58 protein-coding genes, 1 pseudogene and 1 riboswitch (2 of these 60 cut by a window edge) are annotated in these 54,947 nt (G+C 62.4%); of the genes and pseudogenes, 27 read left to right on the top strand and 32 right to left on the bottom strand.

Annotated elements, in window-relative coordinates:
* The 5 genes in view from BM70_RS0108955 to fmdA are tightly spaced (at most 37 nt apart) and all read right to left on the bottom strand, a layout consistent with a single transcriptional unit that may run on beyond the window.
* Positions 1–182, bottom strand: partial view of an MATE family efflux transporter gene (locus BM70_RS0108955; RefSeq protein ID WP_025855691.1) — the 5' end (the start) only. Its footprint begins 1,174 nt before the window's first position; the window shows 182 of its 1,356 coding nt (coding positions 1–182); its start codon is at positions 180–182; its stop codon lies beyond the left edge, outside the window.
* Positions 183–219: 37 nt separating this feature from the next.
* On the bottom strand, positions 220–1,203 hold the full coding sequence (locus tag BM70_RS0108960; protein WP_025855692.1) for an AAA family ATPase: 984 nt from the start codon (positions 1,201–1,203) through the stop codon (positions 220–222).
* 3 nt (positions 1,204–1,206) lie between these two features.
* Positions 1,207–2,250 carry an aliphatic amidase gene (locus BM70_RS0108965; RefSeq protein ID WP_025855693.1) on the bottom strand — a complete coding sequence of 348 codons (1,044 nt, stop codon included), beginning with the start codon at positions 2,248–2,250 and terminating at the stop codon, positions 1,207–1,209.
* Between the two features lie 15 nt (positions 2,251–2,265).
* Positions 2,266–2,613, bottom strand: coding sequence for an FmdB family zinc ribbon protein (locus tag BM70_RS0108970; RefSeq protein ID WP_025855694.1), 348 nt, complete (start codon positions 2,611–2,613; stop codon positions 2,266–2,268).
* Positions 2,614–2,615: 2 nt separating this feature from the next.
* Positions 2,616–3,845, bottom strand: a complete 1,230-nt coding sequence (fmdA, locus tag BM70_RS0108975) for a formamidase (protein WP_025855695.1) — start codon at positions 3,843–3,845, stop codon at positions 2,616–2,618.
* A 258-nt stretch (positions 3,846–4,103) separates the two neighbouring features.
* On the opposite strand from fmdA, the pseudogene BM70_RS33920 reads away from it, so the two are divergent.
* Positions 4,104–4,595 (top strand): annotated as a pseudogene (locus BM70_RS33920) (MCP four helix bundle domain-containing protein); the annotation flags it as partial.
* A gap of 417 nt (positions 4,596–5,012) precedes the next feature.
* A complete protein-coding gene (locus BM70_RS33925; RefSeq protein ID WP_371262130.1) occupies positions 5,013–5,720 on the top strand; it encodes a methyl-accepting chemotaxis protein in 708 nt (235 codons plus the stop codon).
* Here the strand turns inward: BM70_RS33925 and BM70_RS0108985 are convergent.
* The gene (locus tag BM70_RS0108985; RefSeq protein WP_025855697.1) at positions 5,717–6,448 is read right to left on the bottom strand and encodes a GntR family transcriptional regulator; all 732 of its coding nucleotides are present in this window, start codon (positions 6,446–6,448) and stop codon (positions 5,717–5,719) included. The genes BM70_RS33925 and BM70_RS0108985 overlap by 4 nt on opposite strands.
* Positions 6,449–6,561: 113 nt before the next feature.
* Between BM70_RS0108985 and BM70_RS0108990 the strand changes: the two genes are divergently transcribed.
* From BM70_RS0108990 to BM70_RS0109000, 3 genes are all read left to right on the top strand, one after another.
* Entirely contained in the window at positions 6,562–7,917 is a 1,356-nt protein-coding gene (locus tag BM70_RS0108990; protein ID WP_025855698.1) for an adenylosuccinate lyase family protein, read from the top strand.
* 127 nt (positions 7,918–8,044) lie between these two features.
* Positions 8,045–9,349, top strand: coding sequence for a cation:dicarboxylate symporter family transporter (locus BM70_RS0108995; RefSeq protein WP_025855699.1), 1,305 nt, complete (start codon positions 8,045–8,047; stop codon positions 9,347–9,349).
* Positions 9,350–9,361: 12 nt separating this feature from the next.
* Positions 9,362–10,762, top strand: coding sequence for a lyase family protein (locus BM70_RS0109000; protein WP_025855700.1), 1,401 nt, complete (start codon positions 9,362–9,364; stop codon positions 10,760–10,762).
* A gap of 51 nt (positions 10,763–10,813) precedes the next feature.
* Here BM70_RS0109000 and BM70_RS0109005 read toward each other — a convergent pair whose 3' ends face one another.
* The 6 genes from BM70_RS0109005 to urtA form a co-directional block, all read right to left on the bottom strand.
* Positions 10,814–11,632, bottom strand: coding sequence for a hypothetical protein (locus BM70_RS0109005; protein WP_025855701.1), 819 nt, complete (start codon positions 11,630–11,632; stop codon positions 10,814–10,816).
* Between the two features lie 254 nt (positions 11,633–11,886).
* The gene (gene urtE / locus BM70_RS0109010) at positions 11,887–12,576 is read right to left on the bottom strand and encodes an urea ABC transporter ATP-binding subunit UrtE (RefSeq protein ID WP_010564286.1); all 690 of its coding nucleotides are present in this window, start codon (positions 12,574–12,576) and stop codon (positions 11,887–11,889) included.
* A 10-nt stretch (positions 12,577–12,586) separates the two neighbouring features.
* Entirely contained in the window at positions 12,587–13,345 is a 759-nt protein-coding gene (gene urtD / locus BM70_RS0109015) for an urea ABC transporter ATP-binding protein UrtD (RefSeq protein ID WP_025855702.1), read from the bottom strand.
* On the bottom strand, positions 13,342–14,505 hold the full coding sequence (gene urtC / locus BM70_RS0109020; protein ID WP_025855703.1) for an urea ABC transporter permease subunit UrtC: 1,164 nt from the start codon (positions 14,503–14,505) through the stop codon (positions 13,342–13,344). The genes urtD and urtC overlap by 4 nt, the downstream gene beginning before the upstream one ends.
* A gap of 10 nt (positions 14,506–14,515) precedes the next feature.
* On the bottom strand, positions 14,516–15,433 hold the full coding sequence (gene urtB / locus BM70_RS0109025; RefSeq protein WP_025855704.1) for an urea ABC transporter permease subunit UrtB: 918 nt from the start codon (positions 15,431–15,433) through the stop codon (positions 14,516–14,518).
* 133 nt (positions 15,434–15,566) lie between these two features.
* Positions 15,567–16,775, bottom strand: coding sequence for an urea ABC transporter substrate-binding protein (gene urtA / locus BM70_RS0109030; RefSeq protein ID WP_043274194.1), 1,209 nt, complete (start codon positions 16,773–16,775; stop codon positions 15,567–15,569).
* Positions 16,776–17,085: 310 nt separating this feature from the next.
* Between urtA and BM70_RS0109035 the strand changes: the two genes are divergently transcribed.
* Together BM70_RS0109035 and BM70_RS0109040 are read left to right on the top strand one after the other, a co-directional pair.
* Positions 17,086–20,469 carry an ATP-binding protein gene (locus tag BM70_RS0109035; protein ID WP_025855706.1) on the top strand — a complete coding sequence of 1,128 codons (3,384 nt, stop codon included), beginning with the start codon at positions 17,086–17,088 and terminating at the stop codon, positions 20,467–20,469.
* Complete coding sequence (locus tag BM70_RS0109040) at positions 20,444–21,109, top strand: response regulator (RefSeq protein WP_025855707.1); 666 nt, start codon at positions 20,444–20,446, stop codon at positions 21,107–21,109. The genes BM70_RS0109035 and BM70_RS0109040 overlap by 26 nt, the downstream gene beginning before the upstream one ends.
* Before the next feature lie 103 nt (positions 21,110–21,212).
* On the opposite strand, the gene BM70_RS0109045 is transcribed toward BM70_RS0109040, so the two are convergent.
* Positions 21,213–22,043 carry an IclR family transcriptional regulator gene (locus tag BM70_RS0109045; protein ID WP_025855708.1) on the bottom strand — a complete coding sequence of 277 codons (831 nt, stop codon included), beginning with the start codon at positions 22,041–22,043 and terminating at the stop codon, positions 21,213–21,215.
* Between the two features lie 242 nt (positions 22,044–22,285).
* On the opposite strand from BM70_RS0109045, the gene BM70_RS0109050 reads away from it, so the two are divergent.
* The 7 genes from BM70_RS0109050 to BM70_RS0109080 are packed head-to-tail and all read left to right on the top strand — an operon-like array spanning position 22,286 to position 28,725.
* Positions 22,286–23,314 carry an ABC transporter ATP-binding protein gene (locus tag BM70_RS0109050; protein ID WP_025855709.1) on the top strand — a complete coding sequence of 343 codons (1,029 nt, stop codon included), beginning with the start codon at positions 22,286–22,288 and terminating at the stop codon, positions 23,312–23,314.
* Positions 23,311–24,156 (top strand): ABC transporter permease, encoded by an 846-nt coding sequence (locus tag BM70_RS0109055; protein WP_025855710.1) that lies wholly within the window; start codon positions 23,311–23,313, stop codon positions 24,154–24,156. Before BM70_RS0109050 ends, BM70_RS0109055 begins: the two co-directional genes overlap by 4 nt.
* Before the next feature lie 4 nt (positions 24,157–24,160).
* The gene (locus BM70_RS0109060; RefSeq protein ID WP_025855711.1) at positions 24,161–24,955 is read left to right on the top strand and encodes an ABC transporter permease; all 795 of its coding nucleotides are present in this window, start codon (positions 24,161–24,163) and stop codon (positions 24,953–24,955) included.
* Positions 24,955–25,245 carry a (2Fe-2S)-binding protein gene (locus tag BM70_RS0109065; RefSeq protein ID WP_025855712.1) on the top strand — a complete coding sequence of 97 codons (291 nt, stop codon included), beginning with the start codon at positions 24,955–24,957 and terminating at the stop codon, positions 25,243–25,245. The genes BM70_RS0109060 and BM70_RS0109065 overlap by 1 nt, the downstream gene beginning before the upstream one ends.
* Positions 25,242–26,585: an NAD(P)/FAD-dependent oxidoreductase gene (locus tag BM70_RS0109070; protein WP_025855713.1), complete on the top strand. Its 1,344-nt coding sequence runs from the start codon at positions 25,242–25,244 to the stop codon at positions 26,583–26,585. Before BM70_RS0109065 ends, BM70_RS0109070 begins: the two co-directional genes overlap by 4 nt.
* Entirely contained in the window at positions 26,582–27,679 is a 1,098-nt protein-coding gene (locus tag BM70_RS0109075; protein ID WP_025855714.1) for an FAD-binding oxidoreductase, read from the top strand. Before BM70_RS0109070 ends, BM70_RS0109075 begins: the two co-directional genes overlap by 4 nt.
* A gap of 14 nt (positions 27,680–27,693) precedes the next feature.
* Positions 27,694–28,725, top strand: coding sequence for an ABC transporter substrate-binding protein (locus BM70_RS0109080; RefSeq protein ID WP_025855715.1), 1,032 nt, complete (start codon positions 27,694–27,696; stop codon positions 28,723–28,725).
* A gap of 106 nt (positions 28,726–28,831) precedes the next feature.
* On the opposite strand, the gene nadE is transcribed toward BM70_RS0109080, so the two are convergent.
* From nadE to BM70_RS0109095, 3 genes are read right to left on the bottom strand one after another with little or no spacing between them, the layout of a single operon-like run.
* Complete coding sequence (gene nadE, locus BM70_RS0109085) at positions 28,832–29,641, bottom strand: ammonia-dependent NAD(+) synthetase (protein ID WP_025855716.1); 810 nt, start codon at positions 29,639–29,641, stop codon at positions 28,832–28,834.
* A 1-nt stretch (position 29,642) separates the two neighbouring features.
* Positions 29,643–30,860, bottom strand: coding sequence for a nicotinate phosphoribosyltransferase (gene pncB, locus BM70_RS0109090; RefSeq protein ID WP_025855717.1), 1,218 nt, complete (start codon positions 30,858–30,860; stop codon positions 29,643–29,645).
* Positions 30,861–30,871: 11 nt separating this feature from the next.
* Positions 30,872–31,519 carry a nicotinamidase gene (locus BM70_RS0109095; RefSeq protein WP_025855718.1) on the bottom strand — a complete coding sequence of 216 codons (648 nt, stop codon included), beginning with the start codon at positions 31,517–31,519 and terminating at the stop codon, positions 30,872–30,874.
* Between the two features lie 147 nt (positions 31,520–31,666).
* Here BM70_RS0109095 and BM70_RS0109100 point away from each other — a divergent pair, with 147 nt between their 5' ends.
* On the top strand, positions 31,667–32,359 hold the full coding sequence (locus BM70_RS0109100; RefSeq protein WP_025855719.1) for an NUDIX hydrolase: 693 nt from the start codon (positions 31,667–31,669) through the stop codon (positions 32,357–32,359).
* A gap of 101 nt (positions 32,360–32,460) precedes the next feature.
* Here the strand turns inward: BM70_RS0109100 and BM70_RS0109105 are convergent, their stop codons facing one another.
* Together BM70_RS0109105 and BM70_RS0109110 are read right to left on the bottom strand one after the other, a co-directional pair.
* Positions 32,461–33,234 (bottom strand): L-iditol 2-dehydrogenase, encoded by a 774-nt coding sequence (locus BM70_RS0109105; protein WP_025855720.1) that lies wholly within the window; start codon positions 33,232–33,234, stop codon positions 32,461–32,463.
* Positions 33,235–33,252: 18 nt separating this feature from the next.
* Positions 33,253–34,512, bottom strand: coding sequence for a sugar ABC transporter substrate-binding protein (locus tag BM70_RS0109110; RefSeq protein ID WP_371262131.1), 1,260 nt, complete (start codon positions 34,510–34,512; stop codon positions 33,253–33,255).
* A 261-nt stretch (positions 34,513–34,773) separates the two neighbouring features.
* Here BM70_RS0109110 and BM70_RS0109115 point away from each other — a divergent pair, with 261 nt between their 5' ends.
* The 3 genes from BM70_RS0109115 to BM70_RS0109125 all read left to right on the top strand — a co-directional run bounded on the left by BM70_RS0109115 (position 34,774) and on the right by BM70_RS0109125 (position 37,857).
* A complete protein-coding gene (locus tag BM70_RS0109115; protein WP_025855722.1) occupies positions 34,774–35,712 on the top strand; it encodes an AraC family transcriptional regulator in 939 nt (312 codons plus the stop codon).
* 154 nt (positions 35,713–35,866) lie between these two features.
* Complete coding sequence (locus BM70_RS0109120) at positions 35,867–36,814, top strand: nucleoside-specific channel-forming protein Tsx (protein WP_025855723.1); 948 nt, start codon at positions 35,867–35,869, stop codon at positions 36,812–36,814.
* A 14-nt stretch (positions 36,815–36,828) separates the two neighbouring features.
* Positions 36,829–37,857, top strand: a complete 1,029-nt coding sequence (locus BM70_RS0109125; protein ID WP_025855724.1) for a purine nucleoside permease — start codon at positions 36,829–36,831, stop codon at positions 37,855–37,857.
* Positions 37,858–37,876: 19 nt separating this feature from the next.
* Here BM70_RS0109125 and BM70_RS0109130 read toward each other — a convergent pair whose 3' ends face one another.
* From BM70_RS0109130 to BM70_RS0109140, 3 genes are all read right to left on the bottom strand, one after another.
* Entirely contained in the window at positions 37,877–38,836 is a 960-nt protein-coding gene (locus BM70_RS0109130; protein WP_025855725.1) for a zinc-binding alcohol dehydrogenase family protein, read from the bottom strand.
* Positions 38,837–38,864: 28 nt separating this feature from the next.
* Positions 38,865–39,038, bottom strand: a complete 174-nt coding sequence (locus BM70_RS32250; protein WP_081782050.1) for a DUF1427 family protein — start codon at positions 39,036–39,038, stop codon at positions 38,865–38,867.
* A gap of 91 nt (positions 39,039–39,129) precedes the next feature.
* Entirely contained in the window at positions 39,130–39,894 is a 765-nt protein-coding gene (locus BM70_RS0109140) for a helix-turn-helix transcriptional regulator (RefSeq protein WP_025855726.1), read from the bottom strand.
* 115 nt (positions 39,895–40,009) lie between these two features.
* Here BM70_RS0109140 and BM70_RS0109145 point away from each other — a divergent pair, with 115 nt between their 5' ends.
* Positions 40,010–40,252, top strand: coding sequence for a DUF6555 family protein (locus BM70_RS0109145; RefSeq protein WP_025855727.1), 243 nt, complete (start codon positions 40,010–40,012; stop codon positions 40,250–40,252).
* A 14-nt stretch (positions 40,253–40,266) separates the two neighbouring features.
* Positions 40,267–40,539: a hypothetical protein gene (locus tag BM70_RS0109150; RefSeq protein ID WP_025855728.1), complete on the top strand. Its 273-nt coding sequence runs from the start codon at positions 40,267–40,269 to the stop codon at positions 40,537–40,539.
* A gap of 164 nt (positions 40,540–40,703) precedes the next feature.
* Here BM70_RS0109150 and BM70_RS0109155 read toward each other — a convergent pair whose 3' ends face one another.
* From BM70_RS0109155 to BM70_RS0109165, 3 genes are all read right to left on the bottom strand, one after another.
* Positions 40,704–40,874 (bottom strand): metallothionein, encoded by a 171-nt coding sequence (locus tag BM70_RS0109155; RefSeq protein WP_025855730.1) that lies wholly within the window; start codon positions 40,872–40,874, stop codon positions 40,704–40,706.
* Between the two features lie 89 nt (positions 40,875–40,963).
* A complete protein-coding gene (locus BM70_RS0109160; protein WP_025855732.1) occupies positions 40,964–41,416 on the bottom strand; it encodes a DMT family transporter in 453 nt (150 codons plus the stop codon).
* Positions 41,417–41,420: 4 nt separating this feature from the next.
* Positions 41,421–41,909 carry a DMT family transporter gene (locus BM70_RS0109165; protein WP_025855733.1) on the bottom strand — a complete coding sequence of 163 codons (489 nt, stop codon included), beginning with the start codon at positions 41,907–41,909 and terminating at the stop codon, positions 41,421–41,423.
* A 118-nt stretch (positions 41,910–42,027) separates the two neighbouring features.
* Here BM70_RS0109165 and BM70_RS0109170 point away from each other — a divergent pair, with 118 nt between their 5' ends.
* Positions 42,028–42,960 (top strand): LysR family transcriptional regulator, encoded by a 933-nt coding sequence (locus BM70_RS0109170; RefSeq protein ID WP_025855734.1) that lies wholly within the window; start codon positions 42,028–42,030, stop codon positions 42,958–42,960.
* Positions 42,961–43,182: 222 nt separating this feature from the next.
* Here the strand turns inward: BM70_RS0109170 and BM70_RS0109175 are convergent, their stop codons facing one another.
* On the bottom strand, positions 43,183–44,505 hold the full coding sequence (locus BM70_RS0109175) for an Nramp family divalent metal transporter (protein WP_025855735.1): 1,323 nt from the start codon (positions 44,503–44,505) through the stop codon (positions 43,183–43,185).
* 41 nt (positions 44,506–44,546) lie between these two features.
* Positions 44,547–46,100, bottom strand: coding sequence for a DUF726 domain-containing protein (locus BM70_RS0109180; RefSeq protein WP_025855736.1), 1,554 nt, complete (start codon positions 46,098–46,100; stop codon positions 44,547–44,549).
* Between the two features lie 198 nt (positions 46,101–46,298).
* On the opposite strand from BM70_RS0109180, the gene BM70_RS0109185 reads away from it, so the two are divergent.
* Entirely contained in the window at positions 46,299–46,700 is a 402-nt protein-coding gene (locus BM70_RS0109185; RefSeq protein ID WP_025855737.1) for a RidA family protein, read from the top strand.
* On the opposite strand, the gene BM70_RS0109190 is transcribed toward BM70_RS0109185, so the two are convergent.
* A complete protein-coding gene (locus BM70_RS0109190; RefSeq protein ID WP_025855738.1) occupies positions 46,690–47,586 on the bottom strand; it encodes a LysR family transcriptional regulator in 897 nt (298 codons plus the stop codon). The two genes, BM70_RS0109185 and BM70_RS0109190, sit on opposite strands and share 11 nt — an antisense overlap.
* The gene (locus BM70_RS0109195) at positions 47,583–47,786 is read right to left on the bottom strand and encodes a hypothetical protein (RefSeq protein WP_025855739.1); all 204 of its coding nucleotides are present in this window, start codon (positions 47,784–47,786) and stop codon (positions 47,583–47,585) included. Before BM70_RS0109195 ends, BM70_RS0109190 begins: the two co-directional genes overlap by 4 nt.
* A 172-nt stretch (positions 47,787–47,958) precedes the next feature.
* Between BM70_RS0109195 and BM70_RS0109200 the strand changes: the two genes are divergently transcribed.
* Together BM70_RS0109200 and BM70_RS0109205 are read left to right on the top strand one after the other, a co-directional pair.
* Complete coding sequence (locus BM70_RS0109200) at positions 47,959–49,767, top strand: monovalent cation:proton antiporter-2 (CPA2) family protein (RefSeq protein ID WP_025855740.1); 1,809 nt, start codon at positions 47,959–47,961, stop codon at positions 49,765–49,767.
* A gap of 72 nt (positions 49,768–49,839) precedes the next feature.
* Positions 49,840–50,394: a hypothetical protein gene (locus tag BM70_RS0109205; protein WP_025855741.1), complete on the top strand. Its 555-nt coding sequence runs from the start codon at positions 49,840–49,842 to the stop codon at positions 50,392–50,394.
* A gap of 101 nt (positions 50,395–50,495) precedes the next feature.
* Here BM70_RS0109205 and BM70_RS0109210 read toward each other — a convergent pair whose 3' ends face one another.
* The 3 genes from BM70_RS0109210 to BM70_RS0109220 are packed head-to-tail and all read right to left on the bottom strand — an operon-like array spanning position 50,496 to position 52,582.
* A complete protein-coding gene (locus BM70_RS0109210) occupies positions 50,496–51,215 on the bottom strand; it encodes an alpha/beta hydrolase (protein ID WP_025855742.1) in 720 nt (239 codons plus the stop codon).
* A gap of 11 nt (positions 51,216–51,226) precedes the next feature.
* Positions 51,227–51,982, bottom strand: a complete 756-nt coding sequence (cobF, locus tag BM70_RS0109215; protein ID WP_025855743.1) for a precorrin-6A synthase (deacetylating) — start codon at positions 51,980–51,982, stop codon at positions 51,227–51,229.
* Between the two features lie 45 nt (positions 51,983–52,027).
* A complete protein-coding gene (locus BM70_RS0109220) occupies positions 52,028–52,582 on the bottom strand; it encodes a histidine phosphatase family protein (RefSeq protein WP_025855744.1) in 555 nt (184 codons plus the stop codon).
* Positions 52,583–52,618: 36 nt separating this feature from the next.
* A riboswitch (cobalamin riboswitch) is annotated at positions 52,619–52,749 on the top strand.
* Positions 52,750–52,780: 31 nt separating this feature from the next.
* Between BM70_RS0109220 and BM70_RS0109225 the strand changes: the two genes are divergently transcribed.
* Both BM70_RS0109225 and BM70_RS0109230 read left to right on the top strand, forming a co-directional pair.
* Positions 52,781–52,993: a CbtB-domain containing protein gene (locus BM70_RS0109225; protein ID WP_025855745.1), complete on the top strand. Its 213-nt coding sequence runs from the start codon at positions 52,781–52,783 to the stop codon at positions 52,991–52,993.
* Positions 52,994–53,012: 19 nt separating this feature from the next.
* On the top strand, positions 53,013–53,741 hold the full coding sequence (locus BM70_RS0109230; protein WP_043274195.1) for a CbtA family protein: 729 nt from the start codon (positions 53,013–53,015) through the stop codon (positions 53,739–53,741).
* Between the two features lies 1 nt (position 53,742).
* Here BM70_RS0109230 and BM70_RS0109235 read toward each other — a convergent pair whose 3' ends face one another.
* A complete protein-coding gene (locus tag BM70_RS0109235) occupies positions 53,743–54,282 on the bottom strand; it encodes a DUF4865 family protein (protein WP_025855747.1) in 540 nt (179 codons plus the stop codon).
* 93 nt (positions 54,283–54,375) lie between these two features.
* On the opposite strand from BM70_RS0109235, the gene BM70_RS0109240 reads away from it, so the two are divergent.
* A protein-coding gene (locus BM70_RS0109240) for a LysR family transcriptional regulator (RefSeq protein ID WP_025855748.1) crosses the window boundary here: on the top strand, positions 54,376–54,947 show its 5' portion. 301 nt of this gene lie beyond the right edge of the window; 572 of the gene's 873 nt are visible here — the first part of the coding sequence; it begins with the start codon at positions 54,376–54,378; its stop codon lies off the right edge, out of view.

Raw genomic sequence — 54,947 nt, forward strand, 5'->3', positions numbered from 1 at the left:
ATAAAGAAGAAGACGATGGGAAACATCCCCGACACCGCCGCCAGCGCCTGGGTGCCGAGCATCTGCCCGACATAGATGCCGTTGAGGGTACCGGAGAAGCTCTGCAGGAAGTTGGACAGCACCATCGGCGCCAGAAAGATCAGGTAGATCTGCCACAGCGGGCGTTGCAAAGGGCTTTGCATGAAAAAAGGGGCCTCGGAAAACTAAAGCGTCCGAGGTTTATACCGGAAGTGGATCCCATCTTCCTGTGCTTTCGGGTTCAACCACCAGACAAGCGTTGCGCACCGTCGCACCCAGGTGCCGGGCATTGCCTTGCAGCAGGCATTCGGCAATCGCCGGTTCCAGTTCGACCCGCAAGCGTCTGGCCAGCGCCCTCGCGCCGAATCGAACGTCGTGCTGACGGCACAGCCAGGCGCGCGCCTGCTCATCCAGCACCAATGAACGTTGATGCGCCGCCAGGCGCTGGTTGAGCTTGGCAAGTTCCACCTCCAGCAGTGCCTCAAGCCACTGCGCGTCGATGGGCTCGAACATCAGGATGCGATCGATGCGGTTGAGAAACTCCGGTTCGAAGTGCCCATGCAGCGCCTCTTCCAGCACCTGTGCCTCGCCTCGCACAAACACGCGCAGCAGGCGCCGCCAGCCCTGGGTAAATCGCAAACGATGCCGGCGCGCCTGTTGCGCACCGATATTGCTGGTCATGAAGATCAGGCTGTTGCGAAAGTCCAACGTGCGTGTGCCGCCGGCCAGGGTCAGCTGACCGTTTTCCAGTATGCCCAGCAGGCTGCGCACCACCTCCTGGCTGGCTTTCTCCAACTCATCGAACAGCACGATGCCCGGCCGGCTATAGGTGCCCTGGATCAACTCGCTGTTGAACAGGCTGATGCCCTCCTTGCTGCCCACATACCCGGGTGGCGCGCCGGTCAGGGCGGCGGCGTAATGCTCCTGGGCCAGGGTGTGCATGTCGATGCGGCAGAAGCCATCGGCCCGGCCATGCAGTGCCTGGGCCAGCAGGCGCACGATTTCGGTCTTGCCGACCCCGGTCGGGCCCATGAACAGGTTGACGCTCAGCGGCCGGTCACGTTCACCGATATCGGCCTTGACCACCTTGAGCATGCCTTCCACCTGGGCCAGCGCAGCCTCCTGGCCGACGATCCGGCTGCGCAGCAAGGCCATGACCTGGGCCGGTTCAAAGGTAAAGCGCATGCCCTACCCCGCCGTCTTTTCTTGACCACCATGGGGCAATTGCCCCACCGGGCACTGCGCGACGCCGACCGTGCTACGGGTGAACTTCTCCACATTTTCCTGGGCCTTTTGCGCGTCCAGCACCCAGGTGCGGTAGAACTCGAACGGACAATCGGCCACGCCCTTGTCGCCGTCACCCGAGGCATGCATGCCGGTATAGCCACGGTGCAGCAGCTTGAACAGATGGTTCTGCGACTGGTCATTGGCCCGTGCATCGCGGATCTGCGACACCGACAACTGCGCGTACTGGATGCCCATCTCCTCCTCGCCGCACTCGCCCAGGGTGCGCCCGTCAAAGCCGATGATCGCCGAATGGCCGAAGTACGAATACACGCCGTCGAACCCGGCCGCGTTGGCCACCGCCACGTAGCAGTTATTGGCCCAGGCCATGCTCTTGGACATCTGCACCTGCTGTTCCTTGGCCGGGTACATATAGCCCTGGCAACGCACAATCAGCTCGGCGCCCTTCATTGCGCAGTCGCGCCAGATTTCCGGGTAGTTGCCGTCATCGCAGATGATCAGGCTGATCTTCATGCCCTTGGGCCCGTCGCACACGTAGGTGCGGTCCCCCGGATACCAACCCTCGATGGGGCACCAGGGAATGCACTTGCGATAGCGCTGCACGATTTCGCCCAGGTTATTGATCAGCACCAGGGTGTTATAGGGTGCCTTGTGCGGGTGCTCTTCGTGACGCTCGCCGGTCAGGGAGAACACGCCCCAGGTATTCGCCTGGCGGCAGGCCGCGGAGAAAATCGCCGTCTCTTCGCCGGGAATGCTCGCGGCGGTCGCCATCATCTCGTCGTGGTCATACAGGATGCCCATGGTGCTGTATTCCGGGAACACCACCAGGTCCATGCCGGGCAAGCCCTGCTTCATGCCGACAATGATCTCGGCGATCTTCTTCGCGTTGTCGATGACCTCGGCCTTGCTGTGCAGGCGCGGCATCTTGTAGTTCACCACCGCTACACCGACGGTGTCCGGGCTGCTGGAAATGTCGCCATGGCGCATTGCAACGCTCCTGTTCTAGTGACTGATCATCCACGGCCGTGGGCCGGTCCGGGTCTTGAGCCCCAAGGGGTTGGCCTTGCTGGGCTCGACCTGCTTGCGGGTGCCGCAGCAACTGCAACCCGCCGGGTGTTTGCGGCTGTCCTGGTATTCGCCAACGGTTTGCGGCGCATGGGCGCTGCGCTCGTTGCCGGCGATGGCCTTGCGCTGGTGGGACGACAAGGTTTGCAGCGCCGGGGCCGACACCCGCAACTGCCCGCCCGGCCCTTCGCAATAAGGGCACTGGCTGGGTTCGTTGCGCTGGGCGATCGGGCGCAGCATTGTGAAGGTGCCGCAGGTGTCGCAGGCGTATTCGTAGGTCGGCATGGCTACAGGTCCGGCGCGATGGGCAGGTCGATGCTGCCGTCGAGGAACTGGGTGGGGCCGTTGGCGTTGGGGTTGATATCGAACTCGAAGATTTCCGTGGGCAGCCACAAGGTCGCGCAGGCATTCGGGATGTCTACCACGCCACTGATATGTCCCTGCACCGGAGCCGAGCCGAGCAGCGCATAGCCCTGGGCCGGCGAATAGCCGAACTTGGTCAGGTAATTGATCGCATTCAGGCACGCCTGGCGGTAGGCGACATTGACGTCCAGGTAGTGCTGCTGGCCCTGCTCGTCCACCGAGATGCCTTCGAAGATCAGGTAGTTCTTGTAGTTCGGCGTGATCGGGCTCGGCTTGAACACCGGGTTCTTGATCCCGTACTTGGCCATGCCGCCCTTGATCAGCTCGACCTTCATGTGCACCCAGCCGGCCATTTCGATGGCGCCGCAGAAGGTAATTTCGCCGTCGCCCTGGCTGAAGTGCAGGTCGCCCACCGACAGCCCGGCACCCTTGACGTAGACCGGGAAGAAGATCTTCGAACCCCGCGACAAATCCTTGATATCGCAGTTACCGCCGTGTTCGCGCGGCGGCACCGTGCGTGCGCCGGTCGCTGCCGCATCGTCACGGGCCTGGCCGGTGAGCTTGCCCATGTGGGCAGTGGCAGCCAGTGGCGCGTTGGCCAGGGGCGGAACGCGGGTGGGGTTGGTGTCGATCAGTTCCTGTTCGCGACGGTTCCAGTCGGCGAGCATCACCGGGTCGGGCAGGCAGCCAATCAGGCCGGGATGGATCAGCCCGGCAAAGTTCACCCCGGGAATGTGCCGCGAGCTGGTGAACATGCCTTTGAAATCCCAGATGGCTTTTTGTGCGCTGGGGAAGTGATCGGTGAGAAAGCCACCGCCATTCTGTCGCGAGAAGAACCCGTTGAAGCCCCACTGGGAGTCGGCCTTGGCGCCGATATCCAGCAAGTCCACCACCAGCAGGTCCCCCGGTTCGGCGCCGTGTACACCCACCGGGCCCGACAGGTAATGCACGGTGGACAGGTCCACATCGCGTACATCGCTGGCGTCGTCGTTGTTCTTGATCGCACCGGCGGTCCAATCGTAGGTCTCGAGGATGAAGTCATCGCCCGGCTTGACCCAGCAGGCCATCGGGATATCCGGGTGCCAGCGGTTATGGATTTGCTCGTTCTCGGTGACAGGCTGGTTGAGGTCGACTTTGATCAGCGTTTCAGTCATGGACTGGCTCCTGGACGGATGACGGGGTGCGTGCGATCCAGTCTCGGGCGGCCAGGAAAAACGGGAAATACGTTGGATGACGTATGAACGACGGTGTCGCGGTTTTATTCCATCAATTCGCTCGATGACAGTTTCAGTATTTACTGATTGGACGCCTGGCAGGCGAGTGGTTAGATTCCACGGCGAAGATAGCTTTTAGCCATCACTCCTGACCCCTTGAATATCGAGCCTTCCATGAAAAAACCTGTGTCGTTGGCGATGCGTATCGGACTGGGCTTCGCGTCCACCCTGTCGTTGCTGGTGCTGATCACTGCCGTCGGTATTCAACGCGTGGGTTTTATCGACAGCACGCTCAAGGATGTCGGTGAAAAAGCCGCCTTGGTCCAGCGCTACGCGATCAATTTCCGAGGCAGCGTGCACAACCGCGCCATCGCCATTCGCGACGCGGTACTGGTCAAGGATGAACCGGCGCTCAACCGCCACCTGGCTGAGATCGACCAGCTCAAGCGCGATTACCAGGACTCTGCCGTGATGATGGATCGCCTGTTCGCCAACACCACTGCCAGCGCCGAGGAAACCCGCCTGCTGGGCGAAATCAAGGCCATCGAGACCCAGGCCCTGGCCTCCACCGAACGGGTGATCAACCTGCGACGCAGCAATGACATCGCTGGCGCCCAGGACTTGCTGCTGGCCCAGGCTTCGCCCAACTACACCGAGTGGCTCAAACGCGTGAACGCGCTGATCGACTTCGAAGAGGCGCAAATCAAGCAACGCCTGGATACCGTGCAATCGGCCGCCAGCAACTTTGCCGTACTGATGGTGCTGGCCAGCGCCGTCGCGATCATCTTGAGCGTACTGGTGTCACTGCTGATTATCCGCAAGGTCAAGGCCACCCTGGGCGCCGAGCCGGAGGAAGTCGCCGAGGCGATCCGCCGCCTGGCCAATGGCGAGCTGAACCAGCGCATCGAAACCCGCTACCCCGACAGCGTGATGGGCATCCTGAAAAACGCCCTGGCGCGCCTGAGCGACACCATCAGTGAAGTGCGCTCGGCAGCCCAGGCCCTGCGCCATTCTTCGGTCACCCTGTTGTCGGTGGCCAGCGATAACCGCCAGCAGATCAACCTGCAGACCAGTGAAGCCCAGCATGTGGCAGCCGCGATCACGCAAATGGCCGCCTCGGTCAGCGAGGTCTCGGGCTATGCCTCTGCCGCATCCAAGGCGACTATCCTGGCTGACGCCGAAGTGGACAGCGGCCACCGCCTGGTGGGCGAAGTGACCGTGGCCATCGAGGAACTGGCGACGATCCTCGACCAGGCCACCAGCCGGGTCAACCAGGTGTCCAGCGACAGTGAAAACATCGAAACCGTGATCGAAGTGATCAACGCCATCGCCGCCCAGACCAACCTGCTGGCGCTGAACGCCGCGATTGAGGCCGCGCGTGCCGGTGAACATGGCCGCGGATTTGCGGTGGTAGCCGATGAAGTCCGCTCCCTGGCGACGCGCACCCAGGAGTCCACCCAGGAAATCCGCGACATGATCGGCAAGCTGCAAAGCGGCACCCAGGACGCCGCCGACATCATGCAGCGCAGCCGCAGCCTGGCCCAGGTCACCGTGACGCAGACCCGCGACTCCCAGTTGGCGCTGGGCAAGATCAGCCAGGAAGTCGGCGCGATCAATGCCATGAATGCGCAGATCGCCAGTGCTTCGGTGCAGCAAAGCGCGGCCGCCGAAGAGGTGGCGCAGAACGTCACGCGCATCCACAGCTCCACCGTGCAATCGGCGGCCGGCTCCGAGCAGGTGGAAAACTCCAATCACGAACTGGCGGAGCTGGCGGATCGCTTGAGCACCAAGGTAGCGTTCTTCAACGTGGCCTAGCGTTTGTCGCGCTTCATCTGCATGGTCAGGGTGAAACGGTCTGCGGGGTAGACCGTTTCCGACACCGCAATCACCGCGCCGCTCTCGTCGCGGTACTGACGGATGATATTCAACCCCAGCGTACCGCCCTGCGCCTTGAGGCTGGCGGCCAATTCGGCCGATAGCTGCACCGGCCGCACCTGCTGGTCCACCACATCGATATGCCGCGAGAACGCCTTGCCGATCAGCGCGGCGATCAGTTCGTCCGGGTGCTTGCGCGCTTCGGGAATCACCTCGGCAAAAGTCTGCTCGGCATACACGTCGGTCCAGCACAACGGCGCGTTGCCGGCGCTGGCATCGACCTTGATGCTCGACACACAGAAGTAATGCCCGCCCGGCTCCAGCCCCAGGCGCCGGGCCAGGGCGATGTCGGCGACGAACTCGCGCACCGCCTGGATATCGCGGATATGGGTTTCGGCCACCTGTACCAGGTCGGCCACCGACGCCATCGCCTGGGAATACCCGCCTTGCGGTGAAGCGGCTTCGACCCGCGTGCCCACACGCTTGCGCCGCGAGACCATGCCCTGCCCCTGCAATTGGTCGATGGCCGCGCGCACGGTGTGCCGGCTCACCGCATACAGCGAGCAGAGTTCAAATTCAGTTGGCAACAACGACCCTACTGGGTAATGGCCGCTGCCAATCTGATCGATCAAGTCCTTGGCAACCGCCGCATAACGCCTCTGGCTCACGCTTTCCATTTTTACCCTCGTTGTCGAGTTGACAGTGTATCAGCACAGGCGTAATCATAATGTACGTACATATTAAATATGTATGGTTTAAAAATAACAATTAGGACTTTCCCATGTCGAGTACCGTTTTTGATTCCGCCCTGTTCCGCGACATGTTCGGCACCGCCGAAATGCGCGGCGTGTTCTCCGATAAAGCCCTGATCGAACGCTACATTGAAGTGGAAGTGGCCCTGGCCCGCGCCGAAGCGCGTTGCGGTGTGATCCCGGCCGACGCCGCCGAGCAGATCGCCGCGCTGTCACAGTACGAGGCGCTCGACCTGGCGCTGATGCAGCACGAGACCGAAATCGTCGGCTACCCGATCCTGCCGCTGGTGGAGCAACTGTCGAACATCTGCGGCGAAGCCGGCCGTTATGTGCATTGGGGCGCGACCACCCAGGACATCATGGACACCGCCGTGGTCCTGCAGGTGCGCGCCGCACTGGCCATCGTCGAGCGGGATATCCAGACCGTGCGCGGCCTGCTCGCCGGGCTGGCCGAGCGCTATCGCGACACGCCCATGGCCGGTCGCACGCACTTGCAGCACGCGCTGCCGATCACCTTCGGCTACAAGTGCGCGGTATGGCTGAGCATGTTCGACCGCCACGCCGAGCGCCTGGTGGAACTGCGCCCACGCGTCGAAATCGGCCAGTTCGCCGGGGCCGCCGGCACCCTCGCCTCCCTCGGTGACAAAGGCCTGCAAGTGCAGGAAGCGTTGATGGCCGAACTCGGCCTGGGCGTACCGCAAGCCACCTGGCATGTGGCCCGCGATGGGCTGGCCGAGACCCTGAACTTCCTCGGGTTGGTCACCGGGTCCCTGGGCAAGATCGCCCTCGACATCATGATGATGATGACCAGCGAGCTGGGCGAAGTGTACGAGCCCTTCGTCAAGGGCCGTGGCGCCAGCAGCACTATGCCGCAAAAGCGCAACCCGATTTCCTGCGAACTGATGTACGCCGCCGCCAAGGGCGTGCGCCAACACGCCGGGCTGATGCTCGACGCGATGATCCAGGACTTCGAACGCTCCACCGGGCCATGGCAGGCGGAGTGGATCGCCATCCCCGAAGCCTTTGCCCTCAGCGCTGCGTCCCTGGGCCAGGCGACCTTCATGCTCGCCGGCCTGGAAGTGCGCCCCGAACGCATGCGCAAGAACCTCGACATGACCCAGGGCCTGATCGTCGCCGAAGCCGTGATGATGGGCCTCGCCCCGGCCCTCGGCCGCCAGGTGGCCCATGACGTGGTGTACGCCGCCTGCCGCATGGCCAATGACCAGGGCACCAGCCTGCTCGACGCCCTGCTTGCCCAAGGTGAAGCCATTGCGCAACTGGACCTGGCCGAACTGCAACGCCTGACCGACCCGGCCAACTACCTGGGGCTGGCGCCGCAGATGGTGGATATCGCGCTGGCGCGCCAGGGCGCGGTCCCCCGCTGACCTTTCTGGCACCGCTGGTTTTTGTAGTGAGCGGGCTTGCCCCGCGCGAGGCAAGCTCGCTCACCACAAAGCCACGTTCCAGACAGATCATCCAAACACAGCCAATAACAACAATGAGATCACAGACATGTCATCCACCCCCGCAAAAAAACCGCTCTACAAGGACCTGACCTTCCAGGTTGTCGCCGCCATGTTCCTCGGGATTGCCTTCGGCTTTCTCGCCCCTGAGCTGGCCGCCAGTTTCAAGGTCCTCGGCGATATCTTCCTCAAGCTGATCAAGACCGCCGTCGCGCCGCTGGTGTTTTTCACCGTGGTCCACGGCATCGCCTCGGCCGGTGATATCAAGCGCGTCGGCAAGGTCGGCCTGCGTGCATTGATCTACTTCGAGGTGGTCTCCACCATCGCCCTGGCCATCGGCCTGTTGTGGGGCAACCTGCTGCAGATCGGTTCCGGCATGCACGACGCCCACCCGAGCAGCGCCGCCGCGGCAGCCGCGAGTGCCGCCGTGGCCAAGGGGCATGCACCCGCGTCGACCCTGGACTTTATCTACGGCATCTTCCCGGACAACTTCGTCGGTGCCTTCGCCGGCGGCCAGTTGCTGCAAGTGCTGGTGATCTCGGTGCTGTTCGGCTTCGCCCTGCTGGCGTTGAAGCCCGAGCGCCGCGAAGTGATCGAAGACGGCCTGAACCGCATCTCCGAGTGCTTCTTCGAGTTCATCAACCTGATCATGAAGTTCGCCCCCCTGGGTGCCTTCGGTTCGGTGGCTTACGCCGTGGGCAGCAATGGCACGGCGGTATTGATGTCCCTGGCCAACCTGGTGTTGATGTTCTACGTCGGCATCGCATTCTTCATCTTTGTGGTGCTGGGCGCCGTGTGCCGGTTGAGCGGCTTCAGCCTGTGGCGCTTCCTCACCTACATCAAGGATGAAATCTTCATCGTGCTCGGCACTGCTTCTTCGGAAAGCGCCCTGCCGCGCCTGCTGCAAAAACTCGAGAAGTTCGGCTGTTCCAAGCAGAGCGTCGGCCTGGTACTGCCCACCGGCTATGCGTTCAACCTCGACGGCACTTCGATCTACATGTCGCTGTGCGTGTTGTTTATCGCCAATGCCTACGGGGTACCGCTGAGCTGGGAACAGCAACTGGGCATCATCGCGATCATGCTGGTGACCTCCAAAGGCGCGGCAGCGGTGTCGGGTGGCAGTTTCGTGGTGTTCGCCGCGACGGTCACCGCCATCGGCGTACTGCCAGCAGAAGGCCTGGCGCTGCTGTTTGGCGTGTACCGCTTCATGTCGATGGCCATTGCCACCTGCAACACCATCGGCAACAGCGTGGCAACGGTGGTGGTGTCGAAATGGTCCGGCGAGTTCTCCCAGCAGACCGCCCAGGATGAATATCAACGCGTGCTCGGCCGTGCCGCCGGCGCTGCGCTTTAACGGGGCCTCTTGATGATCACTCTGCGAATCGAACACGACGCGTTCGGCCCGGTGTCCATACCGGCCGACCGTTACTGGGGCGCGCAAACCCAACGGGCGCTGGAGGTGTTCGGCAGCAAACAGCCGTTCCCCGCCAGCCTGATCCGCGCCTTTGGCCAGCAAAAACGTGCGTGTGCCCGCGCCAATGCACGCCTTGGCGCACTGGCGCCGGCCTTGGCGCAGGCGATCGAACAGGCCGCCGAAGAGTTGGCCAGGGGCGACCTTGACCACCACTTTCCGCTGTCGATCTGGCAAACCGGTTCCGGCACCCAGACCAACATGAACGCCAACGAGGTGATCGCCAACCGCGCCAACCTCACGCTCGGTGGCGAACTGGGCAGCAAGTCGCCGGTGCATCCCAACGACCATGTGAACCGCTCGCAGTCGTCCAACGACAGCTTCCCCACGGTGATGCACCTGACCACCGTGCTGGAGCTGCGTGGCCGCCTGCTGCCCGCCCTCACCCAACTGGGCCAAGCGCTGACCACCAAGGCCGACGCCTGGCAGGATGTGCTGAAAATCGGCCGTACCCACCTGATGGATGCGGTGCCCATGAGCCAGGGCCAGGCCTTTGGCGCGTTTGCCGAACAGATCCGGCATGGCATCGCACGTATCGAAGCGTGTATGCCGCGTCTGCGCCTGCTGCCCCAGGGCGGCACGGCGGTGGGCACCGGGCTGAATACACCGGCAGGTTTTGACTTGGTGTTCTGCGAGGAAATCAGCCAACTCACGGGCATTGCGTTCGAAACCAACCCGTGCAAGTTCGAAGGCATGGGCACCCACGACGCACTGGTGGAAGCCTCCGGTGCGCTGAATGTGCTGGCGGTGTCACTGACCAAGATCGCCAATGATATCCGCCTGCTCGGCTCGGGCCCGCGCTGCGGCCTGGGCGAACTGCTCGTGCCCGACGACGGCCTGACCTCCTCGATCATGCCCGGCAAACGCAACCCGACCATCGCCGAAGTCCTGGTGCAAGCGGCGATGCAGGTGATGGGCAACCACACCACCATCACCCTGGCGGGGGCATCCAGCACCTTCGAATTGAACGTCGCCAAGCCGGTGCTGATCCACAACCTGCTGCACTCGATCGACGTGCTCAGCGACTGCATCAGCCTGTTCACCCACAAGCTGCTGGACGGCCTGGAGGTGAACCGCCCGCAACTGGCGCGCAACGTTGAGCATTCGTTGTTGATGGCGACGGTGCTGAACCCGGTGCTGGGTTATGACCGCGTGGCACAGATCACCCGCAAGGCCGCGGACGAGGGGTTGTCGCCCAAGGACGCGGCGGTGCGACTGGGGTTGATCAGCGCCGAAGAGTACGAGCAACGGGTAAGGCCGGAAATGATGATCGGACCGGCCGCCCGGGCATCGTAGTCACTGGCAAGCGGCTCGCCAGTGTCCTGAACCGATGGGCCAGCGCCGGGTTCAGGAACTGGCGGACACCGACGCCGTCACTCGGTTGGACACGCGATCAGTGGTGCCGCGCCCGATAATGCCGTCGGGCTTGTCACTGTCGTGGTCGGAGTCCAGTTCGCGATTGAGCTTCGGTCGGCTGAGGATTTCCCTGGCCAGCACCGTCATGCGGTCGTCCACCGGGTTGCCCGTCAGCGGTCGCCCTGCGACTTCACGAAGCGATGCCTGGGTGATGGTTGGACCGCCATCCGTGTTGGGTTTGAAGTAATCAAAATTATTGCCCAGTTCCATCGCCAGATCTGCGTCGGTGGTGTGTTTGAAGTGTTGAGTGAGCTCGGCACCCTGTGGGTGCATGCCGCCCCCGTACGATGACGCGTACATACCATCGATGACCGGTTGCTCGGGTACATGCCTGTCGAATACCTGGGGACGATGGGCTGCCCAGCTCTCGCCGTAGCCATTGTCTATACGATGACGCTGCATGGCACCGTCATACCTGCGCGGCCCATCCTGCATGATCGACGCTTCCTGCAACTCAAAGTGTTCGGCCACGTTATGTGCATCCCCCAGGCTGATCAGCCCATCTTCACAGCCGCCGTGGTTGATTGCATCGAGCAAGTGATTCATTTCCGGACGGCCGAGCACTTCCCTGGCCAGCAGGGTCATCCGGTCGTGAAGCGGGTCACCGATCAGCGGCCGGTTGCCCGCGTGCTGAAGCACGGCCTGCGTGACGAAGCCGGACGGTCCCTGGAAGTAACTGAAGCCCTCGACAAAGTCCCGCGCGACCACCGAATTGGGCGCCGGGCGATAGTCGCCAAATGAGGGTTTCATCGCGGGCTGACAACCAAACCCCGGGTTACTGCCCAACGGGTAAAAAGACGTAGATTGACCGTAGTGATTACTTATCATCGCAATACCTCAGATGGTTGATGCATAGAAAGTGACCAACGCCCGAGCCGGCATTTGATCAGCGCTCATCTGTGGCAATAGGTAAGACGACGGTTCCATCAAGCGCAGTCCGCAATAGCACTGACGGGCAGGAAAACTTACCCGCATACACCTCCAGGAGATAAGACCCGAATCGCTCAGACCGACAGGTACCGACTGATCGTCGCCTCATCCACCCGATCCCGGGTTTCTTCGATCACGAAGCGGCCCTTCTCGATCACCAGGAAGCGATCGGCGATTTCCAGGGTGAATGACAGCACCTGCTCCGACACCACAATGGTCAGGTCGCGCAGGTTGCGAATCTCCTTCAGCGTGCGCGCAATGTCCTTGATGATCGACGGCTGGATGCCCTCCGTCGGTTCATCCAGCAACAGCACCTTGGGGTTGGTCGCCAGCGCCCGGGCAATCGCCAGTTGCTGTTGCTGGCCGCCAGACAGGTTGCCGCCCTTGCGCGATTGCATGTCGTAGAGCACCGGGAACAGCGCGTACAAATCTTCCGGCACCTTGCCACGCGCCGACGCCGGCAGGCCGGTCTGGATGTTTTCGAGTACCGTCATGCTCGGGAAAATCATGCGACCCTGGGGCACATAGGCGATACCACGCGCCACCCGCTCATGGGTTTCCAGCGCGGACACATCGTGGCCATCCACACTCACCTGGCCTTTCCACTGCGGGAGGATGCCCATCAGGCTCTTGAACAAGGTGGTCTTGCCCATGCCATTGCGGCCCATTACCGCGACAATCTCGCGCTTGGCCACGTTCAGGTCCAGGTCGTGGAGGATCTGGCTCTGCCCGTAGCCGCAGGACAACTGGTCGATCTTGAACATGCGCGGCTCCTCAGTGGCCCAAATACACTTCGATGACTTTCGGGTTGCTTTGCACCGACTCCATGCTGCCCTCGGCCAGCACCTTGCCCTGGTGCAGCACCGTGACCTTGTGGGCGATGCTTTTGACGAACTCCATGTCGTGCTCGATCACCAGCACCGAACGGCCCTGGCTGATGCGGTTGAGCAGCTCGGCGGTCTGCGCGCGCTCGTTGACGCTCATGCCGGCCACCGGTTCATCCAGCATCAATAACTCGGGGTCCTGCATCAGCAGCATGCCAATCTCCAGCCACTGCTTTTGCCCGTGGGACAGCAGGTCGGCCTGTTGTTGCAGCAGGTCGCCGAGGAAGATCTCCCGCGCCACTTCCTCCACCCGTGCGATCACTTGGGCGTTGCGCTTGAAGAACAGCGCGCCCCACACCTTGCGCCCGGCCGGATAGGACATCTCCAGGTTCTCGAACACCGTGAGGTTTTCGTAGATCGACGGGTTCTGGAACTTGCGGCCCACGCCGGCACGCACGATGTTGTACTCGCGCATCTTGGTCAGTTCCTGGCCGTCGAACTGGATGCTGCCGCTGGTGGCGCGGGTCTTGCCGCAGATCAGGTCGAGCACTGTGGTCTTGCCGGCGCCGTTGGGGCCGATCACCACGCGCACTTCATTGCGGTCGATATACAGGTTGAGGTTGTCGACCGCCTTGAAGCCGTCGAACGACACGGTGAGGCCTTCGATGGCCAGCACCGGTTTTTTCATTTCAAAGCCGACGGCGGTCATGGCTGGGTCTCCAGAATCTTGCTGTTGGCCTTGGGTTTGACCGGCGGGTTCACCGGGGTCGCCGCCACGGGTGTGCGTCGCAGCACCCTGGCCAGCGCCTGGCGCCCATGGCTGTCCCACAAACCAGCCAGGCCGTTGGGGAAGTACATCACCACCGCAATGAACAGCCCGCCCATCAGGTACAACCACAACTCGGGGAAGGACTCGGAAAAGTAGGTCTTGCCGTAGTTCACCAGCAGCGCGCCATACACCGCGCCGAGCAGCGACATGCGCCCGCCCACGGCGGCAAAGATCACCATCTCGATCGACGGCACGATGCCCACGAACGACGGCGACATAAAGCCCACCTGCAAGGCAAACATCGCCCCGCCAATCGCCGAGAATGCGGCGGCCACGCAGAACACGAAGATCTTGAAGCTGGCCACGTCATACCCGGAAAAGCGCACGCGTTCTTCCTTGTCGCGCATGGCCATCAGCAGCCGGCCGAGCTTGGACGCGAGGATGAAACGGCCAATGAAAATGCAGCCGAACAGCAAGCCGGCGTTGATGAAGTACAGGATCAGCTTCGCGCTGTCGGTGCGCAGGTCCCAGCCAAGCAGGGTCTTGAGGTCGGTGATGCCGTTGACGCCACCGGTCAAGCCTTGCTGGCCAACGATCAGTACCGTGAGGATCAGCGCAATCGCCTGGGTGACGATGGAGAAATACACATCGCCCACGCGCCGCTTGAACAGCGCCATGCCGATGATGAACGCCAGCAGCACCGGCACCGCGATCACCGCCACCAACGTGAAGCTGAAGCTGTGGAACGGCTGCCACAACCACGGCAGTTCGGTGATCTGGTTCCAGTCCATGAAGTCCGGAATGCCCGGTGTGGACTGGATCTTGGTGCTCTCCGGGTCCGAGGCCTCAAGCTTGAGGAACATCGCCATGCAGTAGCCGCCAACCCCGAAGAACACGCCCTGCCCCAGGCTGAGAATGCCGCCATAGCCCCAGCACAACACCAGGCCGACCGCGACAAACGCGTAGGTCAGGTATTTGCCGACCATGTTCAGGCGGAACGCATCCAGGGTCAGGGGGAATACCACCAGGATCAACAGCGCCAGCAACACGATGCCGATCAGGTTTTGCTGGCCGCCCAGCAGCTTGTCTAAAGCCTTCATCCGGTCGCCTCTACTTGCGCACTTTGATGGAAAACAACCCTTGCGGGCGCAGCATCAGGATCAGAATCACCGAGGACAAGGTGAGTACCTTGGCCATCGAGCCACTGAGGAAAAACTCCGACAGCGATTGGGTCTGGGCAATCACGAAGGCCGAGGCGATGGTGCCGAACAGGCTTTGCGCGCCGCCGAAGACCACCACCAGGAAGGTGTCGACGATGTACTGCGAGCCCGCCGTCGGCCCGGTGGAACCGATGGTGGTGAACGCCGCACCGGCCACACCGGCCACACCGCAGCCCAGGGCGAAGGTCATGCGGTCGACCTTGCGCGTATTGATGCCCACCGCACGGCTCATCAGACGGTTCTGCACCGTGGCGCGTACCTGCAGGCCCCAGCGCGAGCGGTAGAGCATCAGGAAGATCGCGGCAGTGAGCAGCAGGGTCAGGGCCATCATGAACAGGCCGTTGCGCGGAATCTCGATGGCATCGGTGAAGTTCACCGAACCCATCAGCCAGGCCGGCGGTTCGGCGCTGACTTCGCGGGCGCCGAACACCGAGCGGAAGGTCTGCTGCATCACCAGCGACAAGCCCCAGGTGGCGAGCAAGGTGTCCAGCGGCCGCTTGTACAACCGGCTGATCATCGCCCATTCCACCAGCCAGCCGATGGCGCCAGCGACGAGAAATGACAGGGCGATGGCGAAGAAGAAGTAATAGGGTTGGAAGCTCGGCACAAAGTGCGCCGTGAGGCTGGAACACACGTAGGTGGTGTAGGCGCCGATGGTCAGGAACTCACCGTGGGCCATGTTGATCACGCCCATCTGGCCAAAGATGATCGCCAGCCCCAATGCCATCAGCAACAGCACGCAGAACACGGACAAGCCGTTGAACCCCTGCATCGCCGCGATGGCTCCAAATTCCGATAGCCATTCCATGATGATGGTCTCCTGAGAGCCAGGTTGAAAACAGACCTGTAGGAGCCGGCTTGCCGGCGATCCAGGCACCTCGGTATTTCAGTTGCACCAAGGGGATGCCATCGCCGGCAAGCCGGCTCCTACGGGGGGCAGGTTATTGGTAGCCTTTCGGGAACGGGTTCGGCTCGATCAGATCCGACTCGTAGATCACCTTGAACTGGCCGTTGGGCTGCACTTCACCGATGCGCGACTTGCTCCACAGGTGATGGTTCTCGTGGATCTTCACATAGCCTTCCGGCGCGGTTTTCAGCTCGATGCCTGGCGACGCGGCCACGACTTTATCCACATCGAAGCTACCGGCTTTCTCCACCGCGGCTTTCCACAACCATGGCCCGAGGTAGGCCGCCTGGGTCACGTCGCCGATCACTGCATCCTTGCCATACTTGGCCTTGAAGGCCTCGACGAAGGCTTTGTTGTTGGGGTTGTCCAGGCTCTGGAAGTACTTCATCGAGGCATAGAAACCGGCCATGTTTTCGCCGCCGATACCGAGCAGTTCGTCCTCGGTCACCGACAGGGTCAGCAAGGTCTGCTTGGACGCATTCACGCCCGCCGCGTTGAGTTGTTTGTAGAACGCCACGTTGGAACCGCCCACCACCGCCGCAAACACCACGTCAGGCTTTTTCAGCTTGACCTTGTTGATCAGCGAGCCGAACTGGGTGTTGCCCAGCGGGTAGTAGTCTTCACCGACCACCGTGCCGTGCAGGACGTTTTCGATGTGCTTGCGCGCGATCTTCATCGAGGTGCGCGGCCAGATATAGTCGGAGCCGACCAGGTAGAAGGTCTTGGCGCCCTTGGTCTTGGCGATCCAGTCGAGGCTGGCGAGGATCTGCTGGGTGGCTTCCTGGCCGGTGTAGATCACGTTTTTCGACTGTTCCAGGCCTTCATAGAAGGTCGGGTAGTAGAGCAGGCCGTTTTCTTTCTCGAAGATCGGCAGCACCGCTTTGCGCGAGGCCGAGGTCCAGCAGCCGAACACGGCGGCGACCTTGTCGTTGACCAGCAACTTCTTGGCTTTTTCGGCAAAGGTCGGCCAGTCGGACGCGCCGTCTTCCTGGATCACCTTGATCTGCCGTCCCAGGATCCCGCCCGAGGCGTTGATCTGTTCGATGGCCAGGCGTTCGGCCTGGATCGAGCCCGTTTCGGAAATCGCCATGGTGCCGGTGGCCGAGTGCAACTGGCCGACGGTGACTTCGGTCGGGGTCACGGCCAGGCCTTCGTTATCGGCCAGCACGCCCTGGCTGAACAGAGCGGCCGCCAGCAATGACAGGGCCAACAGCGGTTTGGAGCGGATCAATCGTGGTGCCATGGGGCGACTCCTCTGCAATGAGGGGTCCAGCATGGCGGCAGTGGGCCAGTGCGGGTATACGCAGCCTGACGTAACGGCGTACGTCATTTGACGTATGCCACTGCGCACCCTTTCAGGGCAGATTGTGGCGAGCGGGCTTGCCCCGCGCCGGGCTGCGAAGCGGCCCCAAAAATAGGAGTACTGATTTCAGGGCGGCTTCGCCACCCTGGCGCGGGGCAAGCCCGCTCACCACAAAAGCCAGCTGCCACATTTTGAATCGGGGCACGGAACTTGCTCATCCACCTTGCCCACTCCCCGGAGCCATCCTACCGTGCACCCTCCTCCCGGCACCCAGCGCATCGTCAAGATCCGCCGCGACTACAACACCTGGGTCGCCGACGAGACCATGGAAGACTACGCCCTGCGCTACACCCCCAAGTCCTTTCGAAAGTGGTCGGAGCTGCGTATTGCCAACACCGCCCTGGGCGCGGTGTCGTTCCTGGCGCTGGAGGCCATCGGCGGCGTGTTGGCCTTGAGCTACGGGTTCACCAACACGTTCTGGGCGATCCTCGCCATCAGTATGGTGATCTTCCTTACCGGCTTGCCCATCAGCTACTACGCGGCGCGCTACGGCGTGGACATGGACCTGCTCACCCGTGGCGCCGGCTTCGGCTATATCGGCTCGACCATCACCTCGCTGATCTACGCCAGCTTCACCTTCCTGTTCTTCGCCCTGGAAGCGGCGATCATGGCCCTGGCGCTGGAGCTGTATTTTCATATCCCGCTGGCCCTGGCCTATGTGATCTGCTCGCTGCTGGTGATCCCGCTGGTGGCCTACGGCGTGACCCTGATCAGCCGCCTGCAACTGTGGACGCAACCGATCTGGCTGCTGTTGCTGGTGCTGCCCTACGGTTTCGTAGGGTGGAAAAACCCCGATGCCTTCAGCGACTGGACCAGCTTTGTCGGGCGTAGCAGCGAGGGTGGCGACTTCAACCTGTTGGCGTTCTGTGCCGCCTGCACCGTGGCACTGTCGCTGGTGACGCAGATCGGCGAACAGGTGGACTACCTGCGTTTCCTCCCGGAAAAAACCGCCGCCAACCGCAAGCGCTGGTGGGCCGCCCTGCTCTGCGCCGGCCCCGGCTGGATCATCCCCGGCGCCTTGAAGATGTTCGCCGGCGCGTTCCTGGCCTTTCTGGCGCTGCAACATGAAATCCCCATGGAGCGCGCCGCCGAGCCGACCCAGATGTACCTGGTCGCGTTCCGCTACGTGTTCAGTTCGCCGGAATGGGCACTCGGCGCGATGGTGCTGTTCGTGTTCATCTCGCAGATGAAGATCAACCTGACCAATGCCTACGCGGGCTCGCTGGCCTGGTCCAACTTCTTTGCCCGCGTGACCCACAGCCACCCCGGCCGCGTGGTGTGGCTGGTGTTCAACGTGGCCATCGCGCTGATGCTGATGGAGCTGGGCGTGTTCGACGTGATCGACCAGGTGCTGGGGCTCTACGCCAATATCGCGATTGCCTGGATCGGCACGCTGGTGGCGGACCTGGTGATCAACAAGCCGTTGGGCCTGTCGCCCAGGCACATCGAGTTCAAGCGCGCGCACCTCTACGACATCAACCCGGTGGGCGTCGGCTCGATGCTGATTGCCTCGCTGCTGTCGATCCTCGCCCACTTCGGCCTGTTCGGCAGCCTGGCCCAGGCGGCGCCGCCCTTCGTGGCGCTGGGAACAGCGTTGATCATGGCGCCGCTGCTGGCCTGGCTGACCCAGGGCAAGTACTACATCGCCCGCACCAGCGACGTGCAGCTGATTCACCCGGTCGCGCCCGCGACCCACGCGGTGTGCGGCCTGTGCAGCAACCCGTTCGAGACCGCAGACATGGCGTTCTGCCCGGCCTACAGCACGCCGATCTGCTCGCTGTGCTGTTCGCTGGATGCGCGTTGCGGTGATCGGTGCAAACCCCACGCACGCCTGGTCACCCAGTTCGAAGGCGTGCTGCGCTGGTTGCTGCCCAACACGATGATGCCGCGCCTGCACACGCGCCTGGCCCATTACCTGGGGTTGTTGCTAGCGCTGGTGTTGATGCTTGCCGGCGCATTGGCCTTGATCTATGTGCAGGCGGCGCAGGGTTTGCCTCATTCGGAGACCTTGTACCAGGCATTCTTCAAGGCGTTCCTGACCCTCTCGGTACTGGCCGCCGTGCTCGCGTGGTGGGTGGTGCTGACCCGCGAAAGCCGTGGCGTGGCCCAGGAAGAATCCGACCGCCAGACCCTGCTGCTGATGCAGGAAATCGACGCCCACAGCCTCACCGACCAGGCCCTGCAGCAAGCCAAGGAAGCCTCCGAGGCAGCGAATGCCGCCAAGAGCCGCTACGTCACCGGGCTGTCCCATGAACTGCGCACGCCGCTGAACAGCATCCTCGGCTTCACCCAGATTCTGCAGCGCGACAGCGCCATGCCCGAGCAGCATCAGGATGCGTTGGCGACCATCCTGCGCAGCGGCTCGCACTTGGTGTCGTTGATTGATGGCTTGCTGGATGTGGCCAAGATCGAGGCCGGCAAGTTGCGCCTGGAACAGACGGAAATCCCCTTCCCCGAACTGCTCCATGACCTGGAACAGATGTTCACCCCCCAGGCCCAGGACAAGGGCCTGCGCTTTCGCCTGGACTGCGTGGGCAAGATCCCGGCGGTGGTGCGCGGCGATGAAAAGCGCGTGCGTCAGATCCTGATCAACCTGCTGGGCAACGCGGTGAACTTCACCGACAGCGGCGAGGTGCGCCTGCGGGTCAGTTATATGCGCGAGACCGCCAACTTCGAGATTATCGACACCGGTATCGGCATCGATCCGGGGCAGTTGGAGCGGATTTTCCAGCCGTTCGAACGCGGCGACCTGATGCGCCAGGACAACGGTGTGGGCCTGGGCCTGACCATCACGCGCATGCTCACCTCATTGATGGGCGGCGAGTTGCGAGTGACCAGTGAGTTGGACAAGGGCACCTGCTTCCAGGTGCGGCTGTTCCTGTCCCAGGTGCGCGCACCGCAAGCCGTGGTGCATGTGGAGCACGACATCATCGGCTATCAAGGCAAACGGCGGCGCATCCTGGTGGTGGATGACCACGTGGACCATCGCAAGGTGCTCAGCGGCATGCTTACGCCTTTGGGTTTCGAGGTGATCCAGGCCAGCAATGGCCAGGACGCGATCCGCCAGGTGGCGTTGCTGGCGCCCGACCTGATCCTGATGGACCTGTCGATGCCGACCCTGGATGGCTATGAAACCAGCCGCCTGATCCGCCGTAATGCGCTGTCCACGGCGCCCATCATCGTGATCTCGGCCAACGCCTTTACCGACGACCGCGAGCGCAGCATTGCCGCCGCCTGCAACGACTACCTGGCCAAGCCCGTGCGCACGCCGGAACTGCTTGGGCGCTTGCAACAGCACCTGGGCCTGCACTGGCTGCGGCGCACCCAGAGCCGGGTGCCACCACCGCCACCCAGCGTCTTGCCCAGCCCGGAAGACCTGGCGGCCCTCGCCGAACTCAGCGCCATCGGCTACGTGCGCGGCCTGCACGAAAAACTCGACAGCATCCTTGCGCAGAGCCCCGACACCGAGCCTTTCGTCAGCAAGGTGCGCGGGCTGCTCAAGGGTTTCCGCCTGGATGAACTCAACCGAACTCTCAAGGAGGCCGAAGATGAATGCACTCACCCGCAGCACTGAACCCGGCGTCGTGCTGATCGTGGACGATACCCCGGATAACCTGGCGATGCTCTCCGACGCGCTCGACGAGGCCGGCTACATGGTGCTGGTGGCCCTCGACGGCCTCAGCGCATTGAACCGCGTGCAACGCCGGCGCCCTGACCTGATCCTGCTGGACGCGATGATGCCCGGCCTGGACGGCTTCGAAACCTGCCGCCGGCTCAAGGCGCAACCCGCCAGTGCGGATATCCCGGTGGTGTTCATGACCGGGCTGACTGACACCAAGCACGTGGTGCAGGGCTTTGAAGTGGGTGGCAGTGACTACGTGACCAAGCCGATCCAGACCGACGAGGTGCTGGCGCGGGTGGCGGCGCATTTGCGTACATCGCGGATTTTGCTCTCGGCGCGGGAGGCGCAGCAGCCGAGTGTGTTGACGCTGGAAGATGCGCCGGCGCAGCGGCTGCTGTCGGCCCGGTTCCAGTTGACCGAGCGCGAGGTGGAGGTGTTGCGCTGGGTGGCGTGCGGGAAGACCAATCGGGATATCGGCGATATTCTGGGGTTGAGCCCGAGGACGGTGAACAAGCATCTGGAGCATGTGTATGTGAAGCTCGGCGTGGAAACCCGCACGGCGGCCACCTCTGTCGCGTTGGCTGCAATCTAAAAATGTGGGAGCTGGCTTGCCTGCGATAGCGGTGGGTCAGTTTGCATCTAAGTGGCTGACATTCCGCCATCGCAGGCAAGCCAGCTCCCACATCGGATTCGCATTACCCACCAAAGGTGTGTGAGGGCCGCCTCAACGTTGGATCGAACGGATTGATGCGCGGCCCGATCGCCGCCGCTTCGCGCTTGAGCAACTCCACCACCATCGGCAACCGGCTCGGCCCCAGGCGGTCGCTGATGGTTGCCACGCTCAACGCCGCCACCGCATGCCCATCGCGATTGAGGATCGGCACTGCCAACCCGGCCATGCCTTCCAGCACGCCGGTGTTGCGCGCCGCATACCCCAGGTTGCGCACGTTCTCCACTTCCGAACGCAGCAGCACTTCGTCATACAGATGGAAGTCCTTGAGCCGTGGCAGGTTGTAGCGGATTACGGTTTCGCGCTCTTCCTCCGGCAAAAACGCCAGGATCGCCAGGCTGCCCTGCCCCACGCCCAATGCCACGCGCCCGCCGATATCGCCGGTGAAGGTGCGGATCGGGTACGGGCCTTCGCTGCGGTCCAGGCAGATCGCATCGAAGCCGCTGCGCGCCAGCAGGAACAGCGAATCACCCAATGAAGCACTCAGGCGCAGCATGCTCGGGCGCACCAGGTCGCGCAGGTTGCCGGTCTTGCCCGCATTGGCCGCCAGGGCGAAGAACTCCAGGCTCAGGCGATAGCGCTTGCTGCGTGCGTCCTGCTCGACCATGCCTTCGTCCATCAGGCTGCGCAGCAGGCGGTGGGTAGTGGGCTGCGAGAGGCCGACCTGTTGCGCAAGTTGGGTGACGCGTTCGCCGCCCTCCGGCACTTCACCCAGGGTGCGCAGCAGCGCGAACAGACGAGACACGCCGCCCGCCCCAACCTCTTTGCCATTTTCATTTCGATCAGTGGAATCCATAACTACCAATCTCTTTGTAAATTCCGGTGAGTGAATAAATATGAAAATAATAGTCCATTCAGTGAAATTCCATCTTCCGCCCATCCTAGTCTTCGTCCTAATCTGCGTCCACAGGGGCGAAATGAACAACTAACGGCAGCCGACTCAAGATCGAGCGCCAACGCACCGGCAACACCTCATTCGCATCTGCCCAAAACAAAAAAGCGCGTTTCGACGCGACTCAAAAAAGGTGGAACGCAGACATGGCATTTCTCCAACTCAACGCCTTGAGCAAACGCTACGGCGCCGTCGATGCGGTGGTCGCCACCGACCTCGCGGTGGAAAAAGGCGAGTTCGTTTCCCTGCTCGGTCCCTCGGGCTGCGGCAAGACCACCACCCTGCAAATGATCGCCGGCTTCGTCGATGTGAGCGGCGGGCAGATCCTGCTCGACGGCCGCGACATCACCCACGCCAAGCCCGCCAGCCGAGGCCTGGGCGTGGTATTCCAGAGCTACGCGCTGTTCCCGCACATGACCGTGCGCGACAACGTCGCCTTCGGCCTGAAGATGCGCAAAGTGCCGGCCGCCGAGATCGCCAGCAAGGTCAAGACCGTGCTCGACCTGGTGCGCCTGGCGCCGCACGCCGACCGTTACCCACGCGAGTTGTCTGGCGGTCAGCGCCAGCGCGTGGCCCTGGCCCGCGCCCTGGTGATCGAACCGCCGGTATTGCTGCTGGATGAGCCGCTGTCCAACCTCGACGCCAACCTGCGCGAAGAAATGCAGTTCGAGATTCGCCGCATCCAGTGCGCCGTGGGTATCACCACCTTGATGGTCACCCACGACCAGGCCGAAGCGCTGTCGATCAGTGACCGCGTGGTGGTGATGCAGGCCGGGCGCGTGACCCAGATCGACGCACCCTACAAGCTCTACGAACACCCGCGCACACGCTTCATTTCGGATTTCGTCGGCAAGGCCAACCTGCTGCCGGGCGATTACGACCAACTGGGCATCCCGCAAGTACGGCATGAGAGCGGCGACGGCGAGCTGGTCCTGAGCCTGCGCCCGGAAAAGATCAGCCTGGAGGATGCCGGTTCAGGCCGCCTGCAAGGCAAGGTGCTCGACCGCTACTTCTTCGGCAGCCAATGGCTGTACCGCGTCCATACCAACCTCGGCGAAATCACCGTGGTGCGCAGCAACGATGGCAGTGCGCCGCTGGGTTGCGGCGCAGCGGTGGGCCTGGACTGGCATTCCGACCTGCTGCGCGTACTGGCGACGGATGAGGTGCACGCATGAGTCGCGGTTACTTGCTCTCGCTGCCGGCGCTGGTGCTGTTTGCCGGGCTGCTGATCCTGCCGTTGGGGCTGACGCTGGTGCTGTCGTTCAACGTGTTCGACTACCAGGTGGGCGTAAAGGCCGATGAATGGACCTTGGCGCACTACCTGTCGTTGTTCAGCGATTCGTACTTCTACGAGATCTTCTGGCGCACCTTCTGGATCAGCGCGCTGGTGACCCTGCTGTGCGTAGTGATCGGAGTGCCCGAGGCCTACATCCTCAGCCGCATGGGCACGCCATGGCGCTCGATCTTCCTGATCCTGATCCTGACGCCGCTGCTGATTTCGGTGGTGGTGCGCGCCTTCGGCTGGAGCCTGTTGCTTGGCGCGGACGGGCTGGTCAACCAGGTCATCCAATACCTCGGCGGCCGCCCGGTGAAGCTGCTGTACACGCCATTCGCGGTGATCATCGCCCTGGTGCATGTGATGCTGCCGTTCATGATCATCCCGGTGTGGACCTCCCTGCAGAAGCTCGACCCGTCGGCTGAACAGGCCGCATTGTCGCTGGGCGCCAGCCAGGCCACGGTGATGCGCAAGGTCGTGTTGCCGCAGGTCATGCCCGGCGTGCTGTCCGGCACCCTGATCGTGTTCGGCCTGGCCGCCAGTTCCTTTGCGATCCCCGGCCTGCTCGGCGGACGCCGTCTGAAAATGGTCGCCACGGTGGTGTACGACCAGTACCTCTCGGAACTCAACTGGCCCATGGGCGCGACCATCGCGGTGGTGCTGCTGTTGGTCAATCTGCTGATCATGCTGAGCTGGAACCGCATGGTCGAAGGCCGCTACAAAAAGTCCCTGGGGGTTTAAGCGCATGTCCAGAAACGGTCCTTTGGCCCTCGGTTTCCACGGTTTGGTGGTGCTGTTCATGATGGCGCCGCTGGTAGTGGTGTGCCTGGTGGCATTCACCCCGGAAAACACTTTGAGCCTGCCCACCTCGGGCTTCTCGCTGCGCTGGTTTCGCGCAGTGTTCGAGCGCGCAGACTTTATCCAGGCGTTCTATAACAGCCTGATCCTGGCCTTCACCGCCGCGACCCTGGCCACCTTGATTGCCGTGCCAGCGGCCTTGGCGATCAGCCGGTACACATTCCCGGGACGCAATTTTTTCAGCGCGCTGTTCCTGTCGCCGATCATCATCCCGCACCTGGTGCTGGGCGTGGCGATGCTGCGTCTGTTCGCGCTGATGGGCGTCAACGGCAGCTTCACCTGGCTGATGCTGGCCCACGTGGTGATCATCACGCCGTATGTGCTGCGCCTGGTGTTGGCGGCGGCAATCGGTATCGATCGCAGCGCCGAACACGCCGCCGAGTCCCTCGGTGCGGGCCGCTTTACGCTGTTTCGCCAGATCACCCTGCCGATGATTTTGCCCGGTGTCGCCGGGGGTTGGCTGCTCGCCTTCATCAACAGTTTCGATGAAGTGACACTGTCGATTTTCGTCAGCTCGCCCGCCACCCAGACCCTGCCGGTGCGCATGTACGTGTACGCCACCGAGTCCATCGACCCGATGATGGCGGCGGTGTCGGCGCTGGTGATTGCGCTGACGGCGGCCACCATGATTCTGCTGGATCGGGTCTACGGCCTCGACCGCGTGCTGGTGGGGAAACATTGATGGCCCTGTTCAAACGATTGGCCGAAACCGAGCGCCCTGCCCTGTCCTTTACCCTGGACGGCCAGCCTGCCAGCGGCTTGCGCGGTGACACCGTGCTCACCGCCGTACTGACCTGCGCCGAGCACCTGCGCGGCAGCGACTTCAGCGCCGAACGACGTGCCGGTTTCTGCCTGATGGGCGCGTGCCAGGACTGCTGGGTGCGGCTTGAGGACGGCCGCCGCGTACGCGCCTGCTCGACACTGCTGGAAGAAGGCCAGGCGATCAGCCGCGATCCGGGGCGCCAGCCATGAAGCCGGTGGTGATCGTGGGCGCAGGCCCGGCGGGGATCAGCGCGGCGCGCACGTTGCTCGACCATGGCATCACACCCTGCCTGGTGGATGAGAGCCTGCGCGGTGGCGGGCAGATCTATCGGCGGCAACCCTTGGGCTTCCAACGCAGCGCCAGGCAGATCTACGGATTCGAAGCGAGCAAGGCACAAGCCGTGCACCGCACCCTGGATGAGTTGGCGCCGCTGATCGACTACCGGCCGGAAACCCTGGTGTGGAACGCCGAGGACGGCCGCCTGGACCTACTCAACAACGGGCGCGCCGAGAGCCTCGAGTACGCGCAGATCATCGTCGCTACGGGCGCCACCGACCGTATCCTGCCGGTGCCGGGCTGGACCTTGCCCGGTGTCTACAGCCTCGGCGCCGCGCAAATTGCCTTGAAATACCAGGGCTGCGCCATCGGTGAGCGGGTTGCGTTCTGTGGTAGCGGACCGTTGTTGTACCTGGTCGCCTATCAGTACGCCAAAGCCGGGGCCAAGGTGGTGGCGGTGCTCGACAGCGCACCGTTCAGTGCGCAGTGCCGTGCGCTGCCGGCGCTGCTCGGGCAACCGGCGACATTGGCCAAGGGCTTGTATTACCGTGCCTGGCTGACGGCCCATGGGATTCCCGTGCATCAGGGCGCCACGCTCAAGCAGATTGATGGAGAACAGCGGGTCAGTGGCATTCGCTGGGGCGAACACAGCCTGGAGTGCGACGCCGTGGGCTTTGCGCATGCCTTGCGCAGCGAGACGCAACTGGCGGATTTGCTCGGTTGCGAATTCGCCTGGAACGCGTTGAATCGCGCCTGGCTTGCGCAACACGACAGCGCCGGGCGCAGCAGCGTCAGCGGTGTGTACCTGGCCGGCGACGGTGCCGGGATCATGGGCGCCGATGCGGCGCAGATGGCCGGCGAGCGTGCCGCGCTGGCACTACTCGAAGATGCGGGCATTGCCATTGATCAGCGCCGCCCCGCCAAATTGGAACAGCAACTGGCCGGCATCCAGCGCTTTCGCCAGGGCCTGGAAACCGCGTTCCCGTTCCCTGAGCAGTGGGCCGCACAGGCGCCGGACACGTTGATGGTGTGCCGCTGCGAAGAAGTCAGCGTCGGCGATATACGTACGGTGGTGGACGAAGGTCACTGGGAGATCAATCGCGTGAAGGCCCATTGTCGCGTCGGCATGGGCCGCTGCCAGGGCCGCATGTGCGGGCTGGCGGCGGCAGAGATTGTGGCCGAACGCAGTGGCCGGGCAATCGAACAGGTCGGCCGCTTGCGTGGCCAGGCGCCGATCAAGCCGCTGCCGTTTGGCGTGGAGGTGCAGCCATGATCGACGTCATCGTCCTGGGCGGCGGGATTGTCGGCGCCTCCGCGGCCTTGATGCTCGCGCAGAAAGGTCAGCGCGTGGCCCTGGTGGAACGGGATTTCTGTGGCTCGCATTCCAGTGGCGTGAATTACGGCGGCGTGCGTCGCCAGGGCCGACCGTTGCATCAGTTGCCGCTGTCGCAGCGTGCCCATCAACTGTGGGCCGACTTGCCGGGACTGATCGGCATCGACGGCGAGTATGTGCGCTCCGGGCATTTGAAGCTGGCACGCAGTCACGCCGATTTTGCCGCGTTGCAGGCGTATGCCGAGCAGACCCGTGGCTTTGGCCTGGGCTTGCAGTTGCTCGATTACGCCGAACTGCGTGCACGTTTCCCCTGGGTCGGCGATATCGCGGTGGGCGCCTCGTTGTGTCCGCAAGACGGGCACGCCAACCCGCGCCTGGTATCGCCCGCCTTCGCCCGTGCCGCGCAGCGCCTTGGCGCATCGGTGTACGAGCAGGCTGAGGTGATTGGCATAGACCATGACGGCCAGCAGTTTCAGGTGCACTGCGCCAACGGCCTGCACCTGCAAGCGCCGTGGTTGCTCAACTGTGCCGGCGCCTGGGCCGGCACCGTCGCCGCGCAGTTTGGCGAGCCGGTGCCGATCACCTCGGCGCACCCGGCGATGCTGGTCACCGAGCCGCTGCCGGTGGTGATGAATGTGAGCACGGGGGTGGAAGGCGGCGGGATCTATGCGCGGCAGGTCGCCCGGGGCAATTGCATCCTCGGCGGCGGTCGCGGCTTTGCCCTCGGCCCGCTGACCGCACGCCCAGGGCAAGCGGCAGTGCTGGAGATCCTGCGCAACGCCGGCGAGCTCTACCCGTTTCTCAAGGGCGCCCATGCGATTCGCACCTGGAGCGGCACCGAAGGTTACCTACCCGATCACGAACCGGTGATCGGTCCCAGCAGCACCCAACCTGGCCTGATCCACGGTTTCGGCTTTGCCGGCGCCGGGTTCCAGCTCGGCCCCGCGGTCGGTGAAGCCCTGGCAGAGATCGTCTGCACCGGAGCCGGCCGCCAACCCATCGAAGCGTTTTCCATCCGTCGTTTCCAAGCCTGAGAGGAAAAACATCCATGAACCCACGTATTTCGCTGTCCTGCTTGTCCCTCGCCCTGCTCGCTTCCACCGCGCACGCCGCGCCCACGCTGTACCTGGGCATGAACGGCGGCACCATGGAACGGGTGTACGCCGACAAGGTGCTGCCCGCGTTCGAGAAGGCCAATAACGTCAAGGTGGTGATCGTACCCGGAACGTCGTCGGACATCCTCGCCAAGGTCCAGGCCAACAAAGACAACCCACAGATGCACGTGATGTTCCTCGACGACGGCATCATGTACCGCGCCATCTCCATGGGCCTGTGCGACAAGCTGGCGCCGAGCCCGACGCTGGAACAGATCCCGGCCAAGGCCAAAATCAAGGACGAAGCGGTGGCCGTGACCCTCGGCGTCACCGGCCTGGGCTACAACGCCAAGATGTTCAAGGAAAAAGGCTGGGCCGCGCCCACCTCGTGGATGGACCTGGCCGATCCGCGCTTCAAGGAGAAAGTGGTGTTCCAGTCCCTGGCTTCGTCCACCTTCGGCCTGCACGGTTTCCTGATGTTCAACCGCATCCAGGGTGGCGACGAAACCAATGTAGAGCCTGGCTTCAAGGCCTGGCCGAAAACCGTCGGCCCCAACGTGCTGGAATACATCGCCAGTTCGGCGAAAATCTCCGAGATGGTGCAGACCGACGAAGCCGCGATCTTCCCGCTGACACCCACCCAGGTCGCCACCCAGAAACTGCTTGGCGTGCCCATGGAATATGCGCAGCCCAAGGAAGGCGCCGTGGTGCTGAACGTGGCCGAATGCGTGATTGCGCGCAATGACCAGCCGGAACTGGCACAGAAACTCGCGGCTTTCCTGCTGACCGCCGAAGCCCAGGCGCCGGCGCTGGAGGAAGGTGATCAGATCCCGTCGAACCCGACCACGCCAACCACCGACAAGACCCGTGCGCGGGTGGAAGCGATGCAGGGTTACTTGCAGACCGCGATCTCGATTGATTGGGACCAGGTCAACCAGGCACGCCCGGAGTGGAATGCGCGCTGGAGCCGTTCGATCGAACGTTGACCGCAATCCCCTGTGGGCGCTGGCTTGCCAGCGAAAAACGTCAACGATAACGCGGGCATCCTGGCGATATGCGTTGTCGATGCGTTCTTCGCCGGCAAGCCGGCTCCTACACGGGGGTGATGGGGAGTGCGCGTTTGTGAGCGGTCTTCAGGTAGGCCTGCTCGACAAGGGTCCTCACCCGCTCACTCACCGGCTCGCCCATCAGGTACGCGTCGATCTCTTCGTAAGTGCAACCGTAGGCATGTTCATCGAGTTTGCCCGGCACCAGCTCTTCCAGGTCGGCGGTGGGGTGTTTGTGCACCAGGTTCGCGGGTGCACCGAGGGCGCTGGCCAGCAGGCGTACCTGGGTTTTGGTCAGCCCCGACAAGGGCGCCAGGTCACAGGCGCCGTCGCCGAACTTGGTGAAGAACCCCATCAAGGCTTCGGCGCCATGGTCAGTGCCGACCACCAGGCCATTGTGCAGGTTGGCCACGGCGTATTGCGCGATCATCCGTGTGCGGGCCTTGACGTTGCCTTTGATGAAGTCCACGTGTGCGGCGCTGGCCTCGGTGGCGGTCAGGCTGGCCATGAGGCCGTCGACGCTGGTGGCGATGTTCAGTGTGTCGATGTGGTCCGGGGTGATGAAATCCAGGGACGCCTGGGCATCGCTTTCATCGGCCTGGGTTTTATACGGCAGGCGCATGGCGATAAAGCGCGCGGCGTAACCCTCGCTGCGCAATTGCTGTACCGCCCATTGGCACAGGCGGCCGGCGGTCAGTGAGTCCACGCCGCCGCTGATGCCGAGCACCAGGGCCTTGCAGCCTGAATGGCGCACGGTGGTCTTGATGAAGTCGATGCGCCGTTGGATTTCCTCGGGCTCGCCACCTTGGGTCAGCGAGCGGTTGATATTCAGTTCCCGTGCGATACGGTCTTGCATGTCACACCTCCACGTTGCCGACGTTGAACACCTGCGCTGCGTACTGCAAGAACGAGGCGTCTTCGCAGACGTTCTTGATCGGGTCATCCGAAAATTTCACCACCGGCTCGCCGTGCACCCGCACCAGTTTCATCACGATGCTCAGCGGTTCCACACCCTCCACATCACAGGCCAGGCTGGTGCCCATGCCGAACCCGAAACGGGCCTTGCCGCGCACGTGGCGCAGGATCGGCAGGCATTTTTCGAAGTTCAGGCCGTCGGAGAACATCAGGTCCTTGGTCATCGGGTCGATGCCCAGCGCTTTGTAGCGGGCCAGTACCTTGTCAGCCCAGACGATGGGATCTCCGGAGTCCTGGCGCACACCGTCATACAGCTTGGCGAAGTACAGGTCGAAGTCCTTGAGGAAAAAGTCAGTGCTGATGCAGTCGGTCAGGGCGATGCCCAGGCGGCCGCGGTATTCGCGCACCCAGTTTTCCAGGGCGGCATTCTGGCTTTCGCGCAGCCGGCCCAGTTGCTGGTGCACCATCAGCCATTGGTGGGCCATGGTGCCGATCAGCGGCAGGTCGAATTCGTAGGCCAGGTGCGCGTTGCTGGTGCCGACGAACTGGCCGGGGAAGTCGCGGCGCATGATGTCGACCACTTCGCGCTGCGCCTTGAACGACAGGCGCCGGCGCGTGGAGAAGTCGGAGACGCGCAGGTCGGCCAGCTCATCGCGGCTGAGGTTTTTCTCCAGCCAGTCGAACTTCTGGTAGAGCTTGCGGGTGACGTCTTCCAGGGTCACGTCGGGGTATTTGTCGCGGTTGCGCAGTTCGCTGACCAGGGCCAGTACCGGCTGTTCGAACATGATGCAGTGCAGCATCGGGCCGACTACGCGGATGTTCAGTTGACCATCGACTTCACTGACGTGGATATAGCGCAGGTTGAAGCGAAACAGGCCGAGGAAGCGCTCGTAGTCCGGAGTGAGGTACTCGCGAAAGCGTGGGTTGAACAGAAAGCGCAGTTCACCTTCGCGCATGTGCAGGCCGGCCATCTTCTCAAGTTCGGCGCGCAACTCGGGGATCAGGTGGCCGAGTTTTTCCTTCGAGCGGACGATGAAGTTGTACTCGACGTCGACATTCGGGTGCTGGTGCAACACGGCCTGCATCATGGTGAAGGTGTAGTAGTCGGTGTCGAGCAAACCCTGGATCACCGGGGACTCATAGTCGTATGCACTTTCCATGGTGTCTCTCCTTAACGCGTGGCCATCGCGGCCAGTTCTTCGCGGGTGCTGCTGATGACGGCACCGGCCTCGAGCAGTTCATTGACCGCCTGTACACCGCCCTCCGCGCTGATGCCCCGGCACGCCGGCAGGTGCAGGACCACTTCCAGGCCGGCCTTGAGCAGTTGCAATGCGGTGGTCTTGACGCAGTAGTCCAGGGCCAGGCCGCCGACGATCACGCGGGTGACGCCGTGGGCCTTCAAGTACTCGATCACGCCAGTGGACAGTTTGTCGTGCAGGTCGTGGTAGCAGGCGCCGTAGGGGTGCAGGTCGGGTTCGACGCCTTTCCAGATGAAATAGTCGTAGTCATAGGGCGTGGGCAACGCGTCCAGCAGGGTGAAGCCCTCGGTGCCGGGTACGCAGTGGCTCACCCAGGTCACGTCCGCGTGGGCCAGCCCGGTGGGTTGCAGCATTTCGCTGTGCTGCGCCACCACCCAGGGGGCGTGCGGGGTGTGGGCGTCCTTGCTGCCGACGCGATGGCCGGCGAGGCTGGCCATGTAGTTGAGCTCGGCGCCGATCTGGTCACCGCCGGCCACAGGCAATTCGTCGGGGCACAGCGGCGTGAAGCTCTTCTGGGCGTCGACATCGAATGAGGCAATGGCAGTTTTCGCAAGGGTCATGGTGGTTCTCCTGTGGTCTGGAAATAAAAGTACACGTCATGTACTTTCATTGCAAGAAACATTTGGTTATCTATGCTGGGGCTCGTACATGACATATCTGTTCGATCCGTTAGACTGTGCCCTACTGCTGTCTAGAAGGACGTCAACATGCCCCTTAGCCCCTACCTCCATACGGTCGACCTGTGCGTGCTGTTTTACTGCCGCACCGCCGGCGAGTTGAAACTGCTGCTTAACAAACGCGAAGCCGAGCCGTTCGCCGGGCATTGGGCGCTGCCGGGTGTCGTGGTGAATGGCGGCGTGCAAGATCTGAGCCTCCAGGACGCGGTGGAGCGTTTGCGTGCAAGTGACAAGGTCGGGCTGAGACTGGCCTGGAGCGAGCAAGTGGGTACGGTGGGCGATGCATTTCGCGACCCGCGGTGCTGGTCGTCGTCCACCTACTACCTGGCGATCGTGGGCGAGGAGACGCAGTTGGGTGAGCACCAGGGCTGGTTTTCGCTGAAGGCGGTGGCCGATGGCAGCATCAAGCTCCCGTTCGATCACAACAGCATCGTGGCGGCGGTGCAGGAGCGGCTGTTTTCCAAGTCGTTGTACAGCAGCTTGCCGCTGATGTTTCTGGGCGATGAATTCAGTGCGCCGGAAGCGACCACGATCTTTTCCCTGGTGCTGGAGCGGCCGGTGTTGAAGACCAGTATTCGCCAGCGGCTGTTGAAGCTGACTGAGGCGGGGTATCTGCGCGAGACCGGGCGCAAGAAGAACGGTGAAGGCGGCAGGCCCCAGGCGACGGTGGAGAACCTGAAACCCGGGGACATTTACTTCTTTGATCGCAGCTTTGCCGAGTGAACCACCCCCTGGAGCCGGCTTGCCGGCGATGGCGGCCTTGGGCATTGCGCAGTTTTCAAGGGCCTCATCGCCGGCAAGCCGGCTCCTACAAGTTTTTTGGGTCAGCTCATCCAGTTGCCGCCATCGACATTGTAAGTCTGGGCCACCACGTAGTCGGACTCTTTCGAGGCCAGGAACACCGCCATCCCAGTCAGATCCTCCGCCGTGCCCATCCGCCCGAACGGCACCTCTGCCCCTACCCGCTTCTTCTTCTCGCCTGGCGCCAAGCCTTCATGCCTGGCAAACAACGCATCCACCCCATCCCAATGCTCACCGTCCACCACGCCCGGTGCAATGGCGTTGACATTGATGCCCTGCTTGATCAGGTTCAGCCCCGCCGATTGGGTCAGGCTGATTACCGCCGCCTTGGTCGCGCAGTAGATCGCCACCAACGGCTCGCCCCGGCGTCCGGCCTGGCTGGCCATGTTGATGATCTTGCCGCCATGGCCCTGGCTGATCATCTGCCGCGCGGCGGCCTGCAGGGTGAACAGCGTGCCGGCGACATTGATCGAGAACAGCCGCTCGTAACTGTCGCGGGTGATGTCGACGATGGGCGCCAGGTCGAACAGCGCGGCGTTATTGATGAGGATATCCAGCTTGCCGGCCTGGGCCACCACGGCAGCAATCGCAGCGTCGATGGAAGCCTGGTCGGTGACATCCATGGCCACCGCATAGGCTTGCGGGCCCAGTTCGACGGCCGTGGCCTGGGCGCGTTGCAGGTTGATATCGGCGATGGCCACCGTGGCGCCTTCGGCGATGTAGGCCTGGGCAAAGGCGCGGCCGATACCGCGCGCCGATCCGGTGATCAGCGCGCTCTTACCTTCGAGTCGTTTCATTGAAGAGTCCTGTAAAAACTATTTCGGGTAGCCGGCGCGTTTCATCTCGCGCTCGGTGCTGGACTGCGCTTGCAGCAAGGCCTGGTCAACCGACATGCCGCCGGTCAGCGCGGCCGAGAACAGCTTGCCGACCGAAGTACCAATGGCCTGGAACTCAGGGATGGTCACGTACTGGATGCCCACGTACGGCACCGGTTTGGCCGAAGGGTGCGCGGGGTCGGCGTGCTTCATCATCTCCAGTGTTACCTGGGCAAATGGCGCGGCCTTCAGGTACGCCTCGTTGTAGGTGGACTGGCGCGTGCCAGGCGGTACGTTGGTGACGCCCTCCTTGTCGGCGACCAGTTGGATATAAGCCTTGGACGTCGCCCAGCTGATAAAGGCCTTGGCGGCGTCCTTGTGCTTGGAGGTGGCCGGGATCGCCAGGGACCAGGCGTAGAGCCACGAGGAACCTTTATCGGTGACTTCCGTGGGCGCGGCGGCAAACCCTACGCTGTCGGCGACCTTGCTCTGGCTTTTATCGGTGGTGAAGGAACCGGCCACGCTGGCATCGACCCAGATCGCGCATTTTCCGCTGTTGAACAGCGCCAGGGTTTCATTGAAGCCGTTGCTGGACACGCCCGGCGGGCCGTATTGCTTGAGGGTGTTGACGTAGAAGTTGGCGGCCGCTGTCCATTCGGGGCTGGTCAGCTCGGGCTTCCACTGTTCGTCGAACCAGCGCGCACCAAAGGCGTTGGCCATGGTGCTCAGCAAGGCAATGTTCTCGTCCCAGCCGGCCTTGCCACGCAGGCACATGCCGTATTGGTCCTTGTCCTTGACCGTGAGCTTGGACGCGAACTCGCCGAGCTGGGTCCAGGTGGGGTGCGCCGGCATGCTCAGACCTGCCTGCTTGAACAGGTCGGTGCGGTAGTAGGTGACGGTGCTTTCGCCGTAGAACGGCAGCGCATACAGGGTATCGTTGACCGACAGGCCCTGGCGTACCGAGGGGAAGATATCGTCAGCGTCGTAATCGGCCGGCAGCTGGGTCAGGGGTTCCAGCCAGTGCTTGGCGCCCCAGAGTGGGGTTTCGTAGGTGCCGATGGTGAGCACGTCGAACTGGCCGCCCTGGGTGGCGATATCGGTGGTGAGGCGCTGGCGCAGCACGTTTTCTTCCAGCACCACCCAGTTGAGCTTGATGTCCGGATGCTGTTCTTCGAACACCTTGGACAGGCGCTGCATGCGGATCATGTCGCTGTTGTTGACCGTGGCAATGGTGACGGTGTCGGCGGCATGGCTGGGCATGGCCAACGCCAGGCCGGAAAGCAGGAACAACGCTTGCGGGAGCTTGAACATAGCGGTTTCCACCTGTTGTTTTTGTTGTTGAGCGTCGATTACAGCAGCTTGGCCAGGCCCTCACAAACGCGTGGCGGATGCGCGACTGATACTTTTTTAACGGGCGCCTGAACGTTAAAAAAGTATCAGTGCCGGGCGAAACCGGGAGTAGCGTGGCCATTGCCAACCCGCGTATTTTGAGACGACCCTGCCAATAAAAGAGGCATCACCATGCCCATCAGCCGCGCCAAGCTGTTCGAACACCGCCCCGCCGAACTCGAAGTGATCCTGCCCGAACCGGATCATTGCTTTCGCTGGTTCGAACATGACTATCCCTATGACCTGGCGCGCTGGAACCACCATCCCGAATTCGAAATCCACCTGATCCGCCAGGGCAGCGGCAAGCTGGTGGCCGGCGACTACATCGGCGCTTTCAGCGCCGGGCATGTAGCGCTGATCGGCCCCGACCTGCCCCATGACTGGATCGGCGAACTGGCCCCCGGTGAATACCTGACCGGCCGCGACGTGGTGCTGCAATTCGACGGCGCCGCCCTCCTCGCCCTGCGCAAGACCCTGCCGGAGCTCGGAGACCTGTCGGCGTTGTTCGAACAGGCTCGCCGTGGCCTGGAGTTCATTGGCGAGACGGCTGTGAAAGCAGCGCATCTGATGGAGGCCATCGGCAATGCCCATGGCCTGCAACGGTTGATCCTGTTCCTGCAACTGCTCGACACCCTGAAAAATGCGCCAGCACCGCAGGTCAAGGCCCTGGCCAGCGCCTGCTACGCGCCGACCCTGGATGCGCGCAGCGCCGAACGTATCAACAAGGCGTTCGACTATTTGATGCGCGAGCTGACGGGCGATGTGCGCCTGTCGGTGATCGCCCAACAGCTGGAAATGAGCGAACCGGGCTTCTCGCGCTTCTTCAAGCGCAACACCGGCCACGGCTTTATCGACCTGATGCGCAAGTTTCGCGTGCAGCGCGCCTGCCGGCTGTTGCTGCAAAGTGATATGTCGGTGGCGGACATCTGCTTTGAGGTGGGCTACGCCAACCTGTCCAATTTCAACCGACACTTCCGGATCGAAATGAACCAGACGCCGAGTGACTATCGACGGGAAACCGCCATGCACCTGTTCCAACGCATTGAAAAAATGACACCCAGTCAATTCTGACCAAAAGGTCGACTAATCCCGTTTTTTTCAAGGCTGATCAATCGATTGAGCAAAGTTGGTACAGCCTGTGCAAACGTTTGCGGAACGAACTTGGCCACCAGGTTCACCTCTACCCGAGAATCGGGTCCAAACCGCGTACGAATAGGGATTTTCAATGCATCACACCTCACGGCACCCTGCTTCCCTTGGTGTTTCCCTGCTACTGGCCGCCGTTACGGGAGTACTCAGCCCGCCCATTTTGGCGCAGGAAAAACCCGTCGATGACTCAGCACAGGGCGAAACGCTCAGCCCTGAAGCCAGCCCGGCAAAAAAAGGCGCGTACCTGTCGGACTGGTTCAACCAGGACTTGACGTTGATCGGCAGCAAAGACATCAGCTTCGGCCCCAAACCGCAGGATGACGTCTACCTGGAATACGAGTACTTCGGCCGCAAGGGGCCGTTCGAGTTGTACGGCTATATCGACGTGCCGAAGATCCTCACCATCGGTAACAGTAATGACAAAGGCGTGTGGGACCATGGCTCGCCGGTGTTCATGGAGCATGAGCCGCGTATTTCCATCGATTACCTGGCGGGCCGCAGCCTGGCCATCGGGCCTTTCAAGGAATGGTACGTAGCGTTCGACTGGATCTACGACCACGGCAGCAACAAGGAAAACCGCGCCAATACCCTGTACAGCGGCCTCGGCACGGACATCGACACCCACTCGCGGGTCAACCTGTCGGCCAACTTCTACGGGCGTTACCAGTGGGAAAACTATGGCGCCAGCAATGAATACTCCTGGGACGGCTACCGCGCGCAGATGAAGTACATCGTGCCCATCGGCAAGTTCGACAACGGTGCTTCACTGACCTATATCGGCTTCACCAACTACGATTTCGGTTCGGACCTGCACAAGGACAACCCGGCGCGCACCGCCAACTCCGTGGTCGCCACCAACGTGCTGTTGTATTCGTTTACCCACCTGCGTTTCACCCTGGTCGGCCGTTACTTCCATAACGGCGGCAACTGGGAAGACGGCAGCGAGTTGAATTTCGGCGAAGGCAACTTCCGCGCCCGCTCTGATGGCTGGGGTTACTACGCCGGCGTGGGCTATCAATTCTAATCAAGGAGCTTCAGATGAAAGCGTTCAAACGTCTCTCAATGGCCGTCGGCCTGGCCCTGCTGCCCCACGTGGTGCTGGCGGATGCGCCTGCGCCGATCAAACCCAAGGTGATGCTGATCACCATGTTCGCCCCCGAGGCGCAGACCTGGATCGATCGCCTGCAACTCAAGCAGGAAGTGCGCGTGCCGGGGCTGTCCGCCGAATACCCGGTGATCCGCTGCAACACCCAGGACGTGTGCCTGCTGGTGACCGGCATGGGCCAGACCAATGCCGCCGCGTCAACGCTGGCATTGGCACTGTCGCCCAAGTTCGACCTGCGCCAGAGTTACTTCCTGATCGCTGGAATCGCCGGCATCAGCCCCAAGCACGGCACCATCGGCACCACCGCCTGGGCGCATTACCTGGTGGAGTTCGGTACTCAGTGGGAGCTGGATTCACGGGATGCCCCCAAGGATTGGCCGACCGGCTACATAGGCATCAACACCAAGGGCCCCAACGAAAAACCGCCGCTGGACTACAAGACCGAAGTGTTTGAACTCAACCCCAAGTTGCAGGCCAAGGCCTTCGCCTTGTCGCAGAAAGTCGAGCTCACCGAAAGCAAGGAATCCAGCGCCTGGCGCAAACACTACCCTGCGGCCCCGGCCAACCTGCCGCCGCAAGTCACCCGTTGCGACACCCTGGCGGGCAACACCTGGTTCTCGGGCACACGCCTGAGCGAACGCGCCGAAGTCTGGACCAAGCTGCTGACCGACAACAAAGGCGAGTACTGCACGACCCAGCAGGAAGACAATTCCACCTATGAAGCCCTGCTGCGCGCCAGCCGCGAAGGCCTGGTGGATATCCAGCGCCTGGCGGTGGTGCGTGCAGGCTCGGACTTCGACCGCCCGTACCCTGGCTACAGCGAAGTGGACAACCTGCTGAAGTACGCCGATCAAGGCGGCTTTGTGCCGGCGCTGGAGAACCTGTACCGCACGGGTAACCCGCTGGTACAGGCAATCCTGAAGAACTGGTCCGCATGGGAAAAAGGCGTTCCAGAAGCCTGATGATTCTGTAGGAGCCGTGTCAGGGCAGGAAGATGATTTTGTCGGCGCTGCCCCGGTTCACTTCTTCGAAACACTGCACTCCGTCGGCCAGCGCCACTTCACGCAGGCCGGTGGGGAGCGGCAGCAAGCCTTCATCAAAGAAGCGACCGAACTGCTCCAGCATCACCGCGCATTGCTCGCAGTTGTAGAGCAACGAATTGATCCCCACCACCGAACCACCCTTGCGGTACAAGGCCAGGGCCGGCAGTTGCACATGGCCGTCCACCGGTGCCGCGATGATCGCGATACGACCGAACGGCGCGAGGCCTGCCACGGCGGCCGGCAGCCAGAAACCGGTGGTGTCGAAGATCACATCGGCGCCGCCCGTGAACACGGCATTCACCTGCGAACCCAGCTCTTCCGGCTTGCCCAGGGCAATCGCCTCGAAGCCCTGCCCTTGCAAGGCTTCAACCTGCTCCGGTCGACGCACGGCGGCCAGCACCTGGGCGCCGCGGACTTTCGCCAAAGCCAATGCCGCACTGCCCACGGCACCATTGGCGCCAATCACCAGCAACCGCGTGCCTTTCCCCACACCGCTGCGCTCCAGCGCGTCCCAGGCGGTGGTGTACGGCACACCGAGGCTGGCGGCCTGGACGAAACTCAGGTGGGTGGGTTTATGCGCCACACCTTTGGCCGACACGATGAGGTACTGGGCATGGGAACCGTCGGCAAAGAACCCCAGGTCGCGGCCGGTCCCCCAGACTTCCTGGCCCACCAGTTCCTGCGGTCCCTCCACGACCACACCGGCAAAGTCGCGACCGGGAATGCGCGGCAACGTGGTGTAGGGGAAGCGGCCCAGCACGTTCTTGACATCGCTGGGGTTGAGGCCCGCGGCCTTGATCTGTACCAGTACTTCACCCGGGGCCGGCACCGGGGTGGCGACGTCGACAAAGGTGAGGGCGGCAAGATCGCCGGTGGCAGTGAATTGCAGTGCTTTCATGGCCAATATCCATCGAAGAAAAAGGGGATCAAGACAACCAGGTGCCCACCAACTGCCGGCCCATGGGCCAGAGCTTTTCGCCCAGCAGCATGCCCATCAGGCCGATCAAGGCGATGGCTGGCGGCGCGGGCGAGCGGAAATCCAGGGCGCCGTAGAGCACGCCGACAAACAGGCCGATGGCGAGAGAAATCAGGTAGTTCATGGGGGGTGAGCGCCGTGTGGGTGGTTGCGCTCAGTGTAGAGAGGCGGATCCTGAAGCATCGGCCAAGTGCTTCAGGATTTCGGCCAAACCCTCAACCCACGTAGTGCGAAGGCGCCACACCGAGTTCGCGGCGGAACATGTCGCTGAAACTGCTGGGCGAGTAGCCGAGGGAACGGGCGATGCCGCTGACGGACTGGCCCTGGATCAACTCCGCCACCGCCGTGGCCAGTTGCACCTGGCGGCGCCATTCGGCAAAGCCCATGCCCAGGTGGTTCTGGAACAGCCGCGCCAGGGTGCGCACGCTGGCGCCGGCAGTTTCGGCATGGTGTTCGAAAGGAATCTCCAGGGACGGCGCGGCCATGACCGCCTGGCAGGCATTGATCAGGCGGCGGTCCGCCTCCACCGGCATGGCGATGCGGATCTGCGAGCGGCGTGCCCGTTGCAACTCCATCAGGGCCAGGCTGACCAGTGCGTCGTAGTACGCCGCGTCACCGTGGTCGCCTTCGTCCACCAGCGTGACGATCAGCTCCCGCAGCAACCCACCGACTTCGATCACCTGCACCTGGCTGTCCAGCGTCGCCGCCAACGCCGGGCGCAGGTAGATATTGCGCATCTGCAGATCCGACACCACGCGAATACCGTGTTCCACCCCAGGCGGCAGCCAGACGGCACGCTGCGGCGGTACCACCAGGGCTTCACGCGGGGTCTCGACCCACATCACGCCGCTCATGGCGTAGAGCAACTGGCCCCAGTCGTGGCTGTGGGGTTCTACGTACAGCCCACGCGGATACGTGCGCGCCAGAGGCTGCACGGGAACGGCGTGATCACTGAGGTCGGGAGGCGCGGCCTGGGCCATGGGAGCACATCAATCAGGGGTGAGCCGCCATGGTAATGACCACCGCTCGACAATCCGAGTGAATTTTTACCGCCGTGGGTGATCACTTGCTTATACCGGGAGGGTCAATGGACCAATGAATAACGCAAAACTGTTTGTGATCGACTACACCCTGCATGGCGAACCCAAGTCGTTCATCATTCGCCTGGAAAAACTGGATGCCCCTGAAGCGTGGCATTGGGCGAGTTGTGACGCGGGCGTGGGCCGCATCGGCCGCTTTGCCCGCGAGCAAGTGAAGAAGACCAGCCAGCAACAGGCCGAAAAATTCGGCATTACCAACGTGCAATGGCGCCGCTCGGATGCGCGCGCCCAGGCTTGATCAGGGAGAGAACCATGGATTTACCGGTACGGGTCAATGGCAAGGCGCGCATTGACTACACCCAGGACACTCTATTCGGGCCAATGGCCAAACATGTCGAATGCCAGGTGAGCTTGCAGCAACAGCCTGGCTGGACAGTGCTGAAAGTGTTCCAGCCTTTGCCGGATGACCTGCACGCGGCACACACCGTGGTGTTTGCGCTGGAGGGGCGGCGCACCAGCGCCATCGTGAAGGACCGTCAGCGTTTGTCAGACCATAGCCTGCGGCTTGAACTGGAAACTCAGTAGCCCACAGAACACCGATACCTTTGGGAGCTGGCTTGCCTGCGAAGGCGGCCTGAGTGGTTAGATCTGTAGGAGCTGGCTTGCCGGCGATGCGGGCACCTAGGTACATCAGGCACACCCAGGCGATGCCATCGCAGGCAAGCCAGCTCCTACATTTTTGACCGCATTCAGCCCTTGGCTGACTTCGCGCATTCGCAGCCGGTGGCCGCCGCACACGGCTCGCCATGGGCATGGTGCTCGGCACAGCCCTGGCAGCAATAGCCCTTGCCGTCCTTCATGACTGCGTCAACGCCCAGCACACACTTGCAGTGTGGGCAGGCACAGGTTTTATCTGGCATGGTCAGACTCCTTCTTCATGGTCGTCCCGGTGCGGCGGGCGCCGGCACCTAAAGCAGTGACTGCGGCCCGCCGGCGATGGTTCAAACCATCAGTCGGTGCGGGTATTGCTGCGGTACATGAACACCAGCGCCAACGCCAGGCACGCCATCGCCACGATCCGGCTGCTCGACAGTTCAATCGCCGGGTTGCCCAGCCAGCCGAAGTTGTCGATCAGCATGCCCATGCCCAATTGGCCGACGATCACCGCAACCGTGGCGACGGCCGTGCCGACCACCGGCACCGCACCGACCATCACCATCATGTACACCACCCCGAACAATGCGCCGGTGAGCTGCCATTTCGGCACGTCCAGCAGGCTCACTGCCTGGGCGGGCTCAAAGAACAGGATCATCAGCGCGGTGACAATCGCGCCCACCACAAAGGTCACCAGGCTACCGCGCAACACACCCACCGCCTGGCCCAGACGGCCATTGATGGCGGCCTGCACACTCAACACCGCACCTGCGGCAACCACGACTACCAGTAACAGAATCAGATTCATCGCCTTAACCTCGTGCAATCAGAACAAGTGCCACCACAATCAGCGCCAGGGCAATCCAGCGCTCACCATTGACCCGCTTGCGCGCCGCACCGAACCAGCCGAAATGGTCAATCAGCACACTCTTGCCGACCTGACCGGACAAAATCGCGATCATGGTCATCGCAATGCCGATATGCGGCGTGGCAAGCGTGAGCACCACCACGTAGATCGGCCCCAGGAAACCGCCGATCAACTGCCAGCGCGGCAGCTCGGACAGCGCCGGCCCTTTTTGCGGGCCGCTGAACAACAACAGCAGATACAGGATTGCCGAGCCCACCCCGAAAATGCTCAGGGTTGCCCACAAATGGCCGACCTGCACACCCAACGGCCCAAGCAACCCCGCCTCCACCGACAGGCCCATGCCCGCCAGGATCACCAGCGGCAATAACAGCAGCCGCAAGAGGTTTTTTTTCGGCTTGGCGTGCGCCACGCCCTCGATAGAACTTGCTTGCATACATCACCTGCACATCAATAAAGGATTGGATGGCGCGCATTATCCAGTGGCTCTTCTGTGCAATAAATGGGAGCATGCAGACAACACCTTTGCGTAAAACGCACAGCCAGGAGGCATGATGCAAGGCTTGAATGAATTGAGTTTCAAGGCGCTGCGCCTGTTCGTCGCGGTGCTGGATTTCGGCAGCTTCTCCGAAGTCGCCCGTCGCGAGGGCCTGGCGCCCTCCTCCATTTCCCGGCAAATCCAGTTGATGGAACAGGCCCTCGGCCAACAGTTGCTGTACCGCCACACCCGCGCGGTCAGCCCCACCGAGGCCGGCCGCCTGCTCGGGCGGCATGCGCGGTTGATGCTCGAACAACTGGAAGCCGCCGGCCAGGCGCTGCAGGAACAGGAAAGCGAGCCCAGCGGCCTGGTGCGTATCAATGCGCCCATGGTGTTCGGCCAGCGTCACCTGTCACCGTGGCTGGGCGAATTGTGCCGCCGTTACCCGAAGCTGCAACTGGATATCCAGCAAACCGACACCTACGTCGACCCACTGCAAGACGGCACTGACCTGCTGTTCCGCATCGGCGTACTCAACGACTCCAGCATGCAGGCACGCATCTTCGCGCCCCAGCGCTTTCGCCTCGCCGCCAGCCCCGCGTACCTGGCCCGGCATGGTACGCCCCGGCACCCCGACGAACTGGTCAACCACCAGTGCCTGGCCTACAAAGGCGTTACCGGCCAGCAACGCTGGTTCTTCCGCAAGGGCCAGGGCGAATGGACACCTTATAGCGTCAAGGGCCCGATCACCGGCAACCACGCCGACACGTTGACCCACGCCGCCGAGCAGGGGCTGGGGCTCGTGGTGTTTCCCTCGTGGCTGATCGGCGAAGGCTTGCGTGCGGGCACCTTGCAGGCAGTACTGACCGACTATGAAGTGGCGACCACCCTTGAGCCGCAGCAGATTGCGGCGCTGTGGCCGGGAAGCCGGCGCCTGTCACTGAAGGTGCGCACGGTGATTGATTACTTTGTGGAGTGTTTTGGGAGTGTGCCGTATTGGGATCGGTGACCTGTACAGGCGCACCACTGAGGGCATTTCCTACCTCAAAAAGTAGGTAGGATCTGATTTTGCCGGCCAGTATTTTTGGGCAAGGCGCATTGCGGCAGACTTGGGCAACTTCCGCGATGGGACAGCGTTCATGAAGACGACATGCGCAGGCACTACGGTGACCTTAGATCAAGCACACGCTGGACACATTCGAACACAGGTCCTCGTGTTCAACCTGAACGATCAACCCAACACCCACTGCCCAATCAACCAGGCATTCGCCCCGCTGATCACCGCAAACAGGAACCACGCCAGCAACCGTGTCGGCAGCCGATTCACGAATGGCCCCATCAGTTGCTTGTCGCCGGTCATGCGGATCAATGGATACAGCGCAAACGGCAACTGCAGGCTGAGCACCACCTGGCTGAGGATCAGCAGCTTGCCGATGGCATCGTCGCCCATCAGCCATACGCCCAGAAACGCCGGGATCAGCGCCAGCCCACGGGTGATCAGGCGCCGCTGCCAGCAGGGAATACGCAGGTTGAGGTAGCCTTCCATGATCACCTGCCCGGCGATGGTGCCGGTAAAGGTGGAGCTTTGCCCGGAGGCCAGCAACGCGATGCCGAACAGGATGCTGGCGAACGCGCCACCCACCAGAGGGTCGAGCAGGTGGTAGGCATCCTGGATTTCGACCACGTCGGTGTGGCCAGTCTGGTAGAAGGCCGCGGCGGCGAGCACCAGGATCGCAGCGTTGACCAACAGGGCCAGGGCCAGCGAGCCGATGGTGTCGATACGCGCCAGCTTGACCGCGTCCTGCTTGCTGGCGAGGTCTTTGCCGATCAAGCGGGTTTGCACAATGGAGCTGTGCAGGTAGAGGTTATGGGGCATTACCGTGGCCCCGAGAATACCGATGGCCAGGTACAGCGGCGCGGCATCGCTGATGGCCGACAGAGAGGGGGTGAAACCGCTGAACACGTCCGGCCAGTAAGGTTTGATCAGGACCAGCTCGATGAAGAAGCACACTCCGATGGTCGCCACCAGCGCCAGCATGATCGCTTCCAGGCGGCGAAAGCCTCGGTTCTGCAGGGCCAGGATCAGCAAGGTATCGAAGGCGGTGATGACAATGCCGGTGGTCAGCGAAACCCCCAGCAGCAGGTGGAATGCCAGGGCACAGCCGAGCACTTCGGCAAGGTCGGTGGCAATGATGGAAATTTCTGCGAGCACCCACTGGGTGCGGGCAGAACGCTTGCTGTAGCGCTCGCGGCACAGTTGCGCCAGGTCCTTGCCAGTGGCGATACCCAACCGCGAGCACAGGCACTGCACCGCCATCCCCGCAAGGCTGGCCAGCAGCACCACGAACAACAGGTTGTAACCGTAGCGCGAGCCGGCCTCGATGGCCGTGGCCCAGTTGCCCGGGTCCATGTAGCCAATGGAAATCAACAAGCCCGGGCCGGCGAACATCAGCATGCGCTTGAAGAACGACGCCTTGGGATCAACGGCAACGGAGCCGGCCACTTCCGGCGGACAAAACGGGGCGGTAGCGATTTTTGGCAGGCTGAATTTCACGCGGTATCCCAGGCAAACACACTCGATAGAGGCGCAGCTTATCAGTCGGACGCAACCGTGCGCATCACCGTGTCCCGCGGCAGGTCGAAGGCTTCGACTACTTGCACCACCAGGTCCATCTCCTGATTCAGCGCCTCACGCTCCATGCGCTGGCGAATCACACCGATCACCAGCACCGCCAGGGTGGTGATCGAATACGCCGGGCCGGAAAACGCGCGCACCCCACTCACCAGCAGCATCGCCGCGGCCAGCGCCTGGCCGACCACAGGGATGGCCGTGGCGGCACCACGGCGCAGGATAAACCCGGTCAACCCCGCCAGTGCCGTACCACTCAACGCGGTGGTGGCTGACCGGCCGACATCGAAACGGCTGAACAGCCCCTGTTCCTTTTGTGCAGCGGCCTTGAGTTCGGCGTCGAACACCTGGCGGTCGGCGTTGCTGAGTTTGTCCTTGTACTGTTCGATGAGCTTCTCGGCGACCAGCGCTTCAAGGTCGGCCAATTCGACGGTATCCAGAGGCCCGTCAAACTTGATCCCCAGCCGCTGCACCACATCTTCGGCGATCTGGCGGTAACTCACGCCATGGCCACGGGCCAGGTTCATGAAGGTATCGCCGCCCATGCGCTGCAACTCGATGGCCAGCTTGAGTGGCTCACGCGCCGTGGCATCGATCGACGCACTGCGCTTCCGGGCCATCAGTTCGGCGAGGAATTTCAACTCTTCCGGCCGCGCCTGCACCAGCGCCGGGAACAATTCCGCGTCTTCTTCGGCAAAACGCACTTCAGGGCTGCGCTGGTCGGCGCGAATCATGCCGCGTCGCTCGTGCAGCAGGTCGGTGTACTGCACCACCGTCTGCAACTGTGGCCAATAGGCAGCATGGTCGAAGCTCGCCAGGTGCACATTGGTGACCTTGGCCTTGAGCGCCGGCGTCACCGGGATCGCATACCGGCCGATGCAGCGTTCGGTGTCCGGCTTCAGGGCCAGGGCCCAGTCCTTGCTGGAGTGGCAATTGATCACGCGCCCCTTGAGCGGCGCCGAGACGTCATCCCACGGGCTCGACGTGCAAATCGCTCCGCCCATCAACAGCAGATTGTCCAACGGCAGCTCGCGGGCGGTTTCAGGGCTGGCGAGCAGGCTTTTGACCAGGATGCGCGCACCAAGGGAATGACCAATCAGGTTGATACGCCGGACTGCAAGGGACTCGCCGTGCAGGTAGCTGGCCAGTTCTGGCAGCAGGCTCCTGGCGACTTCATCCACCCGCGCCTCGACGCTTTTGTAATGATCGAGGAAATACGCAATCGCCTTGCCCACGCCCACGGTCGCCGCCCCCAGGCTGCCACCGCCGAGCATCGCGCCGATCACCTCCTTGAAGGGCGCGAACAGGTTTTCCAGGAAATGCCCCGCCGGCCAGAACAGCATCAGGTTGGTAGAACCTTCGATACTCGCCAACTGCTCCTTGAAGCTGCCCAGTTGTTGCCGGTTGAAGAACGCCGAATAACCATGAACATAGAGATTGAGCACGTCTCCCTGAGGCTCGCCACACAGTAGGAACGTGGGTTTGCGGGTGCGGTGCATTTCATCCCACTGGTGCTGCATGGGGCAGTGACTCCTGGTGACAAGGGACGGCGATAGTAACAAAGCGCGGGACTCAACGTCGTACCGCCGGGAAAACGCACGCTGAGCCGAGATGGATTATCCATATGGATAGACAGTCATGGCATAAATCCGGGATTTTGTTCGCATATTTACTGCTTTAGGCTGGGTTCAGTCTTGTATCGAATCTGAGGAAACACCATGAGCACGCCCGAATTCTTTGTCACCCCAGGCTACGGCGATTACCTGCGCGAACACCTGCACTACTCGCAAGCGGTAAAGGTCGGTAATCGCGTGGAAACCTCAGGCCAAGGCGGTTGGGACGACGAGTTTCAGATCCCCGTCGACCTGGCCGACGAAATCGCCCAGGCGTTCCGCAACCTGGAACGCACCCTGGCCACGGCCGGCGCAAGTTGGGAGCACGTGATTCACGTCAACTCCTACCATGTCGGTGGCTTCCCTCCCGAGGTCAACGAGGCGATGGTCAAGCACTACCACCAGTACATGCCCAATCATGCGCCGATCTGGACGCAAGTCGGTGTCGAGGCCCTGGGCCTGCCGACCATGCGCGTGGAAATCCGCGTGACCGCGATTATTCCCTGACCCCGAACGTACGAATCACCCACTCGACAAACACCTTGAGCCGCGCGCTCTGGTGGCGGTTGGGTGGGTAAAGGATATGCAACGGCGTGGTCGGGCGTGACCAGTCCGGCAGCACGCTGACCAGTTGGCCCGTGTCCACGTAGTACTGCACGATCGACCTGAAATGCTGCCCGACGCCCAGGCCAGCGAGCAGCATTTCCTTGAGGCCGTTGCCCTCGTTGGTGGAAAACGCGAAGTCGCCCACTTCGATGCGCGTATCGCCCTGCTCGAATATCAGCGGCTCCGGCTTGCCCGACCCGGTAAAGAAATAGCCGACATTGAGATGGTTCTGCGCCAGATCCTGCGGCGACGTCGGCACGCCTCGACTTTCCAGGTAACCGGGCGCGGCGCAGGTCAGGTAGTCCAGGTCGGCCACCTTGCGCCCGATCATCGCCATGTCATCCAGCTTGCCGGCGCGGATCACGCAGTCCACACCCTCCCCCACAATGTTCACGGCGCGATCACTGATGCCCAGGGCCACCGTGATATCGGGATATTCGCGATGAAAATCCACCAGCGCCGGAATCAGCAGGCAATTGGCAAATGACGCCGGCGCATCCACTCGCAGATGCCCGCCGGGCTTGAGGGTTTGCCCGCGCAGGGCGCTGTCCACTTCATCCAGTTCCGCCACCAGGCGCCGGGCGTGCTGGTAATACTCCAGCCCATCGGACGTGGGCGCCAGCGCACGGGTGGTGCGATGCATCAACTTGATGCCCAGGTGCTTCTCAAGGTCAGTGATCAGTTTGCTCACGCTGGATCGCGGCAGCGCCAACTGGTCGGACGCACGGCTGAATGAACCGGTTTCGACCACTCGGACGAACGCGCGCATGGCGAGGAGTTGGTTCACGAGAGGGGTCCGTCAATCGTTATCTGCCCTTCAGGAAACGTCGCGACAATGTCCTGTTCGCCGCCCATCGCATGGATGTAGCCGCGCTTGCGCAACTCATGCAATGGCATTTTCATCAGGTGCTGCCGCAACAACTGCTCGGCTTGCGTGCGGGATTCCGGGGGCATGCCTGCTTGAAGTCGTGCAGATTTCTTAGCCACCGTGGCGCTCCCCTTACCGCTATTCGAATAGGTCAACATTCCAGCAATGGAATACTTAATCAACTTTTTTCCATCCCGCTTTTCCCTTCGCCCCTCAAAAACACAATTATCGACATGTAAAAAGCGCTCTAATACCCCCTGTTGACTGGCTTTAAAGATCCTGGAGTTCGCAATGCCCCATGAAGGCAACCTGTTACAAGCAGCCGTGGTATTCCTGTTTGCCGCTGTGCTGACCGTGCCCCTGGCCAAACACCTGCAATTGGGCGCGGTGCTGGGCTATCTGTTCGCCGGTGTGATCATCGGCCCGTCGGTGCTGGGCCTGATCGGCAACCCGCAAAGCGTCGCGCAATTCTCCGAGCTGGGCGTGGTGTTGCTGCTGTTCATCATCGGCCTGGAACTGTCGCCCAAGCGTTTATGGGTGATGCGCAAGGCGGTGTTTGGCGTCGGTCTGGCCCAGGTGTTGCTCACCGGGTTGGTGATGGGCGCGGTGGCGTTGTGGTTGTTTGGCCAGTCATGGAACAGCGCGGTTGTGCTGGGGCTGGGCCTGGCGCTGTCGTCCACCGCCTTTGGCCTGCAAAGCCTGGCGGAGCGCAAGGAGCTGAACCAGCCACATGGTCGCCTGGCGTTTGCCATCCTGCTGTTCCAGGACATCGCCGCAATCCCACTGATCGCCATGGTGCCACTGCTGGCCGGCAGCGATCACCCGACCACTGAAGCCCAGGGCCTGCAGCATGTATTGCAGATCCTCGGCAGCATCGCGGTGGTGATCATCGGTGGACGCTACCTGTTGCGGCCGGTGTTCCGCATTGTCGCCAAGACCGGCCTGCGCGAAGTTTCTACGGCCACCGCGCTGCTGGTGGTGATTGGTACCGCGTGGTTGATGGAACTGGTGGGCGTGTCCATGGCCCTTGGCGCCTTCCTCGCCGGCCTGCTGCTGGCGGACTCGGAGTACCGCCACGAACTGGAATCCCAGATCGAACCGTTCAAGGGCCTGCTGCTGGGTCTGTTCTTTATCAGCGTGGGCATGGGCGCCAACCTCAGCCTGCTGCTCAGCTCGCCGCTGGTGGTGATCGGGCTGACGCTGCTGCTGATAGGCTTGAAACTGCCCCTGCTGTACGCCGTGGGCCGGTTGGTGGGTGATCTCAATCGCGAAAGCGCCCTGCGCCTGGGCGTGGTGCTCGCCGCCGGCGGTGAATTTGCCTTTGTGGTGTTCAAGATCGGTCGCGACCAGGGCCTGTTCGAACCGCCCCTCTACGACATTTTGGTACTGACCATCACCTTGTCCATGGCGCTGACGCCGCTGCTGTTGCTGGTGTGCCCGAAGCTGTTCAAGCCAAAGGTCAAGCCGGTGGAAGTCCCCGAGGCATACCGCACCATCGAAAGCGACGCCCCACGCGTGATCATCGCCGGCATGGGCCGCATGGGCCAGATCGTGGCGCGGATCCTGCGCGCACAGAACATCTCGTTTATCGCCCTGGACACCTCGGTGGAAACCATCGAGCTGACTCGTAGCTTCGGCGGCATGCCGGTGTTCTATGGCGACCCGCAACGCCCCGAAATCCTGCACGCGGCCAAGGTCGACCAGGCGGAGTTCTTCGTGATCGCGATGGACGACCCGGAGATCAACATCAAGACTGCCGAGCGGGTGCGCAACCTCTACCCGCATATGAAGATCATCGCTCGCGCGCGTAACCGCCAGCACGTGCACCGCCTGGTAGACCTGGACGCCTCGCCGATTCGCGAGACGTTCTACTCCAGCCTGGAAATGAGCCGCCGCACCCTCGTAGGCCTGGGGTTGAGCCAGGCCCAGGCCGATGCGCGCATCACCCGCTTCAAGAACCACGACCTGCAACTGCTGGCCGCGCAACACGCGGTATACGACGACGCGGCGAAGGTGATGCAAACCGCCCAGGAAGCACGGGCAGAACTCGCGCGGCTGTTTGAGATGGATCGACTTGAGGAAGAGTCCGACAAGGCGTGAGGCTACAGGTGAACGATTTTGCGAATTTTCTGACAGAATACGGCGCAATTTCGTTCACCCCTGGAGCGCTTCATGGCCACTTTCACCAAGACCGCCGTCCTGCTGGCCCTCGCGCTGACCGCCGGTAGCGTGTTCGCCGCGTCCAAGCCGACTACGCAAACCATCTCCACCTTGGGCGGCAAGTTCACCTTCAACCTGCCCAAGGCCTATGCTGCCGACACCTTGCCCACCGGCAAGGCCGAAGATGGCACCGCCGACACCCAAGGTACGATGTACGCCAACCAGACCACGAAAAGTGTGGTGATCGTCGCCGAAACCGTGCGCAACGATGGGATAACCATTGGGGATAACGACGCAACATTCCTGGATGGTGCCGTGGCTGGCTTCGTCAAGGACCAGAGTGCGGCCCTGCCCGACTTCAAGAAACAAAGCGAGAAGAAACTGACCTTCAAAGGCCTGGGCCTGCGCCAGGTGGACAGCACCGCCACCCAGGGCGGCGGCAAGACGCTGAACTCCACATTCCTGGGCGGTTCGGGCAACCACCTGCTGGTGATCCAGGCGATTTCACGGGCGGATGATGCCAAGGGGCATGCGGCGTTGGTGAAGCAGATTACCGGCGGGAAATAACCCGCACGCACCTGAGCCGGCTTGCCGGCGATGGGTCCTTGAAGTCAGCGTAATATCCAATGGCGCCATCGCCGGCAAGCCGGCTCCTACAAGGGAGGTGGTCAGTTCAGGCTTTTTTCCAGCCAGGCCTTGAGGTCCTGCACTTCGGTTTCGCTGATGGTGTGGTTCATCCCCGGATACCCATGAAACTCCGGCTTCAACCCCAACCCGGTCAATACCTCGTTCGCCCGGGTCGCCGAGGCATAGGGCAGCGCCTGGTCCAGGGTGCCGTGGCCGATGAAGATCGCCAATTGACCCCGTGACGCGTCCGGCTTCAGCTGCGCCTTGAGCACCGGCAACACGCTGCCACTCAACGCCGCAATGCCGCGCAGCAGCTCGGGCCGGCGCAAGCCCACCTCGTAGGACATGATCGCGCCCTGGCTGAAGCCGACCAGGAACACGCGGTCAGGTTGGGTGTGGTACTTGGTGGTGGCTTTGCCGACAAAATCTTCGATCAACTTGGCGCTGCGCTGCAGGTCGGCGGTCTCGCCATCGTAGTCGCCGTCACCGGGCGTCTTGGTGAACCAGCGATAGCCGTGCGGGTCCACCGGCATCGGCGCACGGGCCGACAGGTACGTCCAGGTGGGCGGCAGCGCCTCCTTGATGCCGAACAGGTCTTCCTCGTTGCTGCCAAACCCGTGCAGGAAGATCACCAGCGGCTGATTGCGCGCGTCGCCCTGGGTTTGTTCCAGGTACGACAACGGCAAATCGGTGTGCAGCGTAGCGTCGGCATGGGCGACGCCGGCCACCAGGGTCAGCGCCAGGGCAAACAATTTGAGCATGGGACGTTACCTCAGGGTTTGCGGAGCAGATAAGTGTCCATGATCCAGCCATTTTCCAGGCGCGCCGCCTTGCGCACCCGCTCGATGTCTTCAGCCACTTCACTCACCTTGCCGCTGATGAGGATCTCGTCCGGGGTACCCAGGTAGGCACCCCAGTAGATGTCCAGGCCCTGGTCCGCCACGGTGCGGTAGGAATCTTCGGCGTCCAGCATCACCACCAGGGTGTCGGCATCGCTTGCCTGCCCTGCCGCCAGGCGGCGCCCGGTGGTGATCTCGACCGACTTGCCGATGCGATTGAGCGGCACTTTGTGCCGGGCGGCCAGGGCCTGCACGCTGGTGATGCCAGGGATCACCTCGAACTCAAAGGAACAGCGGCCACTGGCCAGGATCGCCTGCAGGATACGAATGGTGCTGTCGTACAGAGCTGGGTCACCCCAAGCCAGGAAAGCGCCCACTTCGCCGTCAGCCATTTCCTCGTTGATCATGCGTTCGAAGGTCTGCTGCTTGTCGCGGTTGAGGTCCTGCACGGCGGTGGTGTAATCGATGTCGCCGCGCACCCGCTCGGGGCACTCGGCCTCGACGAAGCGGTAGCCGGGTTCGGTGATGTAGGTCTCGCAGATCTCGCGACGCAGGTCGATCAACTTGTCTTTGCTCTGGCCCTTGTCCATCAGGAAAAACACGTCGGTGCGGTTGAGCGCCTTCACGGCCTGCATCGTGATGTAGTCAGGGTTGCCGGCGCCGATGCCGATGATCAGGATGCGTTTCATGGGATGCTCTCATTGCGGGGCGGGGATTTTGCCATGTTCACGCGCTCAGGCGTGAGTTTCCAGGCGCAGGCGCCAGACCTGGTTGAAGCGCAGTTCGGTGGCCGACAACGGTTCGACATCGATCCGGTAGAACATCGACAGCGGAAACCGCATGACGTGCAACATCGCGGCGCGGATCACAAACGGATGAGTGATGGCCACGACATGGCCAGGCCGGGATTCGAGGGACCTCATCCATTCGCCGACCCGCACGCAGATCTGCTCCACCGACTCACCGCCAGGCGGTGCGAACGTGCTGTCGGTGAGCCAGGCAGCCAACTCATCGCCACCCAGTTGGTGGATGTCCTGGCCCTTCCACCGGCCAAAATCAGCATCACGCAGGGCGTCTTCGCTGACCGCGTCCGCACCGAACAGGCTCGCCGTCTGCCGGGCCCTGGCCTCCGGCCCGCACAGCAGGCGCCGCGTTTTCTTGTAGCGATCGGCCAGGGACAGCGCCGCGCCTTGCCAATCCATCGCCACGGCCTCGTCATCGGGAAAACGTCCCTGTTTCTGCAAGGGCGTGACGGCGTGGCAGATCAATGTCAAACGGGTGGCTTGCATCACAATTTCACTCTGTTTCGGTCGGCAGTCAGCGTAGACTGGCGAAGTTGTTTCAATATGTTACAACGAACATGAAACAGGAAGCCGGTTCAATCCCGGCGCGGTCGCGCCACTGTATTCGGCCCAACAGCCGTAAGCCAGACCCTGTTTCAGCCCTATCGCTATCCATTTCGGGACGCGTCATCCCTGGAGGTTTTCATGGCTACTGCTGCTGCAACGACCCCTGATGTCTATGTGCCGACGATTCCCCTGGGCGAAATCCTGCCCTGGGCGATCTTCGGCGGCCTGCTGTTGCTGCTGGCGATCTACTTCGTCGGCGCCGAGCAAGGTGCTACTGCCGTATTCAAGGGCATGTACGTGCACGAATTCGTCCACGACGGCCGCCACCTGCTGGGTTTCCCCTGCCATTGATCGATAAGGAACACATGACATGACAGGGCATTTACTCGTACGCGGGATGCTGGTGGGCCTGCTCGCCGGCGTGCTGGCTTTCGGCTTCGCCAAGACCTTTGGCGAGCCGCAGATCGATAAGGCCATTGCCTTCGAAGACCAGATGGCACAGATGCACGGCGACGCACCTGAAGAAGAACTGGTAAGCCGCGACGTGCAAAGTACGTTCGGCTTGTTCACCGGGGTGGTGGTGTACAGCGTATCCCTGGGCGGCATCTTCGCCTTGGTGTTCGCCTATTCCCTCGGCCGCATCGGCAAGGTCAGCCCCCGAGGCCTGGCCGCACTGCTGGCACTGGCGGCATTCGTGACGCTCATCCTCGTGCCCGGCCTCAAGTACCCGGCCAACCCACCCTCGGTAGGCGACCCGCAGACCATTGCACAACGCACCCAGCTGTTTTTCCTGATGCTGCTGGTGTCGGTGGCTGCGGCGGTGATTGCTGTCAATGCGGCACGCAAGCTGATTGCCCGCCGTGGTATTTGGACGGGCGCGATCCTCGGCGTGGCGTTGTACATCGTGATTGTGTCGGTGGCTGGCAGCCTGTTCCCGGTGATCAACGAAGTGCCCGAGCAGTTTTCGGCGGTGCTGCTGTGGAAGTTCCGTGTCGCGTCGCTGGGGATCCAGTGGGTGCTGTGGACGACCTTGGGGCTGGTGTTTGGGGCGGTGGCCGAGCGCAAGCTCAGCCAGCCAAAAGCGCGCTTCAATTCTTGAATCAAATCCCGGGACGGGCCAGGTACAACACGTGGTAACCCGTTCCGGGATGGTCCGCTTGCAGCGGCTTGGCCGACAAGGTCACTCGCACCAAACGCCACGCTTGCACATCCAGCGCCAGGAACACCGCAAAGGTGTCGCCGCTATCGGCCACCTGTTGATTGCGCCGTTTCTCCTCGGCCAAGACCTTCGCCCTGTCCGCTCCCGGCTCCAACGCCCACTCTTGGCGATACAAACTCAACGCGCCCTGCGCCGTGCCACGCTGTACATCCAGCGGCAACCAGCTCTCGATATGCGGCCGACCGAAACTGTCGAGCACCTTCTGAAAGCGCTCGCCCAATAAAAAGTCGGCGGCCTGCGACGGATCGGCCCACAAGTACACCGACGAGTAAACATTGCCCCCGCGCTCCTGAGCGATAAACGCCTTGAACAGCAACCCTTCGGCGTTATCCCACAACGGTCCCAATTGCGCGGCACGGCGGCGAATCACGCCCATGTCGTAGTCGGCAGGCAAGCGGTGTGAATACTGTTTGGCAAACATGCGAGAACTCCTGTGCAAGATGAGGGTTCAGCTTGCGCAGCGGTGATGATTTCAACAAGATATCAGCCGATATATGTGCAATAAGGATTCGATATGACTGACGCGCTCAAACCGCTGGACATCGATACCGTGCAGGCCTTCGTGCTGGTGGCTGACTTCGCCAGTTTCACCCGCGCCGCCGAAGCCCTCGACACCTCCCAGGCGGCAATCAGCCTCAAGCTCAAGCGCCTGGAAGAGCGCCTCGGTTATCGCCTGCTCGAGCGCACGCCACGCCATGTGCGGCTGTCGCCCCAGGGCGAACAGTTCATCGTAGCCGCCCGCGCCCTGCTCAATGCCCATGAACGCGCCTTGGCCGATATGAACAGCCACGCACAGCGGCGCCTGGTGATCGGCATCAGCGACCACGTCGCCGGCCCCGACCTGCCGACCTGGCTCAGCCGCCTGGCCGCTTATGACCCATTGGTGATCCTCGAAGTGCGCATTGCCTCCTCTCGCGACCTGGTTGCCGCGTTTGATCGCAATGAGCTGGACGCGGTAATCGTACGCAACGAGGGCGACCGCCAGGACGGCGAAGTATTGGCGGTGGAACGCTTCGGCTGGTTCGCCGCCCCCACCTGGCAACACAGCCCCGGCACACCGTTGCGCATGGCCACCATGGCCGCGCC

The sequence above is a fragment of the Pseudomonas sp. CHM02 genome, assembly GCF_000612585.1.
Lineage (GTDB): Bacteria > Pseudomonadota > Gammaproteobacteria > Pseudomonadales > Pseudomonadaceae > Aquipseudomonas.

Coding starts and splice junctions, on each gene's coding strand:
- BM70_RS0108960 (WP_025855692.1), bottom strand. CDS start 1,203: ATGCGCTTTACCTTTGAACCGGCCCAGGTCATGGCCTTGCTGCGCAGC.
- BM70_RS0108965 (WP_025855693.1), bottom strand. CDS start 2,250: ATGCGCCATGGCGACATTTCCAGCAGCCCGGACACCGTCGGTGTAGCG.
- BM70_RS0108970 (WP_025855694.1), bottom strand. CDS start 2,613: ATGCCGACCTACGAATACGCCTGCGACACCTGCGGCACCTTCACAATG.
- fmdA (WP_025855695.1), bottom strand. CDS start 3,845: ATGACTGAAACGCTGATCAAAGTCGACCTCAACCAGCCTGTCACCGAG.
- BM70_RS33925 (WP_371262130.1), top strand. CDS start 5,013: ATGGCCGCCTCGGTCAGCGAGGTCTCGGGCTATGCCTCTGCCGCATCC.
- BM70_RS0108990 (WP_025855698.1), top strand. CDS start 6,562: ATGTCGAGTACCGTTTTTGATTCCGCCCTGTTCCGCGACATGTTCGGC.
- BM70_RS0108995 (WP_025855699.1), top strand. CDS start 8,045: ATGTCATCCACCCCCGCAAAAAAACCGCTCTACAAGGACCTGACCTTC.
- BM70_RS0109000 (WP_025855700.1), top strand. CDS start 9,362: ATGATCACTCTGCGAATCGAACACGACGCGTTCGGCCCGGTGTCCATA.
- BM70_RS0109005 (WP_025855701.1), bottom strand. CDS start 11,632: ATGAAACCCTCATTTGGCGACTATCGCCCGGCGCCCAATTCGGTGGTC.
- urtE (WP_010564286.1), bottom strand. CDS start 12,576: ATGTTCAAGATCGACCAGTTGTCCTGCGGCTACGGGCAGAGCCAGATC.
- urtD (WP_025855702.1), bottom strand. CDS start 13,345: ATGACCGCCGTCGGCTTTGAAATGAAAAAACCGGTGCTGGCCATCGAA.
- urtC (WP_025855703.1), bottom strand. CDS start 14,505: ATGAAGGCTTTAGACAAGCTGCTGGGCGGCCAGCAAAACCTGATCGGC.
- urtB (WP_025855704.1), bottom strand. CDS start 15,433: ATGGAATGGCTATCGGAATTTGGAGCCATCGCGGCGATGCAGGGGTTC.
- urtA (WP_043274194.1), bottom strand. CDS start 16,775: ATGGCACCACGATTGATCCGCTCCAAACCGCTGTTGGCCCTGTCATTG.
- BM70_RS0109040 (WP_025855707.1), top strand. CDS start 20,444: ATGAATGCACTCACCCGCAGCACTGAACCCGGCGTCGTGCTGATCGTG.
- BM70_RS0109045 (WP_025855708.1), bottom strand. CDS start 22,043: ATGGATTCCACTGATCGAAATGAAAATGGCAAAGAGGTTGGGGCGGGC.
- BM70_RS0109050 (WP_025855709.1), top strand. CDS start 22,286: ATGGCATTTCTCCAACTCAACGCCTTGAGCAAACGCTACGGCGCCGTC.
- BM70_RS0109055 (WP_025855710.1), top strand. CDS start 23,311: ATGAGTCGCGGTTACTTGCTCTCGCTGCCGGCGCTGGTGCTGTTTGCC.
- BM70_RS0109060 (WP_025855711.1), top strand. CDS start 24,161: ATGTCCAGAAACGGTCCTTTGGCCCTCGGTTTCCACGGTTTGGTGGTG.
- BM70_RS0109065 (WP_025855712.1), top strand. CDS start 24,955: ATGGCCCTGTTCAAACGATTGGCCGAAACCGAGCGCCCTGCCCTGTCC.
- BM70_RS0109070 (WP_025855713.1), top strand. CDS start 25,242: ATGAAGCCGGTGGTGATCGTGGGCGCAGGCCCGGCGGGGATCAGCGCG.
- BM70_RS0109075 (WP_025855714.1), top strand. CDS start 26,582: ATGATCGACGTCATCGTCCTGGGCGGCGGGATTGTCGGCGCCTCCGCG.
- BM70_RS0109080 (WP_025855715.1), top strand. CDS start 27,694: ATGAACCCACGTATTTCGCTGTCCTGCTTGTCCCTCGCCCTGCTCGCT.
- nadE (WP_025855716.1), bottom strand. CDS start 29,641: ATGCAAGACCGTATCGCACGGGAACTGAATATCAACCGCTCGCTGACC.
- pncB (WP_025855717.1), bottom strand. CDS start 30,860: ATGGAAAGTGCATACGACTATGAGTCCCCGGTGATCCAGGGTTTGCTC.
- BM70_RS0109095 (WP_025855718.1), bottom strand. CDS start 31,519: ATGACCCTTGCGAAAACTGCCATTGCCTCATTCGATGTCGACGCCCAG.
- BM70_RS0109100 (WP_025855719.1), top strand. CDS start 31,667: ATGCCCCTTAGCCCCTACCTCCATACGGTCGACCTGTGCGTGCTGTTT.
- BM70_RS0109105 (WP_025855720.1), bottom strand. CDS start 33,234: ATGAAACGACTCGAAGGTAAGAGCGCGCTGATCACCGGATCGGCGCGC.
- BM70_RS0109110 (WP_371262131.1), bottom strand. CDS start 34,512: ATGCCCAGCCATGCCGCCGACACCGTCACCATTGCCACGGTCAACAAC.
- BM70_RS0109115 (WP_025855722.1), top strand. CDS start 34,774: ATGCCCATCAGCCGCGCCAAGCTGTTCGAACACCGCCCCGCCGAACTC.
- BM70_RS0109120 (WP_025855723.1), top strand. CDS start 35,867: ATGCATCACACCTCACGGCACCCTGCTTCCCTTGGTGTTTCCCTGCTA.
- BM70_RS0109125 (WP_025855724.1), top strand. CDS start 36,829: ATGAAAGCGTTCAAACGTCTCTCAATGGCCGTCGGCCTGGCCCTGCTG.
- BM70_RS0109130 (WP_025855725.1), bottom strand. CDS start 38,836: ATGAAAGCACTGCAATTCACTGCCACCGGCGATCTTGCCGCCCTCACC.
- BM70_RS32250 (WP_081782050.1), bottom strand. CDS start 39,038: ATGAACTACCTGATTTCTCTCGCCATCGGCCTGTTTGTCGGCGTGCTC.
- BM70_RS0109140 (WP_025855726.1), bottom strand. CDS start 39,894: ATGGCCCAGGCCGCGCCTCCCGACCTCAGTGATCACGCCGTTCCCGTG.
- BM70_RS0109145 (WP_025855727.1), top strand. CDS start 40,010: ATGAATAACGCAAAACTGTTTGTGATCGACTACACCCTGCATGGCGAA.
- BM70_RS0109150 (WP_025855728.1), top strand. CDS start 40,267: ATGGATTTACCGGTACGGGTCAATGGCAAGGCGCGCATTGACTACACC.
- BM70_RS0109155 (WP_025855730.1), bottom strand. CDS start 40,874: ATGCCAGATAAAACCTGTGCCTGCCCACACTGCAAGTGTGTGCTGGGC.
- BM70_RS0109160 (WP_025855732.1), bottom strand. CDS start 41,416: ATGAATCTGATTCTGTTACTGGTAGTCGTGGTTGCCGCAGGTGCGGTG.
- BM70_RS0109165 (WP_025855733.1), bottom strand. CDS start 41,909: ATGCAAGCAAGTTCTATCGAGGGCGTGGCGCACGCCAAGCCGAAAAAA.
- BM70_RS0109170 (WP_025855734.1), top strand. CDS start 42,028: ATGCAAGGCTTGAATGAATTGAGTTTCAAGGCGCTGCGCCTGTTCGTC.
- BM70_RS0109180 (WP_025855736.1), bottom strand. CDS start 46,100: ATGCAGCACCAGTGGGATGAAATGCACCGCACCCGCAAACCCACGTTC.
- BM70_RS0109185 (WP_025855737.1), top strand. CDS start 46,299: ATGAGCACGCCCGAATTCTTTGTCACCCCAGGCTACGGCGATTACCTG.
- BM70_RS0109200 (WP_025855740.1), top strand. CDS start 47,959: ATGCCCCATGAAGGCAACCTGTTACAAGCAGCCGTGGTATTCCTGTTT.
- BM70_RS0109205 (WP_025855741.1), top strand. CDS start 49,840: ATGGCCACTTTCACCAAGACCGCCGTCCTGCTGGCCCTCGCGCTGACC.
- BM70_RS0109210 (WP_025855742.1), bottom strand. CDS start 51,215: ATGCTCAAATTGTTTGCCCTGGCGCTGACCCTGGTGGCCGGCGTCGCC.
- cobF (WP_025855743.1), bottom strand. CDS start 51,982: ATGAAACGCATCCTGATCATCGGCATCGGCGCCGGCAACCCTGACTAC.
- BM70_RS0109220 (WP_025855744.1), bottom strand. CDS start 52,582: ATGCAAGCCACCCGTTTGACATTGATCTGCCACGCCGTCACGCCCTTG.
- BM70_RS0109225 (WP_025855745.1), top strand. CDS start 52,781: ATGGCTACTGCTGCTGCAACGACCCCTGATGTCTATGTGCCGACGATT.
- BM70_RS0109230 (WP_043274195.1), top strand. CDS start 53,013: ATGACAGGGCATTTACTCGTACGCGGGATGCTGGTGGGCCTGCTCGCC.
- BM70_RS0109235 (WP_025855747.1), bottom strand. CDS start 54,282: ATGTTTGCCAAACAGTATTCACACCGCTTGCCTGCCGACTACGACATG.